The 57,671-nt window shown below is 39.4% G+C and carries 56 protein-coding genes and 1 pseudogene; 50 read left to right on the forward strand and 7 right to left on the reverse strand.

The window, feature by feature from the left end; translation table 11 throughout:
• The 4 genes from cls to CVN76_RS02745 form a co-directional block, all read left to right on the forward strand.
• Positions 1-940 (forward strand): cardiolipin synthase (cls, locus tag CVN76_RS02730; RefSeq protein ID WP_100530073.1); only part of this gene is annotated, 940 nt, incomplete at its 5' end.
• Between the two features lie 74 nt (positions 941-1,014).
• Positions 1,015-1,770: an exodeoxyribonuclease III gene (locus CVN76_RS02735; RefSeq protein WP_100530175.1), complete on the forward strand. Its 756-nt coding sequence runs from the start codon at positions 1,015-1,017 to the stop codon at positions 1,768-1,770.
• Positions 1,771-1,833: 63 nt separating this feature from the next.
• Complete coding sequence (locus CVN76_RS02740) at positions 1,834-2,232, forward strand: cytosolic protein (RefSeq protein ID WP_100530176.1); 399 nt, start codon at positions 1,834-1,836, stop codon at positions 2,230-2,232.
• Positions 2,233-2,247: 15 nt separating this feature from the next.
• On the forward strand, positions 2,248-2,526 hold the full coding sequence (locus tag CVN76_RS02745) for an HNH endonuclease (RefSeq protein ID WP_100530177.1): 279 nt from the start codon (positions 2,248-2,250) through the stop codon (positions 2,524-2,526).
• A gap of 42 nt (positions 2,527-2,568) precedes the next feature.
• On the opposite strand, the gene CVN76_RS02750 is transcribed toward CVN76_RS02745, so the two are convergent.
• The gene (locus CVN76_RS02750; protein ID WP_061142906.1) at positions 2,569-3,090 is read right to left on the reverse strand and encodes a DUF2179 domain-containing protein; all 522 of its coding nucleotides are present in this window, start codon (positions 3,088-3,090) and stop codon (positions 2,569-2,571) included.
• Between the two features lie 250 nt (positions 3,091-3,340).
• Here CVN76_RS02750 and CVN76_RS02755 point away from each other — a divergent pair, with 250 nt between their 5' ends.
• From CVN76_RS02755 to speD, 12 genes and pseudogenes are all read left to right on the forward strand, one after another.
• The gene (locus tag CVN76_RS02755) at positions 3,341-3,685 is read left to right on the forward strand and encodes a n-acetylglutamate synthase (protein ID WP_198512454.1); all 345 of its coding nucleotides are present in this window, start codon (positions 3,341-3,343) and stop codon (positions 3,683-3,685) included.
• A 24-nt stretch (positions 3,686-3,709) separates the two neighbouring features.
• Positions 3,710-4,285, forward strand: a complete 576-nt coding sequence (locus tag CVN76_RS02760; RefSeq protein ID WP_332850591.1) for a histidine phosphatase family protein — start codon at positions 3,710-3,712, stop codon at positions 4,283-4,285.
• Between the two features lie 63 nt (positions 4,286-4,348).
• Entirely contained in the window at positions 4,349-5,026 is a 678-nt protein-coding gene (locus CVN76_RS02765) for an NAD(P)H-binding protein (RefSeq protein WP_100530178.1), read from the forward strand.
• Between the two features lie 541 nt (positions 5,027-5,567).
• The gene (locus CVN76_RS02770; protein ID WP_100530179.1) at positions 5,568-5,993 is read left to right on the forward strand and encodes a VOC family protein; all 426 of its coding nucleotides are present in this window, start codon (positions 5,568-5,570) and stop codon (positions 5,991-5,993) included.
• Positions 5,994-6,520: 527 nt separating this feature from the next.
• Entirely contained in the window at positions 6,521-7,300 is a 780-nt protein-coding gene (locus CVN76_RS02775) for a hypothetical protein (RefSeq protein ID WP_157805493.1), read from the forward strand.
• 156 nt (positions 7,301-7,456) lie between these two features.
• A pseudogene (locus CVN76_RS31635) lies at positions 7,457-7,675 on the forward strand (MFS transporter); the annotation flags it as partial.
• A gap of 489 nt (positions 7,676-8,164) precedes the next feature.
• Positions 8,165-9,328, forward strand: coding sequence for an acyl-CoA dehydrogenase family protein (locus CVN76_RS02785; RefSeq protein ID WP_232732081.1), 1,164 nt, complete (start codon positions 8,165-8,167; stop codon positions 9,326-9,328).
• Between the two features lie 199 nt (positions 9,329-9,527).
• Entirely contained in the window at positions 9,528-10,682 is a 1,155-nt protein-coding gene (locus CVN76_RS02790) for a betaine/proline/choline family ABC transporter ATP-binding protein (RefSeq protein WP_100530181.1), read from the forward strand.
• Between the two features lie 12 nt (positions 10,683-10,694).
• Positions 10,695-11,348 carry an ABC transporter permease gene (locus tag CVN76_RS02795; RefSeq protein ID WP_061142894.1) on the forward strand — a complete coding sequence of 218 codons (654 nt, stop codon included), beginning with the start codon at positions 10,695-10,697 and terminating at the stop codon, positions 11,346-11,348.
• A gap of 11 nt (positions 11,349-11,359) precedes the next feature.
• Entirely contained in the window at positions 11,360-12,277 is a 918-nt protein-coding gene (locus CVN76_RS02800) for an osmoprotectant ABC transporter substrate-binding protein (protein WP_100530182.1), read from the forward strand.
• A gap of 16 nt (positions 12,278-12,293) precedes the next feature.
• The gene (locus CVN76_RS02805) at positions 12,294-12,956 is read left to right on the forward strand and encodes an ABC transporter permease (protein WP_100530183.1); all 663 of its coding nucleotides are present in this window, start codon (positions 12,294-12,296) and stop codon (positions 12,954-12,956) included.
• 186 nt (positions 12,957-13,142) lie between these two features.
• A complete protein-coding gene (gene speD, locus CVN76_RS02810; protein WP_100530184.1) occupies positions 13,143-13,973 on the forward strand; it encodes an adenosylmethionine decarboxylase in 831 nt (276 codons plus the stop codon).
• 355 nt (positions 13,974-14,328) lie between these two features.
• Here the strand turns inward: speD and CVN76_RS02815 are convergent, their stop codons facing one another.
• Positions 14,329-14,946, reverse strand: a complete 618-nt coding sequence (locus CVN76_RS02815; RefSeq protein ID WP_100530185.1) for a TetR/AcrR family transcriptional regulator — start codon at positions 14,944-14,946, stop codon at positions 14,329-14,331.
• A gap of 308 nt (positions 14,947-15,254) precedes the next feature.
• On the opposite strand from CVN76_RS02815, the gene CVN76_RS02820 reads away from it, so the two are divergent.
• Positions 15,255-16,943, forward strand: coding sequence for a CocE/NonD family hydrolase (locus tag CVN76_RS02820; protein WP_100530186.1), 1,689 nt, complete (start codon positions 15,255-15,257; stop codon positions 16,941-16,943).
• A gap of 451 nt (positions 16,944-17,394) precedes the next feature.
• Here CVN76_RS02820 and CVN76_RS02825 read toward each other — a convergent pair whose 3' ends face one another.
• Positions 17,395-18,417 (reverse strand): YeiH family protein, encoded by a 1,023-nt coding sequence (locus CVN76_RS02825; protein WP_100530187.1) that lies wholly within the window; start codon positions 18,415-18,417, stop codon positions 17,395-17,397.
• Positions 18,418-18,548: 131 nt separating this feature from the next.
• Between CVN76_RS02825 and CVN76_RS02830 the strand changes: the two genes are divergently transcribed.
• The 27 genes from CVN76_RS02830 to CVN76_RS02955 all read left to right on the forward strand — a co-directional run bounded on the left by CVN76_RS02830 (position 18,549) and on the right by CVN76_RS02955 (position 46,428).
• Positions 18,549-19,433: a selenium metabolism-associated LysR family transcriptional regulator gene (locus tag CVN76_RS02830; RefSeq protein WP_100530188.1), complete on the forward strand. Its 885-nt coding sequence runs from the start codon at positions 18,549-18,551 to the stop codon at positions 19,431-19,433.
• A 241-nt stretch (positions 19,434-19,674) separates the two neighbouring features.
• Positions 19,675-20,562: a hypothetical protein gene (locus CVN76_RS02835; protein ID WP_100530189.1), complete on the forward strand. Its 888-nt coding sequence runs from the start codon at positions 19,675-19,677 to the stop codon at positions 20,560-20,562.
• Between the two features lie 576 nt (positions 20,563-21,138).
• A complete protein-coding gene (locus tag CVN76_RS02845; RefSeq protein ID WP_100530190.1) occupies positions 21,139-23,082 on the forward strand; it encodes an asparagine synthase-related protein in 1,944 nt (647 codons plus the stop codon).
• A gap of 4 nt (positions 23,083-23,086) precedes the next feature.
• Complete coding sequence (locus CVN76_RS30815; RefSeq protein ID WP_057912969.1) at positions 23,087-23,212, forward strand: paeninodin family lasso peptide; 126 nt, start codon at positions 23,087-23,089, stop codon at positions 23,210-23,212.
• Positions 23,213-23,300: 88 nt separating this feature from the next.
• The gene (locus CVN76_RS02850; protein WP_100530191.1) at positions 23,301-24,236 is read left to right on the forward strand and encodes an aldolase; all 936 of its coding nucleotides are present in this window, start codon (positions 23,301-23,303) and stop codon (positions 24,234-24,236) included.
• Positions 24,236-24,553 (forward strand): lasso peptide biosynthesis PqqD family chaperone, encoded by a 318-nt coding sequence (locus CVN76_RS02855; protein ID WP_100530192.1) that lies wholly within the window; start codon positions 24,236-24,238, stop codon positions 24,551-24,553. Before CVN76_RS02850 ends, CVN76_RS02855 begins: the two co-directional genes overlap by 1 nt.
• 9 nt (positions 24,554-24,562) lie before the next feature.
• Positions 24,563-25,018: a lasso peptide biosynthesis B2 protein gene (locus CVN76_RS02860; RefSeq protein ID WP_100530193.1), complete on the forward strand. Its 456-nt coding sequence runs from the start codon at positions 24,563-24,565 to the stop codon at positions 25,016-25,018.
• Positions 25,019-25,032: 14 nt separating this feature from the next.
• Positions 25,033-26,208, forward strand: a complete 1,176-nt coding sequence (locus tag CVN76_RS02865) for a nucleotidyltransferase domain-containing protein (protein ID WP_100530194.1) — start codon at positions 25,033-25,035, stop codon at positions 26,206-26,208.
• A gap of 9 nt (positions 26,209-26,217) precedes the next feature.
• Positions 26,218-27,999 carry an ABC transporter ATP-binding protein gene (locus CVN76_RS02870; RefSeq protein WP_100530195.1) on the forward strand — a complete coding sequence of 594 codons (1,782 nt, stop codon included), beginning with the start codon at positions 26,218-26,220 and terminating at the stop codon, positions 27,997-27,999.
• A 197-nt stretch (positions 28,000-28,196) separates the two neighbouring features.
• Positions 28,197-28,946, forward strand: coding sequence for a YveK family protein (locus CVN76_RS02875; RefSeq protein WP_100530196.1), 750 nt, complete (start codon positions 28,197-28,199; stop codon positions 28,944-28,946).
• 10 nt (positions 28,947-28,956) lie between these two features.
• Positions 28,957-29,655 carry a CpsD/CapB family tyrosine-protein kinase gene (locus tag CVN76_RS02880; protein ID WP_100530197.1) on the forward strand — a complete coding sequence of 233 codons (699 nt, stop codon included), beginning with the start codon at positions 28,957-28,959 and terminating at the stop codon, positions 29,653-29,655.
• A gap of 300 nt (positions 29,656-29,955) precedes the next feature.
• Positions 29,956-31,782 carry a polysaccharide biosynthesis protein gene (locus CVN76_RS02885; RefSeq protein WP_100530198.1) on the forward strand — a complete coding sequence of 609 codons (1,827 nt, stop codon included), beginning with the start codon at positions 29,956-29,958 and terminating at the stop codon, positions 31,780-31,782.
• 84 nt (positions 31,783-31,866) lie between these two features.
• A complete protein-coding gene (locus CVN76_RS02890; protein ID WP_198512459.1) occupies positions 31,867-33,024 on the forward strand; it encodes a glycosyltransferase family 4 protein in 1,158 nt (385 codons plus the stop codon).
• Positions 33,009-34,112: a glycosyltransferase family 1 protein gene (locus CVN76_RS02895; protein ID WP_100530200.1), complete on the forward strand. Its 1,104-nt coding sequence runs from the start codon at positions 33,009-33,011 to the stop codon at positions 34,110-34,112. The genes CVN76_RS02890 and CVN76_RS02895 overlap by 16 nt, the downstream gene beginning before the upstream one ends.
• A gap of 5 nt (positions 34,113-34,117) precedes the next feature.
• Positions 34,118-34,999 (forward strand): glycosyltransferase family 2 protein, encoded by an 882-nt coding sequence (locus CVN76_RS02900; protein WP_100530201.1) that lies wholly within the window; start codon positions 34,118-34,120, stop codon positions 34,997-34,999.
• A 24-nt stretch (positions 35,000-35,023) separates the two neighbouring features.
• A complete protein-coding gene (locus CVN76_RS02905; protein ID WP_100530202.1) occupies positions 35,024-36,106 on the forward strand; it encodes an EpsG family protein in 1,083 nt (360 codons plus the stop codon).
• A 17-nt stretch (positions 36,107-36,123) separates the two neighbouring features.
• Positions 36,124-37,251: a glycosyltransferase family 1 protein gene (locus CVN76_RS02910; protein WP_232732082.1), complete on the forward strand. Its 1,128-nt coding sequence runs from the start codon at positions 36,124-36,126 to the stop codon at positions 37,249-37,251.
• Positions 37,252-37,267: 16 nt separating this feature from the next.
• A complete protein-coding gene (locus CVN76_RS02915; RefSeq protein WP_100530254.1) occupies positions 37,268-38,467 on the forward strand; it encodes a glycosyltransferase in 1,200 nt (399 codons plus the stop codon).
• Between the two features lie 30 nt (positions 38,468-38,497).
• The gene (gene galE / locus CVN76_RS02920) at positions 38,498-39,571 is read left to right on the forward strand and encodes a UDP-glucose 4-epimerase GalE (RefSeq protein WP_100530204.1); all 1,074 of its coding nucleotides are present in this window, start codon (positions 38,498-38,500) and stop codon (positions 39,569-39,571) included.
• Between the two features lie 15 nt (positions 39,572-39,586).
• A complete protein-coding gene (locus CVN76_RS30820; protein ID WP_157805494.1) occupies positions 39,587-39,751 on the forward strand; it encodes a hypothetical protein in 165 nt (54 codons plus the stop codon).
• Positions 39,748-40,362, forward strand: coding sequence for a sugar transferase (locus tag CVN76_RS02925; protein ID WP_100530205.1), 615 nt, complete (start codon positions 39,748-39,750; stop codon positions 40,360-40,362). Before CVN76_RS30820 ends, CVN76_RS02925 begins: the two co-directional genes overlap by 4 nt.
• The gene (locus CVN76_RS02930; protein ID WP_100530206.1) at positions 40,359-41,003 is read left to right on the forward strand and encodes an acetyltransferase; all 645 of its coding nucleotides are present in this window, start codon (positions 40,359-40,361) and stop codon (positions 41,001-41,003) included. Before CVN76_RS02925 ends, CVN76_RS02930 begins: the two co-directional genes overlap by 4 nt.
• Before the next feature lies 1 nt (position 41,004).
• Complete coding sequence (locus CVN76_RS02935; RefSeq protein ID WP_442857540.1) at positions 41,005-42,210, forward strand: DegT/DnrJ/EryC1/StrS family aminotransferase; 1,206 nt, start codon at positions 41,005-41,007, stop codon at positions 42,208-42,210.
• Positions 42,211-42,232: 22 nt separating this feature from the next.
• The gene (locus CVN76_RS02940; RefSeq protein ID WP_100530207.1) at positions 42,233-42,574 is read left to right on the forward strand and encodes a helix-turn-helix domain-containing protein; all 342 of its coding nucleotides are present in this window, start codon (positions 42,233-42,235) and stop codon (positions 42,572-42,574) included.
• A gap of 50 nt (positions 42,575-42,624) precedes the next feature.
• Positions 42,625-43,593: a polysaccharide pyruvyl transferase family protein gene (locus CVN76_RS02945; protein ID WP_100530208.1), complete on the forward strand. Its 969-nt coding sequence runs from the start codon at positions 42,625-42,627 to the stop codon at positions 43,591-43,593.
• A gap of 19 nt (positions 43,594-43,612) precedes the next feature.
• A complete protein-coding gene (locus tag CVN76_RS02950; RefSeq protein ID WP_100530209.1) occupies positions 43,613-44,878 on the forward strand; it encodes a peptidase in 1,266 nt (421 codons plus the stop codon).
• A gap of 11 nt (positions 44,879-44,889) precedes the next feature.
• Positions 44,890-46,428 carry a lipopolysaccharide biosynthesis protein gene (locus CVN76_RS02955; RefSeq protein WP_100530210.1) on the forward strand — a complete coding sequence of 513 codons (1,539 nt, stop codon included), beginning with the start codon at positions 44,890-44,892 and terminating at the stop codon, positions 46,426-46,428.
• 293 nt (positions 46,429-46,721) lie between these two features.
• Here the strand turns inward: CVN76_RS02955 and CVN76_RS02960 are convergent, their stop codons facing one another.
• The 3 genes from CVN76_RS02960 to CVN76_RS02965 form a co-directional block, all read right to left on the reverse strand.
• A complete protein-coding gene (locus CVN76_RS02960; RefSeq protein ID WP_100530211.1) occupies positions 46,722-49,790 on the reverse strand; it encodes a right-handed parallel beta-helix repeat-containing protein in 3,069 nt (1,022 codons plus the stop codon).
• Between the two features lie 295 nt (positions 49,791-50,085).
• A complete protein-coding gene (locus CVN76_RS30825; protein WP_157805495.1) occupies positions 50,086-50,238 on the reverse strand; it encodes a hypothetical protein in 153 nt (50 codons plus the stop codon).
• Positions 50,239-50,253: 15 nt separating this feature from the next.
• The gene (locus CVN76_RS02965; RefSeq protein ID WP_100530212.1) at positions 50,254-52,425 is read right to left on the reverse strand and encodes an Ig-like domain-containing protein; all 2,172 of its coding nucleotides are present in this window, start codon (positions 52,423-52,425) and stop codon (positions 50,254-50,256) included.
• Between the two features lie 415 nt (positions 52,426-52,840).
• Between CVN76_RS02965 and CVN76_RS02970 the strand changes: the two genes are divergently transcribed.
• The 6 genes from CVN76_RS02970 to CVN76_RS02995 all read left to right on the forward strand — a co-directional run bounded on the left by CVN76_RS02970 (position 52,841) and on the right by CVN76_RS02995 (position 56,755).
• The gene (locus CVN76_RS02970) at positions 52,841-53,611 is read left to right on the forward strand and encodes a hypothetical protein (RefSeq protein WP_100530213.1); all 771 of its coding nucleotides are present in this window, start codon (positions 52,841-52,843) and stop codon (positions 53,609-53,611) included.
• The gene (locus CVN76_RS02975; protein WP_100530214.1) at positions 53,611-53,877 is read left to right on the forward strand and encodes a PqqD family protein; all 267 of its coding nucleotides are present in this window, start codon (positions 53,611-53,613) and stop codon (positions 53,875-53,877) included. Before CVN76_RS02970 ends, CVN76_RS02975 begins: the two co-directional genes overlap by 1 nt.
• Entirely contained in the window at positions 53,867-54,334 is a 468-nt protein-coding gene (locus CVN76_RS02980; RefSeq protein ID WP_100530215.1) for a signal peptidase I, read from the forward strand. The genes CVN76_RS02975 and CVN76_RS02980 overlap by 11 nt, the downstream gene beginning before the upstream one ends.
• On the forward strand, positions 54,331-55,296 hold the full coding sequence (locus CVN76_RS02985; protein ID WP_100530216.1) for a nucleotidyltransferase family protein: 966 nt from the start codon (positions 54,331-54,333) through the stop codon (positions 55,294-55,296). The genes CVN76_RS02980 and CVN76_RS02985 overlap by 4 nt, the downstream gene beginning before the upstream one ends.
• Positions 55,297-55,466: 170 nt before the next feature.
• Complete coding sequence (locus tag CVN76_RS02990) at positions 55,467-56,093, forward strand: metal-dependent hydrolase (RefSeq protein ID WP_100530217.1); 627 nt, start codon at positions 55,467-55,469, stop codon at positions 56,091-56,093.
• A 218-nt stretch (positions 56,094-56,311) separates the two neighbouring features.
• Positions 56,312-56,755 carry a C40 family peptidase gene (locus CVN76_RS02995; protein WP_332850592.1) on the forward strand — a complete coding sequence of 148 codons (444 nt, stop codon included), beginning with the start codon at positions 56,312-56,314 and terminating at the stop codon, positions 56,753-56,755.
• Between the two features lie 290 nt (positions 56,756-57,045).
• Here the strand turns inward: CVN76_RS02995 and CVN76_RS03000 are convergent, their stop codons facing one another.
• The gene (locus tag CVN76_RS03000; protein WP_232732083.1) at positions 57,046-57,591 is read right to left on the reverse strand and encodes a DUF4334 domain-containing protein; all 546 of its coding nucleotides are present in this window, start codon (positions 57,589-57,591) and stop codon (positions 57,046-57,048) included.
• Positions 57,592-57,671: the final 80 nt, after the last annotated feature.

Here is a 57,671-nt window from a genome sequence, read left to right on the forward strand (position 1 = left end):
ACAAGCTGGAGTGGAAGTTTTATTCATTTTTGATGCAGCCGGCAGTTTGAAACTGTCGAATAACGAAATTAAAAGAATGAAAAATGCCGGTATAAAAGCCTTCCCGTTTTCTCCTTTGAAAAATGGTTTTTTCAATCAGAAATTCAATTTCAGGAATCACCGGAAGATCATCATTATCGACGGGGAGATTGGCTTTGTCGGCGGCTTGAATGTCGGTGAGGAGTATTTAGGAAGAAATAAAGAGATTGGATTCTGGAGGGATACACATATGGTCCTTAAAGGGGAAGCGGTATATATGCTTCATACCGTTTTCCTTTTGGATTGGGAATATGTCAGTGGCGAAGATGTATTGCAGGAGCGTCCGGAACTGAAAAGCGAAGGCGGAAAAGGGGACGGAGCTGTCCAGGTGGTGGCAAGCGGGCCGGATACACAGCAGGGAATCATGAGTGATTTTTACTATGCGCTTATCAATAGCGCTACTGAATCAATTTGGATCGCCAGTCCATACTTCGTCCCTAATCAAGCGATCAAAGCGGCGATTAAACATGCAGCCGTAAAAGGAATTCAAGTTAGGCTGATGGTTCCTGCGGTAAATGATGGTTTCTTGACTCAATACGGAAGCCGCTCTTATTTCGGGGAGCTGCTTCAATATGGCGTTGAAGTTTATTCCTATAAAAAAGGTTTCTTACATCAGAAACTCATCATCGTGGATGGCGATATTGCCTCCATTGGTACGGCAAACATGGATATGAGGAGTTTTCATCTGAATTTCGAAGTCAATGTCTTCCTTATGGGCAGCCGTTCCATCGGTGATCTTATCACTCACTATAAGGAAGATATGCTGGACAGTGAAAAACTTGACCCCATTACTTATAATAATCGCAGTATGCTCGAACGTTCAAAAGAATCATTTGCCAGGTTGTTTTCCAATGTACTCTAATGGGAAAACAACCGAATCAATAGTATAGTGGAAAGGAAAAGAAATTAACGGGTATAAGGAGAGTTTAAGAGAATATGAAATTGGTTTCCTGGAACGTAAATGGAATTAGGGCTTGTGTGAAGAAAGGGTTTTTAGATTATTTTAAAGAAGTTGATGCGGATATATTCTGTCTTCAAGAAACGAAGCTTCAAGAAGGACAAATTTCCCTTGAACTTGATGGGTACCATCAATATTGGAATTATGCGCTGAAAAAAGGGTATTCTGGGACTGCCATTTTTACAAAGGAAAAGCCGCTCTCAGTGAAATATGGTGTAGGCGACTTGACCGAGGAACCAGAAGGAAGGATCATCACCCTCGAATACGAGAAATTTTATATGGTGAATGTCTATGCACCAAATGCCAAAAGGGATTTGACGAGGCTCGATTATCGTCTCGAATGGGAAGAAGCGATGATCGAGTACCTTAAGGAACTTGACATGGTTAAACCGGTCATCTTCTGCGGCGATCTTAATGTCGCACATCAGGAAATCGATTTGAAAAACCCCAAACCTAACATCGGAAATTCAGGTTTTACGCTTGAAGAACGTGGTAAGATGACTGAATTGCTTGATTCAGGTTTCATTGATACATTCCGCCACTTTTATCCGTTACAGGAAGGTGCCTATACTTGGTGGTCGTATATGAGCAAAGTAAGAGAGCGGAATATCGGTTGGAGAATCGATTATTTCATTGTTTCAAAACGATTGTCCAATTCTCTCATGGATGCAAACATCCACTGTGATATCATGGGTAGCGATCATTGCCCGGTCATCTTGGAAGCAAATCTTTAATCAGGATAAATCCAGTTATATGGGGATACTATTGATTATCATAATTCAATAGGAGGTAATTAGATGAAAACATTCATCGTTGGTTTCCATCAGGAAGATAATGTAGACAGCATGCAGGTGCAAAAACTGACAGCCGCTGAGTTTGAAAAAACGACGTCCCGTGGATTTCGCAGGTTATTTGATTTGGACACTAATATCGGCTATTTCGTCTTTTTTGATGCTGAAGATGATGAAGGGGATTTATCGCATTTGGTTTTACAGTATGAAGAAGATAATCAGGACCCAAGTGATTGTTATTCCTTTGCCAAACCTGATTTTTATGAATTCATGGCACTTTATTTACAGGGCATGAATGACAGTGAAGAATTGGAAGAAGACGATGAAGAAGAATATGGTCCCATTCATCATCTTGCCCATTTGATGTTCCATATCGTTGAAGAAGGGAAATCCGTAAAACCTTAACGGACGTATCGGGAAATGATAGGAACATGTGAGCTTTGTCAAAGGGACGGAATTGAATTGACCGTCCATCATTTAATACCGAGAGAAGAAGGAGGCAGTCATTTACCGACTGCCGCTCTTTGTAAATCATGCCATAAACAGATCCACGCGTTATATTCAAACAAGGAGCTGGCCATCCGCCTCTATACGATCGCATTGCTAAAAGATGATGATTCATTGAAAAAATATATAAAGTGGATTAAAAAACAGCCGTCAACGAAAGCAGTGAAAATAAGGAAATCAAAAACCAAATAAAAGGGGAAAGCCATCTTTCATGTTGGCTTTCCCCTTTTGCTTTTAGCTTGCCTTATTTTTCAACCGATCCAGTAAAAATCCGCCTTTGAAGTAACGCGGCTCATACGAAATGATGAAAGCCTTCGGTTCGAATTTTTCTACGGTTGCGATCAATTCTTGCTCACGGTTTCGTTTCGTCAAGATTTCCATTCGATAACGGTTGCTATCCCTGCCCTCACCTGTATAGAGAGTAACACCAAATCCATTGTTCCTAAGTGTATCAACTAACTGTGCATTTTTGGATTGAGTATTGACGGTTACATTTATGTAGCCGATGGCGAGTTTCTGCTCAATTTTCGTTCCAAAAATAATTCCGATTCCAAAACCGACAGCATATACAACCATGGCCAGGATGCTCTGGTCGCCGCCAAATACAAGCGATAGTCCAAAAACATACACTAGCATTTCTGCAATGCCCAGTATCGAGGCAAGTACGGTGATATTTTTCACTAAGAAAATGGTTCGCAACGTGTAAATCGGTACATAAATAAGTTGCAATAGTAAAATCAGAAGTATTTCTTTCAAAAGAGCACCTCACCATATCTTCTAGTTATATTCCGATGTCTGAGCATAGGGGATGAACATCCCATATGTAACATCTTCCATAATCTAACCACAATTCATAAGCGGAATTCAATGGGAATATTATGTATTTTTTGTGTCTGTTTTTCGTGAAGGAATTTAATCATATTTTATCTTTTTAGAGGTTCTCAACATACTCTTTTTATTGGAAATTTGGTATCATTATCCTTAATCATTCATTGGGGGATTGATCATGATTAATTATGACGGGCGGATTTTTAAGGCAAAGGTCAATTCAGAAAACGGGGAAGTTTCGGGCAGTACGTCCTTTCATTATTCACAGGAAGGCTCCATTCTTTCAGCGATCTATCAAGGCGGTGAAATTGTGAAAGGGAGCTTGATAGGACTCGTCAATCCTGATGGAACTCTTCAATTCCGCTATAATCATGTCAATGAAAAAGGGGAAATTAGAGGAGGCAGCTGTTTTTCCACACCAGAGATATTGACTGACGGAAGAATACGATTGCATGAAAAATGGAAATGGTCAGATAACGAGCAGACCGAAGGACATTCGATCATTGAAGAGCAGGAAAGATAACTTAATCCATTATAGAAAGGCGTGATGACAATTACGACGATTTGTTTAGTAAGGCATGGACAGACGGATTGGAATGCACAGGGAAAGCTGCAGGGGCAGACAGATATTCCGTTAAATGAACTCGGAAAGATACAGGCACGTCAATGCGGTGAATTTCTGATGAAAGAAGATTGGGATGTAATCATTACAAGTCCGCTTATAAGGGCAAGGGAAACGGCTGATATCATTGCTCATTATATGGATGTTCCGGTAATTGAGAAAATCGAATTCATTGAAAAGAATTTTGGAGCCGCAGAAGGATTGACAGCAGCAAAAAGGGAGGCAACATATAAAAATAAAGCATATCCGGGCCAGGAAAGCGAGAAGGCCCTCACTAACCGCCTGATGAAGGGACTTCAAGAAATCCAGGAGGAATATCCAGAAAAGAAAGTGATACTTGTTGCACATGGAGCCGTTATTCATCTCATCTTACGTTTGATGTCCAACGAATCAATTGTATCCAATGATATGCGTTTGTCCAATGCATGCTTGAGCACGATAAGATTCGAGGTCGATTCTTGGATCATTAAAGATTTCAATCAAATAAAACATTTGTCATAATGATCTAAAAGGTAAATGAATCGATGGAAGGTTCACAATAGCTCATGAAGGAAAGAGGAAATCATGATTAAAAAGAAGACGGCAATGGTTTTAGGGGCAACGGGAGTGGTCGGTACCCAGCTTGTTAAACAACTAAGCGATAGCCATGTTTATAATGAAATCCATTTGCTGACAAGAAGGCATGTGGATATGCATGAACCGAATTGCACCGTACATATTGTAGATTTCGACCGTTTATCAACGTTTGCCCATTTATTTAACGTCACGGATGTTTTTATTTGTTTGGGTACAACGATAAAGAAGGCTAAATCAAAAGAGGCTTTTCGTAAAGTGGATTATACCTATGTTATGGAAGCGGCGAAAATCGCGAAAAGCTGCCATGTTGAAAAATTACTCGTCATAACGGCTATGGGAGCCAATTATAAATCGGCCTTTTTTTACAGTCGTGTGAAAGGTGATGTAGAAAGCGGACTTCAACAGTTAGCCATGAACTCGGTCCATATATTTCGCCCTTCATTACTTCTTGGCGAAAGAGAGGAATTCCGGGCAGGTGAGAAAATCTCTGGCATGTTGAGCTCCATCGCACAATTCATCTTCATTGGACCTCTGCGTCCCTATCGTGCCATACAAGCAAAAAAGGTAGCCGCAGCCATGTATGCCGCAGCCCAAACATCTTCCCAAGGCATTCACATTCATCCTTCAGATGAAATCGAGAAGCTGGCAATTTCAAATGATCAGTAAACAAACTCATGAGTTTGTAGACAAAGGGGTCCGGAATTTTTAAATTCCAGACCCTTTTGAAATCCCCTTTGGGTAAAGCTGGTATGTATTCTTCGTTAAATAGGTAGCCGAAGTGGAAGGAAAAATTAAAGAAGGCTTTTTCCCATACTTTGTCGCTAATCCTTTTACAATGCTGATTTTTACGGAGGGCGGGCTCTTTTCGAAAAGATTGTTGTTTTTAAAACGAAACGATTTAAGGTTGGTTGGAGCACACCTGCGGGAGCAGCGGTACAGGTAATTCCCTTCAGGCATTCACGCCGAGAAGACTCAAAGCCTTATAAAAATCCAAAAATCTATCTGATGCGATTTAGAGTAATCCCATTGTGATGGGAAGACTTAGCCGGTTCTCTTTCATAAATCCGCGTTGACGAACGTATGTTCCTTGTTGTAAAATGGAAACATGGGTGGGTAATAATGTTAGATGATCATTCAATTGATAAATGAGCCATGACAGTTACTCGGGGTTTTACCAAAAAAATTAGAATCAAAGGGGTTATTTATTATGAGCATGAGGTTGTCTCCCTATTTAATGATGAATGGTAATGCGAAAGAAGCGATTGGATTTTACGAAAAAGCATTGGATGCGCAAGTCCTTTTTACACAAACTTTTGGCGAAATGCCAGAAAACCCGGAATTTCCTTTGCCAGAGGAAGCGAAGGAACTTGTGTCACATGCCATGGTGAAGGTTGGGGAAACGGATCTAATGTTTTCAGATTCATTTCCAGGGCAAACGAGTCAGACAGGTGATCAAGTTACGATTTGCATCTCAACTGACGATATCGAGAAATCAACCAAGATTTTTGAAGCCCTATCGCAAAATGGACAAGTGAAAATGCCATTGCAGGAAGCCTTTTTTAGCCCTGCTTATGGAATTGTTACAGACAAATTCGGTATAACCTTCCAGATTTATACAGAGGGGCAAAAATAACTTTTTAAAAATGCCCAATAAAATGAAACCGTGTTAATCGCTTTAGTGTCAATAAGGTAAGGGATAGTGAAAATATTGCCATAGTAATCCCTTAATCGGCATGGTTGAAAGATTAAGTCCCAATCCCTCATTTGCCTCATTTAGGGATTGGGATATTTAAATGGGCTCAGTGTTCTTATCCGTATTTTTCTTGTACATGATTTGGGCTTAATACCAATGGAATTCTTTCGTTATCCTGCTGTGATATCTGTCATCCAATCTTTATCTGTTTGTTTTTTGTTTGAAAAGGAGCTGTGCTATTATTTATTGGATTACAAGTTGATAGTGCCAAAGGAACTCAGTACAGCTATAGTGGAACAGCAGCACTGGCTATACATGAAATGCAGGCTGATGGCGGAATTGTTGAGTACATAACATATATCGATTTTCGAACAATGTGCCCCATCCTAAGGTAGAAGGCCCATTCTTTCGTAGTTAGTCCAGCATCATTCCGCATTTCATGGTGAGTAGAGGGAAAGGTGAAAAATGTGAACACAGATCAAGCTTTCGACCTGTTAAAGGATGCAGGTGTAACAGAAAGTAGTAGTATACAAACTGTCAGGCGTTGGCTGCGTGAGGGCAGGATTAAATACGAGGGAGGGAACGGGAGTAGAAAAACAGGATCTACGATGGATGACACAGAGCTGGCATTTGACTTGTTAAAGGATGCAGGCATTTCAGAAAATGTTCGTTTACAGGTTGTCAGGCGTTGGCTTAATGAAGGCAGGATTATATACGGGGGTAAAAGCAAGCGGGATTCTGGATATATCAACGATGATGCGACCAAAAATCTGTCTATAAATGATGTATCGGCACAAAACAAGGATGAAATCATACATCGATTAAGGTTAAAAATACAAGCTCAAGATACGCATATAGAAGGAATGGAAGCACTCCATGAGACTGCCAAAAAAACATTAATTCAGCAAAGAGAAATGTATAAAAAGGAAGTAGTCATGCTTAGGAATGAGAAAAGCCAATTGCAAAATGAAGCGGGCGATCTGTTAACGGAAAATATTGAATTACGTAATGAATTGACGAAACGGAAGCAAAATCAAACGGGCCATTTCAATTCCGCCCCCACTGCCCGATCAGATGATTATAGCAAAAAATTAGGGCTTTCAAAAAAAGCTACCGTTAAAGAAGTATTAGCAGGATATAAAGGACTATTAAAAATAACGCATCCTGATCATAACGGCAATGCTAAGGTATTTCATTACATTAAGACAGATTATGATAACTTTAGAAAAGGCAACAACGGGATATGATGTTGCTGAAAAATTGAGGTCGTTGAAGCGGCCTTTTTGTTTTGCCATCTATAGAAAATCTTATTGTATCACTATAGTCGATCTAGTTACGCTGATAATTTACTTTAAAGAACTCCTAATATCTTACGTAAATAACCGGATCCATTTAAAGGGGTGATCGTTCAGGACGTTGTAGATCCACAAAATGTTGGTTCAGTCGGAGGTTTCATGCGCTTCTTAGCCAATACGGCTGGAATACTTGGTCCAACGGTAACAGGGTACCTTGTCCAAGTATCCGGAACCTATACAGCAGCATTTCTGTTAGCGGGCAGTTTAGCAATTTTCGCATCATTGGCGGTAATATGGTATGTAAAACCTTTAATTTGGAAGTGTTGAACATTAACAACCAAATGGACTTTGGATAAAGTGAATGGACTCCAAGGTTTAATAGTACGTGAGTTATTGCGGCAATAAATTAAAGCAGTAAAAGGCGGATATATTAGCCGATTAGACCATCAGACAGTTAAATTACCGAAAAGGGAAGGTTTATTTACCTTGTGAATATTTTAAAAATAACCTCGTCAGAATATATGTATAAAAACAAACTAAAAACAAGTAAGTAAGACTTAAGTTCCTTCCTTGGAATTATCCTATACACAAATGGTTTTCAAATGGTTTTCAAATGGTAAATAATCGTTTTAAAAAAGGGAATTCGATATTTTTGTTGAACTTGAATATTGTGGGCCGTTTTGCAGTTTGAAGATTTAACTTTTTCGTAAGCGTTTACATGTGTTTGTCATCTTTGTCCTTGAGCAGGCCTGTGGACTATCATATTATTTTGCATTGATGCATCAAACCAAATCTTTTGCGAATGGAGGTTAACTTATGGTTAACACGATGGCGGTCAATAAGGATGAGTCACGTTCCTTCTTCACGAAAGAGCACTTATTATTTCGACAGTCATTTCGTGAATTTCTTGATAATGAGGCTGTTCCCCATTATGATCACTGGGAAAAAGTGGGGGAAATACCACGCTCATTTCGAAAGAGAATGGGGGATAATGGATTTTTAAGTCCATGGCTTGATGTCGAATTCGGTGGATCCGGTGCAGACTTTGCCTATTCAGTTGTAGTGGCAGAGGAATTGGAAAGAATCGGATCTGGCTTAGCAGGAATATTCATTGATTCAGATGTTGTGGGCCGCTATATTGCTTCATTCGGAACAATTGATCAAAAACATAGGTTTTTACCTGGACTCAGCTCTGGTGAACTGATTTCTGCTTATGCGCTTTCGGAGCAGGATGCCTCTCCTCATCAAACCACTGCCGTCAAAAAAGATGGGTATTATCGAATCACGGGAGCAAAAACATTCATTACGAACGGTTATAGGGCCGACTTATTGATTGTAGCCTGTAAAAACGATTTTGGAGTCGGTCCTGACGGTATCAGCTTGCTGCTGGTGGACAAAGATACTCCTGGATTGACAATGGGCAGGAAGAGCGTAAAGGATGGCAAGAATGGTCTGGAAACAGCTGACCTTTTTTTTGATGACGCTGCAGTCCCACTCGGGAGCCTCATTGGGGAGGAAGGGAAAGGGCTATCCTATTTCAATCAAAATCTACAGCGGGAAAGCCTTATGCGTGCGATTATATCTTTAATGGCAGCAAAAGAAATGTTCCATTTGACGAAAGGATATGTAAAAGAAGGCAAAACCTTTAATAAGAACATTAGCCAATGTCCAAAAACGAGGTATACGTTTGTTGATATAGCGACAGATATTCAAGTGGGCAGTACGTTTGTCGATGATTTGATCTGTAAACATATGAATGGGGAGAGTATCATCACTCAGGTCTCGATGGCTGAATATTGGATCACAAAAATGTCCAAACGAATATCTGACAGATGCATGCAGGTACATGATGGGTACGGTCATAGGAGTGACGATAAGATTATCAGGCGTCATCGGGACATTTCCGTGTTTTCCACCCGTACAGGGCCAACTGACATCATAAAAAATCTCTTTGCCAATCCAACCGGATTGGATGCATGATGTTAATTTGAATCTACTAACTGCCTTTTTAAAAGGGCAGTTTTTTTATTCCCTTTTTTTTCTATATAAATACAAAGAACTAGGAATTTACACTTTAAATGTTTAAGAGATTTACTGTCTGGGTATAACAGACTGTGCATATAAAAGGTAATATTTTTGTAAAATTTGTAATCATTTACGAATGATGGAGGTGCTTGTTATGTTAAAAATTGAAAATGTATCAAAAATCTATAAGGGAGGCAAGAAGGCTGTAAAAAATATATCACTGGACATAAAAAAAGGAGAGTTCATTTGCTTCATTGGTCCAAGTGGCTGTGGTAAAACGACGACCATGAAAATGATTAACCGTCTAATTGAACCGTCAGAAGGTCAGATCCTAATTAATGGTGAAAATATAATGGATAAAGACCCGGTTCAATTAAGAAGGGAAATTGGGTACGTTATTCAGCAAATCGGACTTTTCCCACATATGACGATTCTGGAAAATATCACGCTCGTTCCAAAACTTCTTAAATGGGAGGAACAGCGAAAAAAAGAACGTGCACTTGAATTGCTTCAGCTTGTCGATATGGGTCCTGAATATTTAGAAAGGTATCCACACGAACTGAGCGGCGGGCAGCAGCAAAGAATTGGCGTGCTGAGAGCACTTGCTTCCAATCCGCCCCTGATTTTAATGGATGAACCATTCGGTGCACTCGATCCGATAACCCGCGATGCCCTACAGGAAGAATTTAAAAATCTCCAGCGTACACTGAACAAAACCATCGTTTTCGTGACTCACGACATGGATGAAGCAATTAAGCTAGCCGACCGGATTGTCATTTTGAAGGGTGGGGAAATCGTTCAAGTGGGGACACCGGATGAAATACTCAGAAACCCAGTGAATGAATTCGTCGAAGAGTTCATAGGAAAAGATCGATTGCTTCAAACAAGACCTTATGTTGAGTTGGTGGAACAAATCATGAGTCGTAATCCGATATCGATTACAGAGGAAAAGTCTCTTACCGATGCCATCAAGATCATGCGCGAGAAAAGGGTGGATTCCTTACTTGTGGTCGATGAGCAAAATGCTTTGAAGGGCTACGTGGATGTAGAAACGATCAGTGAATACCGTAAAAAAGCTACATTCATCAGTGAAGTGATTAATACAGAAGTATATTCAGTGAAACAAGATTCTTTAATCCGTGATTCCGTTCAAAAGATCCTGAAACGGGGATTCAAATATGTGCCGGTAGTTGATCACAATAAACACTTGGTAGGAATTGTCACCAGGGCAACACTAGTCGACATTGTATATGACAGCATCTGGGGAGAGGAAGAAAGTCAAATAGCTGAAATGGTTGAAATGTTCTAGGAGGTGTATAAGATGGAAACTTTGCTTGATTTTTTACAAACGAACTGGCAAGAATTGATTTTTAAGGCATGGGAGCATTTATACATATCCTTGATCGCCGTGTTTCTTGGAATAATTATTGCCGTCCCCCTTGGCATTCTGCTGACTCGCATGAAAAGGAGCGCTTCCTTCATAATCGGGATTGCTAATATTATGCAGACGCTGCCGAGTCTTGCAGTACTTGCCTTTTTCATTCCTTTCCTGGGGGTAGGGAAGACACCCGCAATTATTGCCTTATTTTTCTATTCTGTTTTACCCATACTCAGGAATACATATACAGGCATCAAAGGAGTAAATGAAAATTTGCTGGAATCCGGGCGGGGCATCGGGATGACCAGCTGGGAGCGGATTCGCCTTGTTGAATTTCCGCTTGCCTTATCCGTCATCATGGCAGGGATTCGCACCGCTTCCGTCTATTTAATAGGTTGGGCCACCTTGGCTTCCTTCATCGGAGGGGGAGGACTCGGGGATTACATTTTCATCGGTTTGAATTTATACCAAACAGAATATATCATCGCTGGTGCAGTGCCAGTCATTATCATGGCCATCGTGGTCGATTATGTTTTCTCGATCATAGAACGAAAAGTCGTTCCTAAAGGGTTAAAGGGAATGAAGGAAGCTGCTTGAGGAGGAATACCATGCATAACAAAATAAAAACTTCAATGATAATCGCCCTGTTGGCTAGTACTTTGATCATCAGTGGCTGTTCTTTGCCTGGATTGGGTTCGTCTTCAGAATCTACGGTGAAGATCGGTGCTCAAAGTATGACGGAATCCGAGATCCTGGCAAACATGATCGCTCAACTCCTTGAGCGAAATACGGACCTCGATACGAAAATCATCAAAAATTTAGGTTCTAACTTCGTTCAGCAAAAAGCGATGGAAACAGGAGATATCGACATTGCCGCAACTCGCTATACAGGTACGGATTTAACAAGTGTTCTGGGACAGGAAATCGAAAAAGATCCAGAAAAAGCAATGAAAATCGTCCAAAGGGAATTCAAGAAACAATATGGATTTAAATTTTTCGATTCGTATGGATTCGATAACACATATGCCTTTACAATTTCAAATGAACTTGCCGAGAAAAAAGGCTATGAGAAAATATCTGATTTAATGAACGATGCTGGTGAGCTTAGATTGGGTGTCGATAGTGCTTGGCTGAAAAGAAAAGGGGACGGATATAAAGGATTCGTCGATACATATGGCTTGGAATTTGGCGAAACATACCCGATGCAGATTGGTTTGGTGTACGATGCCGTCAAAAGTGGACAGATGGACATAGTCCTTGCATACTCTTCGGATGGCCGTATCAAGGTCAATGATTTGAAGCTTTTAGAAGATGACAAACACTATTTCCCCCCTTATGACTGTTCACCTGTGGTCACTGAAGAATTATTGAAGCGTTACCCGCAGATCGAAGACGAGCTTAATAAGTTAATAGGTGAAATTAATACGGAAACGATGCAGGAGCTGAACTATGAAGTGGATGGGAACTTAAAAGAACCATCCGTCGTGGCAGCGGAATTCCTTAAAGCTCATCACTATTTTGAATAACGGGAGGTGCTAATGAATGGAAACCTTACAACAGCTGGGAACGTATTATTCCCAAAACTGGATGTATGTGCTTACTGAGTTTTATCGTCATTTTTTAATGTCCGCTTACGGTGTATTATTTGCAGCCATCATAGCCATCCCGGCAGGCATTTTCATCGCTAAGCATAAGAAATTGAGTACATGGGTATTTTCGATAACGAATGTGATACAAACTACACCAGCACTGGCAATGCTTGCTCTCCTCATGCTAGTGATGGGATTAGGGACGAATACCGTAATTTTGTCATTATTTTTATATTCCCTATTGCCGATCCTGAGGAATACTTATGTTGGAATTACAAGCATAGAACAAGCTTATTTAGATTCCGGCAAGGCAATGGGCATGACCAAATTCCAGCTTCTTCGAATGGTTGAACTGCCATTATCCCTATCAGTCATAATGGCCGGTCTACGTACAGCACTTGTCGTGGCAATTGGAGTCACTGCGGTCGGTACATTCGTTGGCGCAGGCGGCCTGGGCGATATCATCGTCAGGGGAACGAACGCTTCCAATGGAACGGCAATCATTCTCGCTGGTGCCATTCCGACGGCATTGATGGCCATCCTTTCAGATTTATTGCTTGGGTGGATCGAGCGAGCACTTTCCCCCATTAAAAAGAAAAAAACGCATACAGCTTGATGTATAACAACAAAGCACTGAAAGGGACCGATGCAGCTCATGCAACGGTCCCTTTCAGTTGGCATGCAAAGGTGGCATCAATGTCATCAATTCCGAAATGGATCTCAAGCGATGCATAATTAGTTTTTTATTTGCGAAAAAGGGTAACTATAAGGGGAGTGAAAAAATATATAAGGGGAATCGATCATGAAACTGACACCAGAACAACGAATCGAACTACATGGCTTTAATAATCTGACGAAGTCGTTAAGCTTTAATATGTATGACATCTGCTATACAAAAACCCGGGAAGAGAGAGAGGCTTACCTGGACTATATCGACGAGCAGTACAATGCAGAGAGGCTTTCAAAAATATTGCATAACGTGGCGGATTTAATTGGGGCACATGTGTTGAATACGGCGAAGCAGGATTATGTTCCCCAAGGCGCAAGTGTAACGATCCTTGTTTCAGAGGGTCCTGTCGTCGAGGTGCCGACTGGTACTTACGAGGAATCACCAGGTCCATTACCGGATAATGTGGTTATGCAGCTGGACAAAAGCCACATTACCGTTCATACATACCCTGAGTTTCATCCCAATGAAGGCATTAGCACCTTCAGAGCTGATATCGATGTTTCCACCTGTGGGGAGATATCTCCTCTTAAAGCACTTAACTACCTGATCCATTCCTTCGATACCGACATCATCACAATCGATTATCGTGTAAGAGGGTTCACGCGCGATAAGGACGGCCAGAAATTGTTCATTGATCATGATATCAATTCGATTCAAAACTATATTCCTGAAGAAGTGAAGGGACTATATGACATGATTGATGTGAATGTATACCAGGAAAATATCTTCCATACAAAATGTAAGCTGAAAAGGTTCGATATCAATAATTATTTATTCGGGTATACGGAGGAAAAGCTAAATGCCGAGGAACGGCAGGAAATAATAGAAAGGCTCCAAACCGAAATGGACGAAATTTTTTATGGAGCTAACGTTCCTCATCCAAAAGAGAAAAATCGCCTCTAAATAGTGGAATAAAACGAGAGAAGTCCAAACCCTCCAAAACGGTGAACAAGTTGGATGCGAGATAGTTGCTTATGTACAGTCCAGTCTTGTCAATGCGTTGCCCCCCTCTTGAAAACTATGCTGGGAAACTTGTTATCATCTTGGCTGGTACTTACATTTTCACATCCAATATTAACAACCCAGCTACCTTCATATCAGAAGAGCAGCTGGGTTTCTTAGTTATATACATCCAATCATCTATATACCTATTCTGTTCAGTTCGTAAAAAAACAGCTGCTCAATGTATTAATTGCACCCGATTGGCGAAGAAAACGCAAGAAAATAGCTAACTATAGTCAATTTACTGACGTACGTGCTATTTTTTTAATCCAGCTGCATAGTAAGGACCATTTACCGTAATGGTCGTTAGGATACGAGCCATTTCTTGTGGGGTTTCTTCTCCGCCACTTTCCAACCATTGTTGAATGACCCCTATTATTGCAGTTCCCATATAAGAAGCTAAATATTGTCCTGGAACGAGAAAATTTTCCTCCTTTATAAATGCACTTGGATTATTTCCATAAAGGGTTTCCCACATAAATTCTTTCAGTCTTGTTTGAAAGGATAAATCTCCTTTTGGTCCTAACACTGCTTTCATAAAGTCACTATTTATATGTAAATACTCAAATAATGAAACGGTTAAGGAAAATGGCGTTAAAGTCTGGGAATCAGTCTCAAGTGCAGCAATGACACTTGGGAAGTTCTTTTTTGTTATGGCGGACATATCAAGCATAATTTCTTCTTCACATTTATTCATTAAATCAAATTTATCTTGGTAGTGTGCATAAAATGTGCCCCTATTAATTTTCGCCCTAGTGGTTATGTCTTTAACCTTAATTGCTTCAAAGCCTTTTTCATTTATCAATTCTACCAATGCGTGGCGAATTGACTCTTTCGTCCGAATGACACGTAAATCAGGATTAATATTACGCAAGTAAGTTCCTCCTTCATTTTATCCAACACAATGATTAAAGGTGTTCCGTAACCAACACATTTGCGATTTTTAATGATTGTACAGAATCTAACCCAATTTTATAATTTGAGTGTAATACACAACAGGTTGTTCGTTATTATAACTTAACCTTAAGGAGGGGTACAACTAACTTTTAATGAAATATTCGCTAAGCAAAATTCGGCATCAACTAAGTATAGTGTTCATTCAAAGTTAGAAATACTATCTTTAGGCTAAGTGAACTTATGTATTCCTGCAAACAATGTCTAAATGAGAGGAAGTAATGTTAAATGAATAAATTCATGGGACGCCCTGATCTAAAACCAACACATCCCAATGACACTAAATCAGGTTTGAACAAGATAGTCATAACTACTGCGCATTATGGAAATCAAGAGATGATAATGGAAAAGGATGTTCCTATCAAAATGCGGGATGGGGTCACCATATACGTCAATGTTTTCCGTCCAAATAAGCCTGGAAAGTTTCCGGTAGTAATGAGCATGGATCCATATAATAAAGATGGCTTACCCCCCTATGATACTTTTCGTCAAGTCTGGCCATCGGTAGGCACTATCGTTACATCTCTTTTTGCACCATTTGAGTCACCTGATCCCGGTTTTTGGGTGCCAAACGATTATATATTGATTAAAATCGCAACGCGAGGCAGTTCAAATTCGGAAGGTGACCTCTATCCTTGGACGAAAACGGAAACTCAAGATTATTATGAAATCATCGAATGGGCCGGCGTTCAGGAGTGGAGCGATGGCAATGTGGGACTAAACGGTGTGTCATATCTGGCCATGACCCAGTGGCGGGTGGCCGCTATGAATCCGTCTCATCTGAAGGCGATCATCCCGTGGGAAGGGACTTCTGATCTGTACCGGGAATGGTACTTTCACGGCGGAATACCGGAAACGGTTTTCTCAGCTGATTTCGAGAAGTTGCAACATACCAGGTGGCCAAATAACAACATAGAAGAAATGGTTGCGGCGCAAAAAGAACATCCATTACTCGATAAACACTGGGAGGAAAGACAGGTTACATTGTCCGATATCAAGGTACCCATGTTTGTTTGTGCCAGCTGGTCCACCCAAGGGTTGCATAACCGTGGTACCTTTGAGGGCTTTAAACAGGCTTCATCCAAAAACAAGTGGCTGCTGGTTCATGGCCGCAAGGAATGGGAAACCTACTATTTGCGTGAATCGCTTGAACAGCAGAAGGAGTTCTTCGATTATTTCCTGAAAGGAATTGAGAATGATTGGATGGATACGCCTCGGGTACGCTACGAGGTCAGAGAGAAATTCTATAAGGGACACATTCGCACCGCGAATGATTGGCCGATACCCCAAACCAAATATTTTGAGCATTATCTGAATGGCGAAGAAATGTCCCTGCAGCAGGCACCCATTCAGAACGAAACCAGACTTACCTATAATGCCGAACCTGGTCAGACAGAAAATAGTGATTTAAGATTTAAATTTACTGCTGACGAGGACATGGAGCTCACCGGTAATATGAAGCTCAAGCTATGGGTCTCCACCGATGACACGGATGATATGGATCTTTTTGTCGGCATTAAGAAGTTCGACAAACACGGTAATGAAGTATTCCTGCCCGACTTTAACCATCTTGAAGGCGGTCAGGTGGCTAGCGGGTGGCTGAGGGTTTCCCATAGAGAGCTGGACCCTGTGAAATCCACTCATTATCAGCCTATACTTCGGCACAAGCGATTATTGAAGCTTAATAAAGGCGAAATTGTGCCGGTAGAAATTGAAATATTGCCTTCAAGCATATTCCTCAAGAGTGGGGAAAGTCTGGTGCTGGTCATAAAAGGCAGCGATATAATTATCGATGACAACCCGACAGGCTCAAGGGGGTATGGGCACACCGATACAGTGAACAAAGGGACTCATACGGTTTACGCCGGTGGAAAGTATGATTCATTCCTTTTGGTACCAGTGATTCCTAAGCAATAGTGAAAGTCGAAAACTCAAAATTGGAGAGTACCACTGTACAAGCCGTTCCCAAATAGGGAAACGGCTTGTTTCATAAAGGTATGTGAATAAAGTACTTAAGTTAACTGGCAGGTACGTTTAACAGGGATTTATCTAATAGAGATGATGAATTGGAATATAAAAAACGTCGCTGTTTCCTGTTTGATATTTTGTGTTCGTTCGAATACTGAGTACATCTACTGTGGGGTGGGAATGTATAGGGTTTTTCATAGCAGCACCGCCTAAAATCCGACTGATAGAGTAGACTCAGATGAGCACCAATCACTAATAGATTCAGCGGAAAACAGGACCTCGATTGTCAGCTGTGTCTAACAATTGAGGTCCTGTTCAATAAAGGTATCCACTTTTTAAAGCTGATATTTGTTTAATGCGTAAATGCGCAATATCTTGACGCTGCTCCATTTAGTTCCTGTCAAGTCAAATGAAAAACGTGAACCAATGCGAATCCGAGGACCGATAATAAAATGGAGCCTATCAGACCGGCCGCGAATGGTTTTCCGCCATATTTTTTAAAAGTCAGAAGGTCGATGTTCAAGCCTAACCCAGCCATTGACATGGCCATGAGGATATAAGAAAGCGTTACAAGCATTGCCGCTACAGAAGCAGGAACGAATCCTGAGGTATTGAGGGCGCTCATTAATAAAAATCCAATTATGAACCACGGTATCTGAATCGATTTAAAGGAAGACTTGCTTTCACCCGTTGATCGCTCTTTCCAATTCATCAAGAAGCCAATCAAAAGTGCAACAGGGATGAGCAGGGCCACTCTCGTTAATTTGACCATGACCGCTAAGTCCACTGCCTCATTGCCTCCTGGTGCTGCAGCAGCGATGACGTGAGCAATTTCATGAAGCGTAGCTCCAGCAAATATACCGTATCCGGGATCGGATAATTCGAGTAACGGATAAAGGATCGTGTACCCAAAGGTGAAGGTCGTGCCTAAAACCGCGACTGTCGCAACAGCGACGGCTGTATCCTTTTCTTTTGCTTTAATCTGCGTGGAAATGGCTAAAATGGCAGCAGCGCCACAAATCCCGGTTCCGCACGCTGTCAAAAGGCCGAGCTTTTTATCGACTTTAAAAAGCCGGGTCAAGCCATATACTATTAATATAGCAAATACCAGGCTAATGGCGCCGACCGCAAACGTACGGGGCCCGGCAATGACAATATCCTTAAGGTTCAAGCGCATCCCCAACAAGATAATGCCCAACCGCAATAGGACTTTACTTGAATAATTTGTCCCGGCAACTGCATGTGCTGGAACGCCCATAATGGATTTCCATGTTACTCCTATGAGAATCGCAATGACTAGCTGACCCATTATATGAAGGAACGGAAGCTCTGCTAAGTATTTTGCTGCTATAGCAATTAACAAGGTCAAGCCGATTCCTAATGTAAATCCACGTTTTTTTGTTCTTACCTTTGCTTGTTCCAAGGTGATCACTCCATCTATGTTGATGTCTCCACTTTAAGGTGAAATTAACGATAAGTGAAATATATTTTTGCTATTTCAATAATCAGCTTTACTTATGATAAAATAAATCATAAGTGAATAAGGGGGTAATCATGGATCCTTTAAGAGTATTTGTAACCGTAATCGAGCAAAAAAACTTTTCCAGGGCAGGGGAAATCCTGAACCTGTCCCAGCCGGGTGTCAGTCTTCATATCAGGAATTTGGAAAATGAGTTAGGAGCGAAATTGATATATCGATCTCCGAAACAAGTCCAAATAACGGAACCCGGTAAAATTTTATATCGTCATGCGAAGCAAATGCTCAATCATTATGAGACGGCCGTAAGGGAAATTAATGATTTCAATAACGTGGTTAGCGGAACGCTGAAAATCGGTGCTAGTTTTACGATCGGGGAATATTACCTTCCAAAGGTCTTGGCGGAATATGCTGCCCAATTTCCGCTGGTGGATTTACAGATCATCATCTCCAATTCAAATGAAGTCATTCAAGGGATACGATCAAATCAGCTCGATATAGGTTTGATTGAAGGGGAGACGGAGCATAAAGATATAGAAGTCAGCCCATTCATGAAAGATGAGATGATCATCGTCGTTCCTCCGGTGCATCCACTTTCACAAATGGATATCATTGAAGGTTCCATGCTGCAGGATCAAACTTGGGTGCTTAGGGAGCAAGGATCAGGCACCCGCACATATTCAGACAAACTTCTCGGCAGCCTGGAGCTAAACGTTACACGAAGCTTTATTTTCACCAGTATCCAAGGGGTGAAAGAAGCGGTCATGGCAGGGCTGGGTATCGCCTTATTATCCCGCTTGACTGTTCAGAAGGAATTGAAATCCAATGAATTGAAAACCTTTCATTTGAAAAACGAACCCATCATCAGACCCTTCTCCATTGTTAAAAAACTGGACTTCGAAGCTTCAAAAGCATTGGAAATGTTTTTAAAGAAAGTGGAAAAATTTTCGTTAAACGGTTAACTAAAAATAATTCATGTCCGCTCCTTTTTAAGAATGAAGGGGGTGGGCATTTTTTTGTGGCGAATTTTTTCCGATTTCAATGAAAACGTCGAAAGTATTTTGGAATATGCCGCTTGAAAGAACAATATTTACGAATTTTCACACAATGACAAACATATAAATTAAATAAGCAGTTCCCCTCAACTGCCCAGACGCTATTTGGCTTTTCTTTACCTTAATTATCTTAAAAGGAGCAATTACAGTGGCTATAGAGGAGCAGGACGGTAAACGGATTTCTGTTTTCGACAGGATCATAGGTTTCATGCCAAAGTTTTATGTGATTGGCACCATCCTAATTTTTGTTTATACACTCGTAGCGATGGGCCATTTAGCACTCCAATCATGGAAGAAGCCAGAGGAAGCGGCCATTCCGGTTCATCCCCAAATCCCTCCCGCTTCTGCAGGATTTGAACATACATTGATAACGTTAATCATTGAACCGATCGTCACGTCTGAATTTTACCAAATCATCTTTAACACGTTATTTCTGTATCTTGTCTGGATTTTGCTTTTTCTATTGGCACCGATCGCTTTTTATCGATTGAAGCACTTTAAGTTTTTTAATATAGAAATTGAAATCGAAAAACAAGATGCAGCCGTTTATGAGGTATTTAGCGTAAGCAGCTCGAAAATGAAATTTGCCGCACATTTGACATCAGAGGAATATCAATTGGAGATATCGGAGGAAATTGCCAGCAGCAAGGCATTCATGACTCCATTGAAGTACACATTAGACAGTGCGGCAGACTTTTATTCCAATCAATTAGGACTTTCCTTTACCTATGATATCTATACGCTGAACCAGTTCAAGAAAGCAAAACTGCCCAAGTCGATCAAAGCGATGCTCGATATGTCGATCGAAACTGGTGATCCTTGCATAACGAATAAAAGCAACAGTGATAGCGAATATTACAAAAACTTTCTCCTGCATTATTTTGAAAACATGGATGGTCAATTCGTCACTGTCTTAAACAGTTATCAAACCGAATTCGATACCTTCGATAAATCCCTGATTAAAATCCTGCAAAACGTCATCTACGATTATTACTTGCAGTATCATTACATTTATGATGTAAATGATCGAAAGTGAGCGGCCCCCCTATATAAAAAAACCACCTTACAAGTGGTTATTTTTTTTGGCAAGGTGATTATTTATAATATTTTGGACAATCACATTGTTTCCGATGAGCTCAGACGATCTCCTGACATGCTGTTCGCGAAAATCCATGTTCTTTATTTTCTTGGACTTTTTCCCCTTTTTGAAATTATTGAAGGCATTTAAAAAAGCTATCTGAATCACTCCCCTTATAGATTAGTATATTCATATTATGGATAAAATTTCATAAAACAGGCTAAATTTATAGAAAAAAATAAAGGGGATTGAAGATCTATTCCGAATTATTATCTATGAGATGTTCAATATATAATTTTCAATACATTCCTGAAAATAAAATAAATGTCAATAAAATAAGGAATTTAAAATATTAGGAAAATATATTTGTAGGATATTGACAGTTGATTAACGAAGGTGGTACTTTATACATAAGACGTTCTTTATAAAGAACAAATTTAGGAAGGTATCGCCTTATTCAATCAGTAATATGGTTACTAAGTAAAAAATCCTATCGATTATGTATGATCAATGCTCACCACCAGGAGGAAAAAAATGAGCGCAATCGCTGGCCTCTACCATTTAAACCAAGAACCAATCAACCTCCATCATGGAGAAATATTAATGAAATCACTGCTGAAATTCCCTGCAGACAGTATTCAAGTTTGGAATGATGAGCATATGTTTTTTGGCTGTCATCATCAATGGATTACACCTGAATCCGTGCAAGAAACCTTGCCATTTTATGAGTATGACCGACAGCTGGCTATAACGGCAGATGCAATCATAGATAATCGGGAAGAATTATTCGAACGATTACAGGTTAAGAATGTTGACCGATTGAATATGACGGATAGCCAATTAATCTTGCTTGCTTATCATAAATGGGGAGAGGAAGCGCCGAAGTTCTTGGTGGGTGACTTTGTTTTCATGATTTGGGATCAAAAAAATCGCAAGTTATTCGGAGCACGGGATTTTTCGGGAAGCCGAACGCTATATTATTTCATGAACGATGATAAATTGGCGTTTTGTACTACGATTGGACCCTTGCTTAATTTGCCATATATAGAAAAGCAATTAAATGAAGAGTGGTTAGCGGAATTTCTGGCGATTCCGATTAATGTCGAATCGGTCGATCCTTCTTCTACCGTCTACCAGGATATTAAACAGATCCCTCCTTCACATTCAATGAGAATCATTGACGGACGTGTGACGTTTTCCAGGTATTCGTTTATAAAAAAGCAAGAAAAACTCAAATTAAAGACGGATGCGGAATATGAAGAAGCGTTCAGGGATGTTTACGATAATGTGGTCAAATCCAAGCTAAGATCCAACTACAATATTGGCTCACATTTAAGCGGGGGTTTAGACTCGGGTTCCGTCGTTAGCTTTGCAGCCAAGGAGTTAGAAAAGAAAAGAAAAAAACTTCATACATATAGCTATATACCTGTCGAGGATTTTGTCGATTGGACACCGAGAAGCAGGGTTGCTGATGAAAGGCCATTTATTTCATCTACCGTTGAATACGTAGGGAATATTAAGGCTAACTATTTGGATTTCAAGGAGAAAAGTCCGTTTTCCGAGGTGGATGATTGGCTCGATGTCCTGGAAATGCCCTATAAATATTACGAAAATAGCTATTGGCTTAAAGGAATTTATGAACATGCCGCACAAGAGAATATTAGGGTGCTCCTTAATGGGCAACGTGGAAATTGGACCATTTCATGGGGACATGCTTTGGACTATCAAGCTAGTCTATTGAAACAGTTAAAATGGTTTCATTTATTTAAAGAATTGCAATTATACAGCGAAAATCTCGGTGTGAAAAAATCGAGAATCATGGCTGCAGTCAGGAAAAAAGCTTTTCCCTCATTTTATCGGCTCCTGTCTGCTGCTGAAGAACCTTATCCGATGTTAATAAAACCTGAGTTTGCCGAAAGGATGAAAGTGTTCCCAAAATTACAAGAACACAAAATTGATGTGAGAGGAGTTATCCGGACGAACGTTTTTACGATGAAAGAAACCCAATTCCAACAATTATACTATTGGAATATAAATGGGAATATTTCGACGAAGCTATCTTTGCGGCATGCTATAGCAGAGCGTGATCCAACAAACGACCTGCGTATCATCCAGTTTTGCAATTCCATTCCTGAGTCTCAATACGTATTGAATGGTCAGGATCGCTCCCTCATAAGAAGGGCAACAAAGGGATATCTTCCTGACAATGTCAGACTCAATAATAAGACGCGGGGAATACAAGGTTCTGACGGAATTCATCGAATGGCATCTTCATGGAATTCATTTATGGAAGAAATGCAGGTTCTAAGCAAAGATGAGCTGATGGCTGAATTTTTAAATATGGAGGAAGTCAGAAAAGCGCTGACGAGCATTGCACAAAACCCTCATCCGGACAAAGTATTTGATGATGATTTCAGAGTATTGATGCGTACTTTAATCGTGTCCCGATTCATAAAAAAACACTTTGAAGGGGGGTGAAACAATGAAAAAAGAGTGGGAAAAACCAAAATTAGAAATACTTAATGTCAACATGACAATGGCTGGTCCAGGAAGGAGACTTCCGGATGCGATTCAGCCAGATCCGGATGATCCGGTAAAATTCAGCTGAAACTAATTAAAGAAGCATACCCTTATACATGGTTAGCCTGTGTAAGGGTTTCTTTGAAACTATCAGGTTATGTTTGGAGTGAAGCAGAATGTTAAGCACTGATGAAACGTATGCATATAGCACATTTGGGTTAACGGTAGCTAGCGATATCCTCCTCCCTGAATTGGAAAAATCCTCTGGTGATCTATCGGAATCAGAAGCTGTTGTCCATATCAGGTGCCGAAACCTGGAAAAAGAATGGGGGGAAACAAATCCCATGGACCGGAAAGGTTTCATCGTCGAGGAAAACCGAGTCATGTTCGAGGTGCCTGAGCTGGCCGTATTTTCGATCGAAGGAGGAAAAACGATCACTGTATCATTCTTTGAAGACGGAAATGAGGATAGGGTGCGTCTTTATATTTTAGGAAGTTGCATGGGAATAGTATTGATGCAAAGAAAAGTACTGGCCTTACATGGGAGCGCAATCGCGATTGATGGGAAAGCTTATGTTTTTATCGGTGAGTCAGGTGCAGGAAAATCCACGCTTGCTTCCTCATTCATGAAGAAAGGGTATAAGCTTTTAAGTGATGATGTAATAGCTCTTTCAATGAAGGAAGGTGGCCCTTGGATCACACCATCTTACCCGCACCAAAAATTATGGTTGGAAAGCATCCAGGCATTCGAAATGAAAGAGAATGAATACGAACCATTATTCGATAGAATCACAAAGTTTTCGATACCAGTGCAAGAAAATTTTCAAAACCAGCCATTACCGCTTGGAGGAATATTCGAGCTAACCTGTGCGGATATAGAATCGATTGAACTTCAGCCTATAAAGAAACTGCATAGACTGCAGGTATTGCATACGCATACCTATAGAAGGACCATCATGGAAAGGATGGGCCTGACGGCTTGGCATTTTACATACTGTGCCGATTGCTTATCATCCGTTTCAATACACCGCATAACCCGCCCAACTTCTTCTTTCACTGCCCATGATCTTGTAGACAAAATCACTCATGTTATCCAAGGAGGAAACAATTAATGATAGATTCATCCGTAGTTTCTAAAAATAAGGTCGTCATTCAAAAAAAAGGGAATATTGTTAGCAATATGGATGGGGAAACCGTGATGCTAAGCATTGATAAAGGCAATTATTATAATTTGGGCGTCCTTGGTGGTGAAATTTGGAGTCTGATTGAAGAACCAATGAAAATTGATGATCTAATCGTGAAATTGATGTCAGAGTATGAAGTCCAACAACTGGACTGCGAGGAAGAAGTGTTATCCTTCATTAGTGATTTATATGAAGAGGATTTAATTCTCTTATTAGATGGCATGCAGGAAATCATTAATCAATAGAGGTATAAAATGAATCTTTCCAAGAAATTTCATACGTTCCTAACCATCAAGTGGAGTAAGAAGCGGTTACTGACAGAGGCTTTATTCTTTTTGGCATTCGGCCGCATTTTCAAAACGCTTCCATTTAAGAAAAGCACCCGATTGTTAGGGAACCACATGGAGGAAACAGCATACTCCATGAGTGCAGATGAGATAGCAGCCGCGAAAAATATTTCGAATGCCATCCATATCATGAGCCGTTATACATTCTGGGAGAGCCAATGCTTGGTTAAAGCGGTAGCTGGAATGAAAATGCTTGAAAGAAGAGGCATCGAAAGTACACTTTATTTAGGAACTGCAAGAAATCAACAAGGCGATTTGACTGCTCATGCTTGGTTACGGTGTGGCTCGTATTATGTAACGGGTGTAGAAGAGATGGCTAAATTCATAGTTGTCGGTAAATTTGCGAAAACAAAAAAAGCTTAAAAAGAGGGAATTAAATGAATGGCAAAACGGCGATCGTAACTTCAACCATGTCCAAAGAGTTGAAGTTTTTATTGAAATGTCTGAACAGTGAAGGAAACAAACAGGCTCTGCAAGATGGCGAATTAAATCTTGATTGGAATTTGTTCCTGAAACTTGCCAGGCATCATCGGGTATACCCACTTATTTATACGAAACTAAAATCCGCACAATATGTTCCTGCTCCCATAATGCAATCCTTGTTCTGCGATTATCAAAAAAACACCTTTAAAATGTTAAAGCTCACTGGTGAAATCGAAAAAGTTTCCCGTGGAGTTTTTGAAAAAGATATTTCCACCATTTTTTTGAAAGGACCAATTCTTGCAGCTGATTTATATGGAGATATATCACAAAGGACTTCAAGTGATATCGATATTTTGGTTAATATTGATGATCTTGATAAGGTCGAGTCCCTTTTAGTCAGTATGGGATATGCTAAAGATGATTATATTGAAACTGTATTGAATGATTGGAAATGGCGCCATCACCATTTAGTATATTATCATCCTGAGAAACAAGTTAAACTCGAGATTCATTGGCGTTTGAATCCCGGTCCAGCCAAGGAGCCATCATTCAATGAATTGTGGCAAAGAAAACAGGTCAGCTCCCTAACCACATCATATCCTATATATGGTTTGGGGAATGAGGATCTTTTTTTATTCCTTATCTCTCATGGGGCACGCCATGGGTGGTCACGCCTGCGTTGGTTGGTGGATATCCACCGCCTTTGTAAAAGAAGCATGGATTGGGACAGGATACAGGCCCTTTTGCAAAAATATCAATTCATGCATGTAGCAGGCCAAACCTTGGTCCTAACTTCCCATTTATTACATACACCGGTTCACGATGCGGCAAAACACCTTACGGAAAATGCCCGCTCAAACCGATTGGCGCAACAGGCACTATTTTATGTACAGCGATTCATTAATCTTCACGATGAACCGCTTCCTAAGAATGTTGCACGCTATCATAAAAAGCATCTGTTTTCGCTTATGTCATTTAAGAATAAAGTGTTATTCATCCTCAGCTTTCTGCATCCATATTTCGAGGATGCCAAAACCTTGCCGTTGCCTCAGAGGCTGCATTTTTTATATTTTCCATTGAGGCCTTTTTTATGGTTTTGGAGAAAAACGAGAATTCATGAAATGTCATAGGAGGATTAGATGAAACATCTGTGGTTCTTTTTCAAGCGATTATACCATTTCACGGGGAAAATTCTTTTCATCAATATGCTTGGAATGGTTATTGTAAGTTTATTGGACAGTGTAGGCATCCTCTTATTGGTACCGATGATAGGCGTTAGTGGAATTATCGATATAAATCTCTCAAGCAATCTCCCAGCGATGTTTTCATGGATAGTCGAGATACCTAAATGGATGAGCCTGACCATTATTTTAGGTTTTTATATCGTGTTAGTGATTTTCCAGAACGTTTTACAACGAAACCTGACAATCCGCGACGTGAGGATCCAGCAGGAATATAGCAGTCATCTAAGGGTGGAATTGTATCAGTCACTATTACATGCAAACTGGGAGTTCTTTATAAAAACAAGAAAATCGGATGTCATAAATGTAATGACCAACGATTTAGCTAGAGTGAGTGCAGGAATCAATATGATCTTACAATTATTAGCTTCCGCGATCTTCACACTCATTCAAATTGGGGTGGCATTTTACTTGGCGCCAGGAATCACATTATTCGTATTGGGTGCAGGCCTGATGCTTGCCATGTTCTCAAGGAAGTTCATTCGAAAAGCGAGATCATTAGGAAGCAAAACCTCTCAGTTGGCCCTTAGTTATCTAGCAAGTGTTACAGACCAGATTAATGGAATCAAGGATATAAAAAGCTATCATTTAGAGACATCACATGTAAATTGGATCCGCTCCTTAACTAAAGAAATGAATGAAGAACAAGTGGAATATATCAGGCTGAACACGACATCCCAATTATCATATAAGGTGTCCTCTGCCTTATTAATCGCTTCATTCGTTTTTTTATCGATTACCCTATTTGCTGCTCAACAGCAGCAATTATTGCTCATCCTGCTTATTTTTTCAAGATTATGGCCTCGATTCACAGCTATCCAAGGGAATTTGGAAAATATATCATCAACGATTCCGGCTTTCAAATCCATTCTGAAAATGGAGGATGAAGCAAAAGTCCATGAAGAAGCATTCATGCTAAAGAGTGGGATGCCCTTGGTTATGGAACAAAAACTGGAGGTCCAAGGTCTTTCCTTTCGCTATAACAAAACAGAAGCGGACTTTACATTGCGAAATATCAATCTGGCGATACCGGCAAAAAAGATGACAGCTATTGTCGGTCCATCAGGCGCAGGTAAAAGCACGTTAATCGATATATTGATGGGCCTCATGAAGGCTGATAGAGGCAAGATTCTCTTGGATGGCAACCTGCTTTCCAGTCAGGATTTAACCGGCTTAAGGCGATCGATCAGCTACGTTTCCCAAGATCCATTTTTATTCAATGGAAGTATCAGGGAAAATATGCTGTTGGTCGATCCGCAAGCGAGTGATCAACAAATATGGGAGGCTTTGGCGTTTTCGGATGCGGTGGATTTTGTGCTGGATTTGCCTCAAAAACTGGAGACGGTCATTGGGGACAGAGGGATTAGGTTATCTGGCGGCGAACGGCAGCGAATTGTTTTAGCTAGAGCCATTTTACGTAAGCCTTCCATATTAGTTTTGGACGAAGCGACTAGCGCCCTCGATAATGATACAGAATCAAAAATTCAAAGGGCAATCGAAAATCTGCATGGCCGCATGACCATCATTGTCATAGCCCACCGTTTAAGCACCATCAGGAATGCGGACCAGGTCATCGTCTTGGAAAAGGGAGAAATCTTACAAACGGGTGAGTATGGCGCATTAGCTCGGGAAAAAGGGTTGTTCAGACAATTATTAACAAGAGAAGTGGAAATAATATAAAAGCGATTGGTTTAAGAAATAATTGTAAAATAAAAGTATAAGCTGTTGACTCGTTCTTTATAAAGAACTAAAATAAGGATATAATCACAGGAACTTTAACATTGCTGAAAAATATTAGCTGATTTTACAAAGTAAAATCTATGATTAGGATCTTTTGTTCTTAATAAAGAAAAAGTTTAGATGAAAAAGGTGGTTCAATGACAAATTACACGAAAAGGAACTTTGAATATCAACAACCTGCAAAAGAGATCAATTTAAAAGAACTGATCGGAATCATAAGCAGACGTTTCTGGATCGTCATCATCGTCACATTAGTATTCCTGTTAGCAGGTTATTTAAAAACATTAACGACGACGCCCCTTTACCAATCGTCCACCAGAATCATCATTGAAGCCAACCAAGATAAAATGAAAACCCTGCAAGTCATAATAAAAGATCCTACGGTTTTGCAAAAAGTCATCGATGAAATGGACTTATCTTTGTCGCCGGAAGCATTGGCTGGTGCCATCAATGTTACCAGTGTAGAAGATTCAGAGGTTGTCAGCATAAGCGCCACTTCTTCCGATCCTTTTATGGCGGCCGAGATAGCCAATACAACGGCAAGAGTGTTCAAAGATGAAGCTCCCGATATAGTGGACTTTAAAAAAATACGGAATTTGTCCCCAGCCAAGGTAAACGAGGTTCCGATTAATGGAGACAATAATGGGACGATCATTAAGAGTGGGATCATCGGACTGTTTTTGGGCATTGGACTGACATTCCTAATGAATTCATTGGATTACACCATCCGTAATGAGCAAGAAGTGGAGGAAATCATAGGTTTTCCGGTTATAGGCCATGTCTCAAAAATGAATAAAAAAAATACGAATGTCAGCAAAAAAAATATTGAAAAAATTAAGGAAGTGCAGCAGGGTAATCATTCAAAAGAAACGAGAGTAGAATTGTGAGGTGGTTTTGATGGCGTTCCAAAAACTAAAGTATAAAGACAGGCTAAAGAAGAGGAATCTTGTTGCATATTCAAGCCCGGATTCCTTAATTTCCGAACAGTACAGGACGATACGTACGAATATTAAGTTTTCCTCCGTATCGAAAAAAAGGAATATCATCATGATAACCTCTCCAACAACTGCCGAGGGTAAATCAACCACTGCAGCAAATCTGGCTGTTTCAATGGCCCAAAACAAAGAGAAGGTTTTATTGATAGATGCCAATTTAAGAAATCCTGGAATGCACTCGATCTTCAAGGTATCAAACAAAGCCGGATTGACCAATATCCTATCTGGTTTATCAACACTTGAAAACACAATATTCAGGACGGGAATGGGTGATTTGGATGTCCTGCCAAGTGGCCCCATCCCCTTCAACCCAGGAGAAATAATCGGCTTGCCGGCGATGCAGGAATTTCTGGTTCTGTGTGAAGAGAACTACGACATCGTGCTCATCGACTCCCCTTCGATCCTGGAGGTTACCGATACTAAGATTTTAGCGGATTATTGCCACGGAATCATACTCGTATTCAATAGCGGAAAAACAGAGTTGAAAAAAGCATTAGCGACGAAAAGGATCCTTCAATTTGTGGAAGATAAAATTATCGGCGTCATATTAAATGAAAATCCAGAAACCCGAATTACCAATTTACTGAAGAAAATCCTCTGATGATTGCCATTTTTTTATAAAGGCGTTCTTTATTTCGAACGATAAAATTAGGATGCTATAATATTTGGCGATGTCTCCTTGCCATTATCCACGGAGGCACTCGATCATGCTGTGGGTTGAAGGACCTTAGACGCCAGTCGTCAAGAGTGTGGGGTGAGGGGGGGTTAAATGCCCTATTTTCTATTAAATAAAGTGCTAATGAATGCAGTCTGTTAATGGGACTCCATTCATTAGCACTTTATCATTGATAGCCGTTTTACTTGCACTTATATGCTGGAATATTTAAAGGGGGGGAAAATATTGACGTATCAGCAAAGATTATCATTATTTATTTTAATCGATTCATGTATCGTCTTATCGGCCATTTTTCTGGGACGATTCTTGGTGGATGCGAGCATTTATGTTTTTACACTGCCCATCGTCATCAGTTCTGTTACGATTCTCCTTAGCCATCATATTTTTGCCATTACATTTCATTTATATAAAAAAGCTTGGGAGTATGCGAGCATTGGTGAACTCGCCATAATCTTCAAAACCGTTACGGCTTCCATTTTTACTACAGCCATCATACAGGGTATCCTTTTTCAAGATATTTATTATCGATTATTGGCGGTAACGTGGCTGCTTCATATGCTTTTGATAGGCGGTTCACGGTTTTGCTGGAGAATGTACAGAGATCAATACTTGATTAAATATGACCATAAAAAAAGGACATTAATCATAGGAGCTGGATCGGCAGGAACCATGGTTGCCCGGCAGCTTTTAAAAAATAACGATGTCGATTTATTGCCTGTAGCGTTCATAGATGATAACCCAAGAAAACTTAATCTAGATATTCTAGGAATCCCCGTCGTCGGCGAAGTGGGGAAAATTGCCCGAAAAGTTGAAGCGTTGCAGATCGAGCATATCATCATCGCCATTCCATCCTTGAATAAACAGGAAATGAATCGGATTTTTCAAGAATGTGCAAAAACCAATGCAAAAACGCAAATCCTCCCCATGCTGGAAGACCTGTTAACAGGAAAGCTGTCTGTCAATAAGTTTAGAGACGTTCAAGTCGAGGATCTTCTTGGGAGAGAGCCTGTCGATTTGGATATAGATGTCATTTCAGAATATGTAACGGAAAAGGTCATCTTGGTCACGGGGGCAGGAGGGTCGATCGGATCGGAAATTTGCCGGCAAATATCCAAGTTCAATCCATCAAAACTAATCCTGCTCGGGCATGGTGAAAATAGCATCTACACAATTGAAATGGAATTAAGAGAAATATATAAAGACAAAAATATCGAATTTTTAACGGAAATTGCCGACCTTCAAGATCAAAAAAAAATGCTGTCCGTTATGGCTGAATACCAGCCGGATGTCGTTTACCATGCCGCAGCACATAAGCATGTACCATTAATGGAACGAAATCCTGAAGAGGCCGTCAAAAATAACTTGATAGGCACGATGAATGCCGCCAATGCGGCAAGCTGGAGCGGCGTTAAGACATTTGTGATGATTTCCAGCGATAAGGCTGTCAATCCTACTAGCGTTATGGGCTCCACTAAAAGATTGGCGGAAATGACGATTCAACATATGAATAGAAACAGCAAAACAAAGTTTGTGGCAGTTCGGTTTGGGAACGTACTGGGAAGCCGCGGAAGTGTCATCCCGCTATTCACCAAGCAAATTGAGAATGGAGGTCCCGTCACGGTCACCCACCCTGACATGATTCGGTACTTCATGACTATCCCTGAAGCTTCAAGACTTGTCATACAGGCAGGCGCTCTAGCAAAGGGCGGCGAGATTTTCGTCCTTGATATGGGCCATCCCGTGAAGATTGTAGATCTGGCTAAAAATTTAATTAAGCTCTCCGGACATTCAGAAGAGGATATATCAATAAAATTCACTGGCACAAGACCGGGCGAAAAGCTTTTTGAAGAGCTTTTGAACAAAGAAGAGATTCATGAGCAAAAAATATATCCAAATATCTACATAGGTAAAACAGGAAAGCTATATACAAAGGAAATTGAGGAGATTATTAATTGCTACGGAGATTTGGATAAAGAGACACTGCGGAAAAGGCTTGTCGATCTGGCCAATGAACGTGTTAGCGCTCCCTCTCTTGTTTCAGTTTCAAACTAAACACTTTTCGCGATCATTTTTATGAATGTGGCTGTACGAATCATCAAGTGTGTCTACATGTATAGGATACTGAAGGGATAGTGAATCATGGAGAAGCAAGTCCTATTTTGTGCAACGAAGGATTATCATTTTGAAGCGTTTCACTTGCCATTTTTTAAATGGTTCAAAGAGCAAGGATATAAAGTGCATACCGCTGCCCAGGGGGACTTGGATCTTCCATTCGTCGATAAAAAGCATGTCATTTCCATCCAAAGATCCCCATTCAAACGGGAAAATCTGCGGGCTTATAAAGAGCTGAAAACCATCATTGAAAACAACGATTTTCAAATCATCCATTGTCATACACCGATGGGCGGAGTCCTTGGCAGGCTTGCGGGCCGGAAGTCAAGAGCAAGGGATACCAAAATGATTTATACAGCACACGGCTTTCATTTTTGCAAAGGCGCCCCGTTGCTGAACTGGCTCATTTATTACCCAATTGAAAAATCTCTAGCCAGATTGACGGATTGTTTGGTTACGATCAATGATGAAGATTTTCAACTTGCCATCCAAAGAAATTTCAAGGCACAGAAGATCACTCATATCCAGGGTGTCGGAGTTGACACCAATCATTATCATCCCGTATCCCCTGAAAAGAAAGCAATGATCAGGTTAGAAAAAGGCTATCATGATGAGGACTTCCTTCTATTTTATGCAGCAGAGTTCAACAAAAACAAAAACCAGCAATTGTTGCTTAAGGTTTTTTCGATGATTGAAAAGAAGATAGCTCAGCCAAGGCTATTATTGGCAGGAGACGGTCCCCTATTGGATGAATGCAAGAAGCTGGCACACTCATTAGGAATCGAAGATAAGGTGGATTTTCTTGGATTCAGGAAAGATATAGACCAACTCTTGAAGATCAGTGATCTTGCTGTCGCATCAAGCTTGAGAGAAGGGCTTCCGGTGAATATCATGGAAGCGATGGCGTGCGGCCTGCCCATAATAGCCAATGAAAATAGAGGGCATAAGGAGCTCGTATCCAATGGTCAAAATGGATGGCTGATCAGTAAAAATGATGAAAAGTCTTTTTCCGAAAAAATCATGAAGGTCGCTGGCAATAAGGAGATGAGAAAAGTGCTAGGGGAAACAAGCCAGATCATGATTGAGAGGAAATACAGCATGAAAAAAATCATGGAAGCCAAAAGTGATATGTACAAATCATATATGGAAGATACGGAGGAAAGAGTATGGGGAATCCACTGAGAATCCTGCATGTGGTCGTCAATATGAATAGAGGCGGGGCGGAGACCTTAATCATGAACTTATATCGCAATATGGACCGTTCCAAGATCCAGTTTGATTTCCTTACATCAAAAGAGGGCGTATTCGATGCAGAAATTAGAAAGCTTGGCGGTAAAATCCATAGAATCCCCTATATTACCGAGGTCGGTCACTTTGCTTATAAAAAACATTTAGATCAATTCTTTAGCGAGAACCATACTTATAAAGTCGTCCATGCCCATATGGATAAAATGAGTGGAATCGTTCTTCAATCAGCTAAAAAAGCAGGAATCGCGAAACGAATTTCGCATAGTCACAATACACGCAGTGAAGGCGGCTTGGCTTCCCGGATTTATAAATGGTATGCCGGGAACTTAATCATGAATAATGCAACAAATTTAGTCGCTTGTTCAAAACAGGCAGCACGATGGTTATTTAAAGGCAACCAAGCGGATATTTTAAAAAACGGCATTGAATGTAAATTGTTTTCCTTCTCTGCTGAGACAAGAAATATAGTGAGAAAAGAATGGAATATCGAAAACGATACATTTGTATTAGGTCATGTGGGAAGATTCGCTCAACAGAAAAATCATCGATTTTTAATCGACATCTTTGCAGAGTTCGTGAAAGAAAATGAAAAATCCATGCTGGTATTAGTCGGGGATGGACCATTAAAACCAGAAGTATTAGCAAGAGTTAGAACTTTTAACTTGGAAAATAAAGTTAAATTCCTCGGGGTGCGAAGTGACATAAATAGAGTCCTGCAAGCCCTGGATGTTTTTGTCTTTCCTTCTTTGCATGAAGGATTGCCGGTTTCCCTCATTGAAGCACAAGCAGCAGGCCTGCCTTGTATGGTCTCGGAACAAGTATCGAAAGAATCGGATTTGGGAATGAACCTGCTTCAATTTCTTTCGATTGATGATTGTTCATCATGGACGTCACAATTAAAAAAAGTAGCTTCTTTACAGCCTGTTAGAACTGTACGTCAAGATTCTTTAGCCAAACAAGGCTATTCGATTCGAGAAACGGCTAATGAACTAAAAGAATTCTATCTATCAATGTCAGGGTGATGTTCATGAAAACTTTAACTGTGTTTACGCCAACGTATAATAGGGCTTATTGCCTTGAGACATGTTATCGAAGTTTAGTCAGTCAAGATAATAAAGACTTCAATTGGTTGATCATTGATGATGGATCAACGGATGATACGAAAGAAATCGTAAGTGCTTGGATTCGAGAAAAGAAAATTGATATTACGTATTTCCATCAAGAAAATCAAGGGATGCATGGTGCACATAATACGGCCTATAAGCTTATCGAGACTGAATTGAATGTCTGCATAGATTCGGATGACTATATGGCAGAGGGTGCCGTGGAAAACATCCTGTCCTTCTGGAGAAAGCATGGAAGTAACAACGTAAGCGGCATCGCTGCTCTCGATGCAACGATCGATCATCAAATCATCGGATCAAGATTACCTGAAGGAATACATAGTGCCACTTTGTTTGATCTTTATAACAAACATGGTGTTACTGGAGACAAGAAGCTGGTTTATCGGACAGAATTGACAAAGCTATATCCTTATCCCGTTTTTAAAAATGAGAAGTATGTTGGGCTGGCTTACAAATATTATATGTTGGATAAGCAATATGAAATGTTATTGATGAACGAAGTGCTTTGTCATGTTGAATATCTCGCTGATGGTTCCTCCCTGAATATGTATAAGCAATACCTAAAAAACCCAAGGGGCTTTTCATTTTATCGTAAAGAGCTGATGAAGCTCCCCTTCGGAGGAATTGTTTTTAAATATAGGCAAGCGATTCATTATGTATCTAGCAACCTACTATTGAAAAATAAGAAATTGTTCATTGAAACGCCCAAGAAGCTACTTACAATCTTAGCCTTTCCATTAGGTTTGCTATTATATGTGTTCATCATCAGCAAAGCTAGAACTTAGTTAATTGAAGGGAATTAATTGTAGATGACCATACTTTGGATCAATCTAGCCATCGTATTTATTTTTTCATTTTTAGGCAGGTACTTTTCAACATATTCACTCATCACACCGACTGGCATATATGCATACAAGCCAAATAAGATGTTGGTGTTTTTAGCGATTTTATGTTTAGTTTGCGTGTCCGGCCTCCGGACCAATATAGGGGATACGTTCAACTACAAAAATATTTATATCGACAACGATTTCACCTGGGACTATATAACCTCACAAAAGGATATGGGATTCGGTATTTTGCAAATGCTATTAAAAAATTTCTCAGATGACCCCCAAATCCTGATTTTTTCAACGGCCTTGGTCACAAATGTATTAATCATGATCGTTTTATATAAATATTCACGGCTTTTTGAACTAAGCACGTTTGTATATATTACAGGTGGGTTGCACTTAATATCCATGAATGGCATACGCCAAGTTCTTGCTGCAGCGATTTTCTTTACGGCAACCAAGTACTTATTAAATGGGAATTTCATGAAATATACAATGATCGTTCTGCTAGCCTCAACATTTCATCAGAGTGCCCTTATTCTCATTCCTATTTATTTTCTCGTCAGAACAAAGGCATGGACAAAGTCAACGCTTGCATGGCTATCCTTGTCAGTGGTCGTCGTGCTCGGATTCGGTCAATTTTCAACTTTATTATTTTCGGCGTTACAAGATACCCAGTATGAGGATTATTCCAAATTCAATGAGGGGGGAGCGAATATAATAAGGGTTGCCGTCAGTGCAGCGCCTTTACTGCTTGCCTACCTCGGCAAGGATAAGCTGCAAAAGATTTTACCCAAAAGTGACTATATAGTCAACATGGCTTTATTGGGATTGATATTCATGATTCTCTCGACGCAACAGTGGATATTTGCAAGAATTTCCATTTACTTTAACTTATATCAGCTTATCCTGATCTCCTGGCTTATTGAGCTATTTAATGAGAAAGATCAAAAACTTATGTATTATTTGATCCTTGTGCTATTTTTTGTTTTTTATTTTTATGAAAATGTCATCAGCTTGAATATTCTCTATAAAAGTGATGTTTTGGAAAACTTATTTTAATGGAAAGGAGGCAGACAATGACTCCAATTAGAATCTTACATATCGTAAGTGCCATGGATCGTGGCGGTGCGGAAACAATAATCATGAATATTTACAGAAAGCTGGACAGAAACAAAATCCAATTCGACTTCATTACACATTCCAATAAGAAAGAAGATTTTGAAGATGAAATTTTGGGCCTAGGCGGAAATTTAATGAAAATTCCCAGCTTAGGCACGGTTGGACCATTATCATATCTAAAGGAATTAATGAGAATCATGACCGCAAAGACTTACCAAGCCGTTCATGCCCATACCGATTATCAGGCAGGATTTCCAGTATTGGCAGCGAAAATGTCGGGAATTAAAATAAGGATTTGTCATTCACACAGTGATAATTGGACAAAGGGAAACCAGTTCAAGGAAAGGATGACACTGAAAGCCCTCCAAACCTTCATGAAAGTGTCCGCAAATAGATATTGCAGCTGCAGTCATGAAGCGGCTAAGTTCATGTTTGGCAAACAAAAAGTAAAGAATGGCAAAGTTACGGTATTAAAGAATGCGATTAATGTAGGAGAGTTTACTGGAACAAAGATCGATAGTAGAGATAGCATCCTGAAAGAGTTCGGATTGGATGACAATGCCAAAATTATTGGGCATGTCGGCCGCTTTTCAGATTCTAAAAACCACCGATTCATTTTGAGTCTCATGCATGAACTAGTGAAGAACGATCGCAGCTTCTTTGCACTATTAGTCGGAGATGGTCCATTAAGACAGGAAATCGAGCATGAAGCAACTGCTCTAGGCATCATGGGAAATATCAGATTTCTCGGGGTAAGAACCGATATTCCCAGGTTGATGAAAGGGTTTGATGTCTTTTTATTTCCTTCTCTCTTCGAAGGTTTTGGAATTGCTGCCCTGGAAGCTCAAGGTTCGGGAACACCATGCATTTTGTCGGATACTGTACCCAAAAGTATCGATATGGATCTAGGGTTAATCAGGTTCATTAGCCTAAACGAATCGCTTGAAGTTTGGCGTAACGAAGTGAATGCCTCGCTGTTGCTTGAAGCCCCTGACGATGAAGCCATTCAAAGCAAAATAGCGACTAAAGGCTATGATATTTACGGAAATGTCAAGGAATGGTTAAAGCTATATGAAGTATCCTGAAAAAGAGGTTGTAAGCATGAAGAAGAAAATCTTGATCACTTCCTTTGATTTGGCTATTGGTGGAGTAGAAAGAAGCCTGATAGGCTTGCTAAATCAAATCGATTATACTACCTACGAAGTCGATTTATTATTATTTAAACACGAAGGAGAATTTCTCTCCTATATCCCGGAAGGCCCGACATTATTACCGGAAGTGCCAGCGTATACGACCTTTAGAAAATCCATTCATCAAATCGTGAAGGATGGATATTATCCTATCGCTTTATCGAGATTGATCGCTAAGTTTTCAGGGCTTGTCCACGGAAAAGTGAAGAAGGTGGAAGAGCCAGGTTATCTCGCCATTCAGTACGGTTGGGAGCTGGCTAACCCGCATCTGCCAAAACTTAATAAGGAGTATGATGTGGCCATAGGATTTTTATGGCCACATCACTTTATTGCCGATAAGGTCAAAGCCAAGAAAAAAATTGGCTGGATCCACACAGATTATTCAAATATATATATAAATAAGAAAATCGAGAAAAAAATGTGGGGAAAAATTGATGAAATCGCAGTGGTTTCAGATGAATGCTCCCAAACGTTTCTAGATGTTTTTCCAGAATTACAAGAGAAAACGATGGTCATTGAAAATATTTTTTCCCCAGACTTTGTAAGAGAACAGGCAACCGTGGAAATCCCTCGGGAAATGGGACAAGTCCCCGGAAAAACCATATTGGTAACGGTGGGCCGATTAACGCATGCAAAAGGACTGGATGAGGCCGTACGAGCTTGTAAAAGATTGATAGACAAGGGGTTTGATATTCAATGGTACGTGGTGGGGTATGGACCGCTCGAAGGCGAGCTGCGAATCCTGATCGCAAAATTGGAACTTGAAAACCATTTTATTTTAGTTGGAAAGAAAATCAACCCCTATCCGTATATGGCAGCTTGTGATATCTACGTGCAGCCCTCGCGATATGAAGGCAAGGCAGTTACGATTCGCGAAGCACAAGCGCTTGGAAAGCCAGTAGTTTTGACCAATTTTCCTACAGCAAAAAGTCAAGCGGATCATGGCGTCGATGCATGGATAACGGAATGCGGTCAAGAGGGAATCGAGGCAGGCATAGCAAAAATGATCATGGATGACGTTTTGAGGGACAAGATAATTTCAAATGTTCGGGCCAAGGATTACGGCAATGAAAAGGAAATCAATAAAATCTATGGCTTGATCAGCAGTTGAATTTGAATCTGAAGGCGAAGGAGCGATTACATGGCAATTCTAATCACAGGCGGTGCTGGCTTCATCGGGAGCCATACATGTGTAGAGCTCTTGAACGAGGGCTATGAAATTATCGTTGTCGATAATTTTTCTAATAGCAATCCAGAATCCTTGAAACGCGTTACTGATATAACCGGTAAATTGATAAAAATTTATCCTATGGATTTGTTGGATTCAAACTCGCTTGAAATGATATTTTTAGATAATCACATTGAAGCAGTCATCCACTTTGCCGGCCTTAAAGCAGTGGGGGAATCCGTTCATGACGCCCTCAAATATTATAAAAACAACATCACCGCTACACTTGTCATATGTGAACTAATGCAAAAGTACAAGGTGAAGAGGATGGTTTTCAGTTCTTCGGCCACCGTATATGGCCTGCCTGATACCGTCCCCATATCGGAAGGCTTTCCTTTAAAGGCTTTGAATCCATATGGCAGTACAAAATTGATGGTCGAAGAAATCCTTCAAGATTTATATGTATCGGATAATGAATGGAGCATAACCATCCTTAGGTATTTCAATCCAATCGGTGCACATGAAAGCGGCTGGATTGGCGAAGACCCGCGTGGAACGCCTAATAATTTAATGCCCTTCATCACCCGAGTCGCGGTAGGGCAGTTAAAAGAGCTTCAAATATTCGGCAACGATTATGCAACAATAGATGGAACAGGCGTCAGGGACTATATTCATGTAGTCGATCTTGCAAAAGGACATTTACGCGCACTCGATAGAACGCTAACTTCCTCGGGTATCGATATATATAATCTTGGGACAGGAATTGGCTATAGTGTGTTGCAAGTGGTCGAAGCTTTTGAATCTGCGACTGGTGTGCAGATACCTTATAAAATTGCCCAACCTCGTTCTGGAGATGCAGCCATTTGCTATGCCGATCCGACAAAGGCAGAAAAAGAGTTAAACTGGAAAGCCGCCAAAGGAATCATCGAAATGTGTCAGGATTCCTGGAGATGGCAATCCAGGAATCCACTTGGCTTTATGAAGAAGGATGAGCCGGAAAAACCTCGCTTGGTACAAAGTGAGGTTTTTTTACTCCCAAATAATTAAAAAATGGGGCAAACGATGAAGCAGCAAATACAAAAAGAAAAATTCAAAGATATATTATGTTACGCCTACAAATTAGGGAATGAATCAGACGATATGAAGTTAGATGTTTTAATAGAAGAAATCAAACGGCAATTTGTCATATCGAAAGGAAAATATACAATCCTGGAAGTGAAAAGATGAAGAGAACATTTGACTTACTACTTGCATTGCTTTTATTGGTTACCCTCAGCCCGGTAATCCTGATAGTTGGATGTTTACTTAAATATAAGCTTGGAAAGCCGATTCTTTTCCGCCAAATGAGACCTGGTTTGAATGGAACGCCCTTTTATCTGTATAAATTTCGTTCAATGAATAATCAGCATGATGAAAACGGGGAACTCCTCCCAGATCACGTAAGGTTAACTGCATTTGGTAGGTTTCTTAGAAAATATAGTTTGGATGAACTGCCTCAACTGGTCAATGTTGTCAAAGGAGATATAAGTTTGGTTGGTCCACGGCCCTTATTGATGGAATATCTTCCATTGTATACAAACGAACAAGCGAAACGTCATCTTGTGCGTCCAGGAATTACCGGCTGGGCACAAATAAATGGACGGAATGCATTAACATGGGAAAAAAAATTCGAACTGGATATTTGGTATGTAAACCATCATTCGATCTTACTTGATATTAAGATTTTGGTGCTTACGATCGTGAAGGTGTTCCGTACGGAGGGGATAAACTCTTCCGCTCATGTTACCATGAGTCCATTTAAGGGGACTGTCCTTACTGAAAGGAAAGAGCATGGATGAAAATTGTATTAATTGGAGAAGGCGGTCATAGTAAAGTCATTAAAGATATGATTGACACGGTCGTTGGTTGCGAATTGATTGGCTACCTTGATGATAAATATGAAAAACCGATCATTAAAAACCAGTTGTTTTTCGCACCGCTTTCGACAGCATCCCACTTATTGGAACAAGTCATGGATATACAATTCATTGTAGCAATTGGAGATAATCTTACCCGAAAAAACGTCGTGGAGGAGCTGGGGATCCCGGATTCTTATTATGGAACACTGCTTCACCCTTCTTCGATCATCAGCCCGTCTGCTGAAATAGGGCTCGGTACGGTAGTCATGCCAGCAGCGGTCATCAATGCGGATGCCAAGGTTGGCTGTCATTCAATCATCAATAGTGGATCGGTGGTCGAGCATGATAACCAACTTGGTGATTTCGTCCATATTTCACCACACGCTACCTTAACTGGTGCCGTAAAAGTGGCCGAAGGGGTACATATCGGTGCCGGGGCAACAGTAATCCCCAATGTCGCAATTGGAAAATGGTCTGTTATCGGTGCAGGAGCTACAGTTATCAACGATATCCAATCACATAGCGTAGCCGTTGGAACACCTGCAATCTTGAAAAATAAAATGAGTATAGAGGGTGTGTAAAGTGTTAAACGCTACAACCGATAAGCGAATTTTCCTCTCTCCGCCCCATATGAGCGGAAATGAAGAAAAGTACGTCAAAGAAGCCTTTTTGACAAATTGGATTGCCCCTTTAGGGCCAAATCTCAATGTTTTCGAAAAAGATTTAGCAAAATATGCAGGAGTCAAAGAAGCGGTCGCAGTCAGTTCCGGTACGGCGGCGATTCATTTGGCTCTTTCTTTATTGGGCGTGAAAAAAGAAGATACCGTTTTTTGTTCAAGTCTCACCTTTGTGGCTACCGCCAATCCCATTCTTTATCTGAATGCTGAACCGATTTTCATAGATTCCGAACCGGAAACATGGAATATGTCTCCTAAAGCGCTAGAAAGAGCATTTAGCGAAGCTGCTGATGCAGGCAAGCTTCCTAAAGCCGTCATCATTGTCAATCTATATGGTCAACCGGCTAAAATGGATGAACTATTATCCATCTGTAATCGATATCAAGTACCCATCATCGAAGACGCAGCCGAGTCCCTCGGTTCCACATATCATGGAAAAGCAAGCGGGACATTCGGGACATTCGGAATCTACTCGTTCAACGGAAATAAAATCATCACGACCTCCGGAGGCGGAGCGTTGATTTCCAATGATACCGCTGCATTGCAGCGCGCCCGGTTTTTAGCTACGCAAGCAAAGGATTCGGCTCCTCATTATCAGCACAGCGAGGTTGGCTACAATTACCGCATGAGTAATATCCTTGCGGGAATCGGGAGGGGCCAACTAGAGGTATTGGGAGAAAGAGTAAAGGCCAGGAGATCGGTTTATGATTTATATGCCCAAGAATTGGCCCAACTACCAGGAATAACATTCATGCCTGAACTAGAAGACACCCTGTCAAACCGGTGGTTGACGGCAGTCACCATAAACGAAGCGGAACTTGGCATATCAAAGGCCCGTTTGCTTGATTCACTAGAAAACGAAAACATTGAAGCAAGGCATGTCTGGAAACCGCTCCACCTTCAGCCTCTTTTTGAAGGCTATCGATACTATTCCCATGAGAGCGAAACTCACATTGCCGAACAATTATTCCATACAGGAATATGCTTACCATCGGGGTCCAATATGACTCGGGAAGATCAAATGAGAGTCATACAATCAATTAAAAAAGCAACAAGTGCAGGAATGGATAACACCCATCCATCGATACGGAATCACATTGGAAATGGATAAAAAAGAATGAAGAGGTAATCAAATGATTGGAAAAAACATTGCAGAGTTGCGTAAGAAAAGAGGATATACATTATCTGAGCTAGCTGAACAGGCAAATATATCTAAATCTTATCTAAGTAACATAGAACGTAATCTCAATCAGAACCCCTCCCTACAGGTCATGGAAAAAATCGCTCACGTACTGAATGTCGATTTCGTCTCACTCCTAAAAAAGGAAAACACCATGGCTGCCCCCTATTACTTAGAAACAGAGTGGATCGAATTTGTTCAAGAACTCAAAAGCAGCGGCCTTGAGAAAGAACAGATTCCCCAATATAAGCCATTGATTGAGTTTATTAGGTGGCAGAATGAGAGTCAAAAATAATTTTCTTAATGCTTATATCAATCATAATCTATTTAAAGTGAGGAATTTTCATGGATAATATACTCTTGTTAGATACTTCAGTAGGATCGCTCAATAAAGGCGATGACATAATAATGAAATGTATAAGACATCAGTTATTAGGAATTACAAATAATAGGTTCACTTTAACACTTCCGACACATGTTTCACCTTTTCATTGGTACCAGGTGGCTAGACGATCGAATAGAGTGCAAATATACAGTGATGCCAAATATAAATTCGTTGGTGGGTCAAATTTGTTAACGATGAATATGCTAACGCATTTTCCACAGTGGAATATAAATTTATTTAATTATCATCCTTTAAAAGGCAGTGTCCTAGTAGGAGTTGGAGCAGGTAAAGGGGATAAAGTAAATACTTATACAAGAATATTATATTCTAAAGTTTTATCACATAAATATGTTCATAGTGTGAGGGACGAAAGAACTAAAGCCATTCTTGAAGATTTAGGATTTAAAGCAATAAATACAGGTTGTGCAACTTTATGGCTACTTACACCAGAGTTTTGCAAGGAAATTCCTACATTTAAATCGGATGATGTAGTTTTTACTCTTACTCACCATTCAAAAGACATTGAGAAAGACCAATTTTTAATAAACGTATTAAATGAAAATTACAAAAATGTTTATTTTTGGGTTCAGGATGCAAAAGATTTGAAATACTTTAGAGGTTTCGAGAATATCGAAAACATAAATATTGTGCCTCCGTCAGTCGAGGAATTTGAAAAAGTATTGAGTGGTAAAATTGACTATATAGGGACGCGTTTGCATGGCGGAATCTTTGCGATGAGAAATAAAAAGAGATCTATAATTATATCCATTGATGAAAGGGCCCAGGGAATGGCTGAATCATATAATATCAACACCATTCATAGAAACGATTTTAATCAACTTGAGCATATGATTAACTCTGAAATAATTACTAACGTTAATGTTGATTACGAGAAGGTAAATACCTGGTTGAAGCAATTCGAAAATTGAAAAAGGAAGAGTGGAATTTATGAAAAGCATTATACTTGACGATATTAGGGTTAATAATAATCGTGTTGATTTCTTTTTTACTCCATCAAAAAATTTACAAAAATATTTTAAAGAAAATAACAATTTATTTATAGAATACAACTATGATATAACGGACATCCCTAAGAGTATACTTGCAATTCCTTTTTTAGCAAATATCATTCCGCTTACCTGGATTTCTGATACCACTATAAAAGTAAAAGAATTAGATAAATCATTTTATGAATGTCTAACTGGGTTGAAAGAATCATATCAGGATATGTTTCCTAATATGGATTTTAAAGGGGAGATAGAAGTAGAAATAGTAGTGGAGAACACCTATGAACCAATTCATGAAGTTGCCTCTTTATTTAGTGGAGGCTTAGATGCAATTACGACATTCATTAGAGTTAAGGATAAAAACCCATTATTGATCACTGAGTTTGGCTGGCACGAAAGGGAGATTAAAAATAGTGAGGTGTGGGAGGCCGATAAAGAAAACGCGGTTGAATTTGCCAAAAAATATGGTCTGGAAAACATACTTATTCAGTCAAACTATGGTAATTTTGTTAATGCAGGAAGAATTGACTCCGATTTCGCTAAAAGGTTAGGGGACTCTTGGTGGCATGGCCTGCATCATGGCTTAGCCATTATATCTGCGGCAATACCTCTAGCTTTCAAACTAAAGGTAGGATGTATTTATATCGCAAGTTCATACACTCGGGGCTCAGAACTCCCTTGTGCATCTAACCCTGTAAGTGACAATAGAATTAGGTATGCTTCCGGGAAGGTATTTCATGATGGGTTTGAACTGACTAGGCAAGCTAAAACTAAAGTAGTGGTTGACTATTTTTCTGAAAACCAAGAGTCAGTTAATATCAGAGTCTGTTTCAAAAACGAAGATAATTGCTGCAACTGTGAAAAATGTTTAAGAACTATATTAGGAATCATAGCAGAGGGAAAGGATCCAAAAAATTTCGGATTTAATATTCCAGAAGATCTTTCTTCTCATCTCCAAAGTTATTTACTGGATAATATTAAGTATTTCACAAAAACAAATATAATGTATTGGGATTTTATCCAACAACGTATCACTGAAAATCGTCAAAATATAAGTGGTGATTTTAAGCTTGAGTGGTTCTTTACTTACGATTTCGTCTCAGAACGTAAATATTCACTTATCAAATATAGAGTTACACAATTCTTTCCTATCATAAAAAGAAGAATCGGAAACAAAATAACGAGAATATTTGAAAGTAATTACTGAGATACTGGACGATGAGGATACAAAATTCGCTTAAGAATATATTTTTTGGACTAACGGGACAATTTATCAGTGTTTTTATGGGGTTTGCTGTAAGAACAGCACTTATTTATACACTAGGAATAGAATATACCGGAATAGATGGACTATTTTCAAGCATCTTAATTATGCTATCCCTAGCCAATTTAGGATTTGATACGGCTATCATTTATAGTTTGTATAAACCGCTCGCAAACAAAGATATACAGAAAATAAAAGCCTTGATGAACTTATATCAAAAGGCATATAGAATGATTGGGTTGATCGTCTTTTTGTTAGGGATGATGCTTCTTCCGTTTATACCGAATTTATTGCATGATGGTAAAGCAGTGGATCATTTAAATATAATATATTTATTATTTCTAGTTAATTCTGTATCATCCTATTATTTCGTTTATAAACAGGCTATTATCATTGCTGATCAAAAAAGTTATATCATTTCAAAGATTCACAATTATTTTATTATCACCTCCAATATAATACAAATTTTAATTTTATTAATTACCAAAAATTATATCTTACTATTATCTTTTCAAGTAGTTATAAGGATTATTGAAAACGTGTATGTAGTTAAAAAAGTTCATACCCTATATCCTTACATGAAAGAAAAAAATGATGTTCATTTAAATAGAGAAGAAAAAAAGGAATTTTATAAAAATTTATATGCGCTATTTTTATATAAGGTAAGCGGGGTGGTTATTAACGGAACTGATAATATTATCATTTCGAAGTATGTCGGGATAATCCAAGTTGGGATTTACTCGAATTATTTATTGATCATTTCTACTCTTAGCACTTTTATTAGCCATATATTTTACTCTTTGAATTCAAGTGTTGGAAATTTAGTAGTCACAGAAGACGTGGAAAAAAAGTATTTTTTATTTCGCGTAATTCATTTTGCTAACTTTTGGATATACGGACTATGCACTTTATTGATTTGGAATTTAATAAACCCCTTTATAATAATTTGGTTAGGTGAACAGTACATCTTTAATAAGTTCATTTTACTCTCTATTTTATTGAATTTTTTAACTGCTGGCATGCAAAATGCCTCAACTACATACAGACAAACTACAGGACTATTCAACAAAGGAAAATATAGACCTATTATTGCTGCGGTTATCAATATTGTTGTTTCGGTAATCCTTGTGCAATTTATTGGAATATCTGGTGTATTTATAGGGACGGTTATCAGTAGACTATGCACGTATTTTTGGTACGATCCGTTTATCATATTTAAATATGTTTTTAAAAGGCCTGTTATAGGATATTTCATGAGATATGTTACTTATCTTATGTTAATTATCATTTCAATATTAATAACAGAAACCATATATTCAGGTTTACATTCTAATATAAACATTATTTATGGCACAATTATTAGTCTTTTTATACCTAACTTATTATTTTATATGGTTTTTAGAAAATCTGAGGAATTTATTTATATCTCTAATATAGTATGGAGTTTACTGAAAAAAAGAAAAAATAAAATTGTTGAAGAAAAGATTGTTTAGTAATTGCTGAGGGTTGTGTACTGTTCTTTAATAATAACCGTATTTGGGAGTCAGCGAAAGGCGTGACCATAAAGACATAATGGGGATTTCAGTACTAATGATGACTTTTGCCGACTTATCTAACTAATGCACAAGTCAAATTCGTACTCTGTTCAACAAACGGACGTTTATCCAGCGTATCTAAAAAGCCCAATTTCTCAGAATTCAATAGAGAAATTGGGCTTTTTAATATTATGAATTTTTCTGACGATGCTCATATTTTATCCCGAGGGTATATGCTCAAGTTATTGTCATTAATTTGATATCACGCCAAAAGTCTTAAACTCCGCTAAACCACCTACATACTCCCAGGTTATTCCACCGTCCATTGCTTTTCCTATTGTATGGGAAGGTGCTGCAGCCCCTGATGTTCCTGCTAAAGTAGCTTTATAGACTTTATTATTAGATTGAATAAAAGTATTGATGCTGTATGCTTTATTTGCAGCCCATGGATTGGTATTGGCATAACCGGCTTTAACACATATCCAACCTAGAAATCCGCCAGCAATCACATTGGTGTTCTCTACTTTTTGTCCTAATGCAAAAAATCCAGATGAAGGTATGGCTGTTCCAGTGGAGACGTACACTGGATTATAGCTTTCCAAGCTTCCATATATCGGAGTGGGGAACCCATTAAATCCTTCATAAATGGTATTCTTTATTGTTGCGGAGTTTGTATAAATGTTGGGGTTGGTACTTAAAAATAACTTGAGCTTCGAAATATCTAAGGCCCGTATCCTAGAATTTTCTATCAAAACCTTTTTATAATGATTGATATCAAAGTTACTGTCTTGGTTGAAATACTTGATTAAAGTAATAATAGTAGCTGAACTGTGCATTAATTCCGAGTTAGTAATTTCCAATTTATAATTTCTGGGGATGATATTCTCCGGATAACCAGTGATTTTAATATTGTCGCTAATGCCCATTAAAAAAGCGCCCGTATAGCTTGAAGTGTAAGTGATATTACAATTATTGAAGGTTGCTTTTCCAGTTACCCCACCAATCGATGTATTATTGACATATTTGCCGCCCAATTCAAGGCTACTATCTTGGAAAAGGCAATGATCAAATAACATGCTATGTGAAAGAGCTGAATCTGCAACCTGACCGGTAACCAAACAGTCATAAAAAGCAGAATTCAGGAATTCGATGTCGTTAGCCAAATTATTTGAATTGAAGGAAACGGACTTGAACACATTATTGCTTATATCGTTAGTGGAATCTTTCGGCTTCATTACAGAAACCCTGTAATGTGATCCATAATTAAAATCTTCAAACGTATTTCCCGTACATCTTTTTATATTATCAATCGTTACATTCGAGTATCCAGTATAAGTGGATCCTGTGTAGCTTTTTATGTTATTGCCAATAAACTCAACGTTACCTGATGAAGACAATGAGTCTATATTAATAACATTATTAATGAGCCTGACCCTAGTTTTACCTCCTGTTGCTATTACTGACATAGCTGACGAGTTAATTGTATTGTTAGTAAAAAGAACAGTTCTTTCTTGTGTGGCTACCGAATTGGTTATTTGTAGCCCGCTGCTCTCATAAAAAACATTGCCATCTATAACTATATTAGCGTTATTGTAAACAATAACACCACCAATTTCACTTAGAATGTTACCTACAATTCTGCCGTGATAAACTCCCATCAGCACCCCATTAAAACCCGAGAATATATGGTTATTCTCGATTATTACATTGTTACTGTAGCTGTCTTCGAAGTTTATCGCGTACCTAGTTGAATTAGGGAAGATAGGGATGTTCAATCCTGAATCCATACCATTGTGATAAATCTTATTGTAGGCAATATAGGTAAAGTCAGCTCCGCCACTAATGCCGCCCCGATGGTTATTGTGTATGGTACTTTTGTAAATGTTAACATGATGTGCCTGAGGCTTTGTTATTGAATACGAGATTTCAATGCTGGGAAGACCAATCTTTTCATTGATAAATTGTAATCTTACATAAGAAGTGTCCAAAGGTACTGTCACAACCTGCAGGTATACGGCTTTCTTTCTTGCTATTATGGCATCTTTCGAATTATAAAAGAGGTATTCAAATGTTTTGTTGGCAATAAGAGGTATTCTTGTATAACCGCCGCTTGTCCTCATTTGCAGTTGTTTGTGCTCTCCTTTTATGACTGGAAATTTATTTGTAACATAAGCCCCGATGAGGGTTTGTACAATTTTACCCGTTGCATCAACATATCCTGGAAAGGCTTTAGTATCAGAAGGATTCAGATTCCATTTGCCTGTTTTGGTTGGATATGAACCTATCGTTATTCCGTCTCCCATAAACATGGAGACATCAATATTTTCTATTGATATGAATTGGGCACCAGAGTCTATTTTTATACCATAGGTTTGCTCCATTCCTTTTTCAGAATTAAATCCATTACCTCCGTCAGAAAAGCTCCTATAGGGGATATCACCCACGATAGTTCCGTTTATCACTTTAGCATTTGAAACATTATCTATACGGATTAACTCTCCACTTAATTTCCATGCCGGGGTAGTTAATGGGGAATTATCATAAGGGTTTTTATTAATGGAGTCATACATCACTTCAAAAGTAGATCCATTTAAATCAAGAGTTTGGTTACTATATAATTTAATTGGTGTGTTAACCATGGCGTAAATTTCAGCAGCTCCATTAAGGTTGGTATAACAGAAGCTGTATGTCCCGTTTGGAACAACTGCTCTATTCATTCCATTATCACTTGCGTATGTTAGCGCTTGATTAAATCCCAATATGTTATTATATGCCTTTTTCCATTGTTCCACTGTATAAGGAGGTTTGCCAAAAGATCCTTGGACAATTCCCCATCTTTTTAGCTCAATTACGTATATCCCATAGTTGTTGCTGTTCGCCATATCCATATCTGGGGTCAAACTTTCGTTTGTAAAGTTAATTGAAGTTGGTGTTGAAGCATTATCCTCAGCAACGATGAAATTTTCAATAATTAACCGTTCGTCCGAACTCTTTGTGGAGTTTGTCACAGATAGGATTTTAATTAATTCTGGTGCAGTCAGTAGATTTGTTGTACTAGGACCGCCTATTTTTTTAACTAATTCATTTAAGTCTGTCTCTTCTGAAATAAAAATTCCATCTTTATCAATCTTAATGTTTTCATTAATTAGGGAAGTATCTGGAGCCAACCTTTGTATGTTTACAATATTAATCACTTTATTTTCCGTACTGGAAAAACCAATGAATAATTCTTTCGTGTCAACGCAATAACCAAATTCACCTATATTCAACTGAGATAAATCTTTCTTCAAGCCTTTCCGAGCCAGGATTTTTTGTGACATCGAATTTTTTTCCTCCATATTGAATATTATCAACTCTCAATACATCTTTTCGTGTTATTTTAATTCCGAATATTTAGATAATTATTGTTCTTATATATAATATGCAAAAAAGGACATGTTGTAAGGGCTGAACAGCTGTTTCATAATTGATCGCATATGCATATTTAATCGAAAGAAAGGAAAGGTGATGGGGCAAGCTGGCATTATAGGCGGAAGGTGAACACAAAAAAACGCGCAAAGATTTTATAATTAAATCTTTACACGCTTTTTTGTTATCCACATTACAAGTTATCGATCAAGGTACAAATACCCTTACCCAGCAGCCGTCTACATATTGAAATTCCCAATGTCCTGTCGATGAAGATATGGCTGTTTCAAAGGTGACGTTTTGGTGGTGCAATACTTTAGGTGCTTCGTATGTCTTTTTTACGTTCGTTTGCTTTTCCAAAAGAATTCCTCCTGTCTATTTGGAACATGAGCATGTTCCTTTGTCAAAATCATATAGGTTGATTTTTTCTTTATTGCCGGCTTTGTCTGTACTGTAGTATTCCAGTGTGTGCGTTTTGTCGGCAGAGACATCAAAAGGTTTGGTATAGATTTGCCAAGTGCCTCCGTTTATTCGGTATAATGTTTCCTTTACTCCAGTTTTATCATCTGATGAGATGTAGGTCACCTTCAAGGCTATGATATAGGTGTTCTTGTCGTTAAAGATGGGAGTCATTTTATTTTTCGTAACCGGAGGAATGGTATCCGGGTCGACGACTGTAATGGTAGCCGTGTCTGAAAATCTGCCATCCTCGGTTGTGACGGTAATGATTGCTTGACCTATACCGACAGCGTGCACAATCCCGTTTGCGACGGCAGCCACTTTAGGATCTGATGTAGTCCAGGTAAGTTGCTGGTTGGTTGCATTGGACGGCTGAAGCTTTGCTGTTAACGTTTGATCCGCATCTCCTAGGTTTAAGCTCAGTGCCTTTGGAACCAGCGTAACGCCTGTCACTGGCGACGTGACTTTGACCGTCGTCATACTTGTGAAGCCGCCGTCTTCGGTTGAAACGGTAACGATGGCCGTTCCGGATCCTACAGGATGGATGACACCATTATCAACGGTCGCAACACTTGTATCCGAACTTGACCATGTGACTTTTTTATTGGTCGCATTAAAGGGTGAAACCGTCTCCTTTAAGGCATGATCTTCTCCTCCAACCATAAGCTCAAGTGTATCTGGAGTTACTGATACTCCAGTAACCGGCACGGTCACATTAATCATTGCTGAAGCTGTCAAGCGGCCATCTTCCGTCGTAACCGTGATGATCGCTTGACCAGGACCGATAGGGTGGACGGTTCCATTTTCTATCGTTGCTACACTCGAGTCGGAAGTGGTCCAAGTAACGTTCTTATTGGTTGCATTAACAGGTGAAACCGTTTCCGTTAAGGTATGATCTTTACCGCCGACCATCAAGTCCAGGGAGGCTGGATCTAGTGAGATTGCAGTAACCGGCACGGTCACATTAATATTAGCGGAAGCTGTGAACCTGCCATCCTCAGTTGTAACCGTAATGGCGGCACGGCCTGGACCGACTGGGCGGACGACTCCATCCTCTATGATCGCGACACTCCGATCTGAACTTGTCCAAATGAGGTGCTTGTTTGTCGCATTCGCTGGTGAAATCTCGGCGTTTAAAGTTTTGCTCTCTCCGCCAACTGTTAGATTCAAGGAATCCGGGCTAACCTTTATACCCGTCACTGGTGCAGTCACGGTGATTTTGGCCGAATCCTCAATTTTACCATCCTCAGTGGAAACTGTGATGGCAGCCAAACCTGGGGCTACAGGATGAACGATTCCATTTTTAACCGTTGCCACATTAGAGTCGGAAGTGGACCATATCAGATTTTTGTTAGTCGCATTGGCTGGATTGACGGCAGCCATTAAAGTTTCATCTTCACCGCCAACAGTCATTTCTACACTTTTCGGGCTAAGTGCCAGGCTCTTAACAGGCACTAGTTTATTGGGACATACTGTCACTAATGACCAATCGAAGCGCCCATTACCCGTGAATACCTTGATTATGGTAATGCCTGGGCTTATGGCACGGACGGCACCGTCAGAAACCGTAGCTACTTTTGGGTTAAAAGAAAACCAATCAAGCTTTTGATCAGTCGCATTCACTGGCAATACTTTAGCTGTTAATTGCGCTTCTTCGTTAACAGTTAGATTTACTAGTTTTGGATTTAAAGCAACACTTTTAACGGTTATCGGATCACAAACTATGACCTTAGTTCTTGCTTTGAAATTACCATCTTTCGTCACTACGGTAACGGTTGTCGTGCCCGAAGCTTTCGGATGGACAACACCGCTGTTGGAAACAGAGGCTACCTGAGGATCGGATGACGACCAAGTAATCTGTTTGTTGGTCGCGTTAACAGGTTTGATCGTTTCAACAAGTTGGACATCTTTATCATGAACATTCATGTTTAAAGTCTCCGATGCTAAGGAAATCTCTGTCACATAAACTGTTTTACTGCTTTTTCCACCTCCATTTGTTGCAAATGCCTGCGAGTTTCCTATTAAACATAAAAAAAGGATTGCAAGCGTAAATACGGCCAGCGTTTTGTAGTTCCTTGCAAATGACATGCGAATTTCCCCCTGTACTATATGTTTTTCTCTATGCGTACTAGTCTAAAAACCACCCCTTCCAAACTTGAAACCTTCATTTATAAAGAATAAGCCTAGAAAATAACAGGATGATGGTAACGGGATGTTTTCCTCGCTCATTCGTTATATCAATCGTATTGACTAGAACTAAATACCTGATATTTTTTAGAATACCATCGTTCTTCATAAAGAACAATAAAAGTTTATAAAAATGAGGAATTTACATAAACACACAAGAGGCTTAGTATAGTGCGTTCTTTATAATCGTTTATTTTTTTAGTCCAGCATACGAAATGTTCTTTAAAAAGAATTGTCGATGACTTATAATAACGGATATAGGAGTATTAGCCTAATAAACAAAGATGCTCATTATAAAGGATGAAGGGGAACTGCTATGAAAATATTACACACTAAAATAGGGGAACATATCATTCATTTTGAAAATGCCCCAAGGTATTTATTTAAGATGTTCCGTGAATTGGAAGATGAAAACCATCAACCTGATCTTACCGTAACAATCCAGTTGGACTTTGGCATACCTTTTGTAAACGATGATGTGAAAGAAGATAGGCAGGCGGATAGAATTTATTATCGGAGGTCGGATTACTTGATGGAAGTGGATGCCGCATTTCAATATGCAGAGATTTCAGCTTATGATGAATTGGCTCTTAAACATGCACTATTCAATTTATATAGTTCTTTCATTGTATATCATGGATGGGGACTGTTGCTTCACTCTTCATGCGTTATAGAAAACGGCAAGGCCCATATGTTTGCAGGTCATTCTGGTGCCGGAAAATCCACTGCTGCAAAATTATCGTTACCGCGTGACCTTCTTGCCGATGAAGCAACCATTGTAAAAATCTCATCCGAAAAGATAGAAGTATTCAATTCTCCATTCCGCAGTGAAATTCCTTCAGATGGCGAAAACGCTATTTTCCCATTGGAAAGCATACAAGTCCTGCATCAGTCACTTCAAAATCAAAGGGTACGTCTAACAAAATCGGATTCATTAATAACCATGATTGATAAAGTGTTTTATTGGTCAAGTCATCCTGCAGATAAAAAAATGATACTAGGCTTATTATTGGAAATGGCTAGCCAGGTGCCCGTGTATGACCTCTTTTTTCTGAATAACGATACTTTTTGGGAGTTGATTTCATAATGGTCCAATATATTCATAGTAAACATGTAGAAGCTACCCAGCTTGGGGAAGAATGGATAATATTACATACTGAAAATTTTACCGTGACAAAGTTGAATGAAATAGGTGGATTTTGCTGGGGGCTTCTAGATCAGGCACAAACTGTTGACTCCTTGGTTCAATCATTAAGTGATCGATATGCAGTGATGGAGGAAATATCTAAACGTGACATCGAAAGCTATTTATTGGATTTACTGCAGTTTGGATTAATTAAACATGCTGTATGACAAGGAAATTGTTGAATTATTTCTGATGACCATCAAAAAAGAAGGTTCCATTCATTTACCTGCTCAAGGAAGTAGTATGTATCCATTCATAAAAAACGGAGAGATTTGCAGCTTTAATGAATGTGATCCAATACATTTGAAAAAAGGGGACATCGTATTGTTTTATACTTCATCGAATCGATTGATCGCGCACCGATATTATAAAGAATTGAAAGATGGCCAGCGGCGGCAATATCTTTTCAAAGGAGATACAAACATATGCTTTGATGAGGCAATCTATCGGGAACAAATGGTGGGGAAATTGGTTTACGTCCAGAAACGTAAATACAAACTGCTTGTTTCAGGTTTTCTGGCAAGAACGTGGGCAGGGTTGATTCTTGCTATCCCCTTTCTCACGGGGATCCTGAGAAAATGCCTTAACATTCAACAAAGACTGAAAGGGAGTCGATCCCAATGATGCCAGCGTTACTGTACGTATTATTTGCACCACAAGTAAACTTGCCTAATGATTTGAATTATTATCGGCAGCTTCTTAATGATATTGAAAGATCAAATATTCATGCCCAAGCATTATTTCTATTGAAGAAGAAGGGGAGGTTTAACGATACTCCAGCATTTTTCCAGCAAGGAATAAATGAAAAATGTCAAAGCATCCTTTTTCAAAATATATTGATAAAAAATCAAACAGATCAAATCTTGTCTGCATTTGAACAAAATGGATTGTCTGTCATTCCTCTAAAAGGAACTTTCTTTTCTGATAAGCTTTTCGGACATTTCGGGGCTCGGCCAACATCTGATATAGATTTACTCATAAAGGAGCGCGACATGGAGCGAGCAGCTGAAATCGTTCAACATATAGGTTATACACAGAAGGAGAAACAAATAGCTTTTCATTTTCATACATCTTTCAGTAAGGAGCTTTCTGGATCCGCATTCCCTCTGACCGTCGAACTTCATTGGGATATATTGAAGAGAAATACTGCAAACTTGGAAATCGCTGAGTTTTGGCAGGAGGCTTATCCAATCAATGACTCATTGTATGTTAAGCAACTCTCCGATTTCCACCTTTTTTATATGATTTGTCTCCATGGATGGCGGCATAACATGGATTCATTAAAGTATTCCATCGATATCATTCAACTCATCCTGAATGTAAATATTGATTATAATCGACTGATAGAGGATGCAAAACGGCACAAAACAAAAAAAAGAATCATCAGGACTTTATCGATTGTATATGAACAGCTGCCCATTCTACAAACAGTAAAAGAGTTTTCAGATCAAATACCCACCATGTACAACGATAGAAATTCCCCGATTAAAAAGTATGTGGACTTCCTTGATTATTCATTTCTTAGCTTTGATTCACCAAAACATAGTATCATCGAATTTTGTCATATTTTATCTTCCAAGAAATAAATCGGGTAGTATCCATCTCTTTCACTTTTTTTCAAATTATGAAATTCCTGCTTTTTTTCATTAGAAATAAAGAAATTCCATTCAAAATATTGTATAGTAATAATAAAGCTTCGAACAAACATTCGTTTCTTGGAGGCAACACAACTTCTTAGTGGAACAGGAGAGAGACATTGAACGGTACAGCACACATGGCACTTGGGGCAACAGTTGGATACTTAACGGCCAATTCACTACAAACGGATCCGACCACCACGTTATTTTTGGTAGGAATCGGGGGCGTTTCCGGCCTCATGCCCGACATGGATATTGATGGGAAGTTAAGCAATAGGATTACGTTTTCACACAAGTTCATTAGGACATTGGCTCAAACAATTGGAATTTTAATGATCATTTATAGCGCATTGGAAGGCTTTGAGACCGAAAAATGGATCGGTGCTGGGGCAGGGATCGGAATAATCATTATTTCCTCATTCATAACACAAAGGCATATGCTCACCCTGAGCGGATTAGGGGTTTTGGGCATTGGGATGTCTTTACAGGAAAATTGGTTATGGTTGCTGGGTCTCTATATGATTCTAGCATCCTTTACGCCTCATAGAAGTTATACCCATTCGATTGCCGGCATTGTTTTCTTCGGTATCATTGCCTTTCAGTTCGAGGCAGCGATTGGGGTTGACGGGATTTTCACTACATGTTTATTCGGATATATCAGTCATTTAATAGCCGATATGAAATTCCTACCTTTCAATAAACGGGGCGTAAAGTTATTTTTGCCATTCTACTCTAAGGAGTTTTGACAGTGGTTGAATCAACCACTGTTTTTTTTGCTTCAATGGCTTAATGGTAGAAGAGAATCAGTATGAACGTAGGTAAAATCCGACTTTTTTATCGCTTATTTTTGGTCATTCTACCTATTTCTACTAAATGTAACACAATTGTAAAGATCCTGTGATGCGAATGATATGCATTTTCTAGTATATTAGGTTTAGCAAATCACATCAGGGGGTAAATTAATTTGTTCAAGAAAATTGTCGTCGGATTGTCATTAGCTATCATGCTTGGGTCAGCAACCTTTACAGGGAGCCAAGCCGAAGCTGCTTCATATCATACAAAAGCAATTAAAGTGGCCAAAAGTGAATTGGGCACAAAATATAAAATGGGCGGCATTTCATCATCAGGTTTTGATTGTTCCGGTCTAGTGAAATATTCCTACCAAAAGGCTGGCAAGAATCTACCGAGGACGGCTGCTGACATATATAAAAAAGGCAAGTCAGTTAAAACGCTGCAAAAAGGGGACTTAATGTTCTTCGCACCAAATAAAGCGAAAAAGCCTACACACGTAGCTATATACATAGGTGACAATCAATTCATACACTCCGCATCCTCTAAGGGAGTGTCATATGCCCAAACCAATAATCCATATTGGAAGCCGAAATACATCGGGGCAAAACGCTTATAATTCGAAGCAAATACGAAAAGCATGAGACTTGATGAAGTCTCTTTTTTTTGTTCACATTCTCCAATCTGTTGGTTGGTTTATTATCTTGAAACATGCCCCACTAGGTAATGCTCGTAAAAAAAAATTCCGACGATGCTGGAACCGATCGAAAGAGAGCTTCATCCTAATCGCGTACGGAATGAATGGGCTTAAGTTAAAGCTGATTTTTCCATTCCCATCATTTGTTGATGATGTACTTCAAACCTTTTGTAAAATTACAAAGACAGGCCCGATCTTAAAGCGTAGATTCTTCATGGTTCATTTACTCTTCTTAAAACAAAGAAGTATGACTTGCCAGGAAAAAAATTCTTGATGTCCATGACACCAATCAATGTATCTTCGTCAACTTTCCTAAACAGATCAATGATGCTTTTTTGATCATAAACCATTGCCGCGCTTACTTTTCCCCTATATTGGATCTGTCTCAGCCTTGCCCAGCTTTTTTTTGTTTTTATCAAGGGGCGAAAAATTCTCAAGGCGATTGTAATGAATGTGTCAGGGAGTTTTCCATAGTTTATGCTAAGCGGCATTAGACCAGGATTCCCAGCGAACAATTCTCCATTTCCCTTTTGGAATACAAGTGGCTGGACATGCTCTTCATTAATGAATCTCTTGCCATACCAATTCGATGCAGGTAACAAGCCTTCCATTGGATGCCCAGTTCTAAGTTCTTCTCCTTTCCATAGTCCTCTCATCTCTTCGAAGCCGACCGTCCCCAGCCGGTCAAAGAATTCAAAAGCTTCAGTTTGTGAACTTCCTCTTCGCAGTAGCTCGTTTAGAATGTCCTTATCATGCAATAAGTTTCCCTCCTGATTATCTTCGCTTTTCAAAGAAGTGTGATTTCCTGTTCTGATGCTCATTCCCGCAGCACTTTCAG

Source organism: Bacillus sp. mrc49 (assembly GCF_002803435.1).

Coding starts and splice junctions, on each gene's coding strand:
- CVN76_RS02820 (WP_100530186.1), top strand. CDS start 15,255: ATGAATAAATTCATGGGACGCCCTGATCTAAAACCAACACATCCCAAT.
- CVN76_RS02960 (WP_100530211.1), bottom strand. CDS start 49,790: ATGTCACAAAAAATCCTGGCTCGGAAAGGCTTGAAGAAAGATTTATCT.
- CVN76_RS02770 (WP_100530179.1), top strand. CDS start 5,568: ATGAGCATGAGGTTGTCTCCCTATTTAATGATGAATGGTAATGCGAAA.
- CVN76_RS02860 (WP_100530193.1), top strand. CDS start 24,563: ATGAATCTTTCCAAGAAATTTCATACGTTCCTAACCATCAAGTGGAGT.
- CVN76_RS02945 (WP_100530208.1), top strand. CDS start 42,625: ATGGATAATATACTCTTGTTAGATACTTCAGTAGGATCGCTCAATAAA.
- CVN76_RS02985 (WP_100530216.1), top strand. CDS start 54,331: ATGATGCCAGCGTTACTGTACGTATTATTTGCACCACAAGTAAACTTG.
- CVN76_RS02975 (WP_100530214.1), top strand. CDS start 53,611: ATGGTCCAATATATTCATAGTAAACATGTAGAAGCTACCCAGCTTGGG.
- CVN76_RS02795 (WP_061142894.1), top strand. CDS start 10,695: ATGGAAACTTTGCTTGATTTTTTACAAACGAACTGGCAAGAATTGATT.
- CVN76_RS02980 (WP_100530215.1), top strand. CDS start 53,867: ATGCTGTATGACAAGGAAATTGTTGAATTATTTCTGATGACCATCAAA.
- CVN76_RS02930 (WP_100530206.1), top strand. CDS start 40,359: ATGAAAATTGTATTAATTGGAGAAGGCGGTCATAGTAAAGTCATTAAA.
- CVN76_RS02900 (WP_100530201.1), top strand. CDS start 34,118: ATGAAAACTTTAACTGTGTTTACGCCAACGTATAATAGGGCTTATTGC.
- CVN76_RS02940 (WP_100530207.1), top strand. CDS start 42,233: ATGATTGGAAAAAACATTGCAGAGTTGCGTAAGAAAAGAGGATATACA.
- CVN76_RS02925 (WP_100530205.1), top strand. CDS start 39,748: ATGAAGAGAACATTTGACTTACTACTTGCATTGCTTTTATTGGTTACC.
- CVN76_RS02875 (WP_100530196.1), top strand. CDS start 28,197: ATGACAAATTACACGAAAAGGAACTTTGAATATCAACAACCTGCAAAA.
- CVN76_RS02805 (WP_100530183.1), top strand. CDS start 12,294: ATGGAAACCTTACAACAGCTGGGAACGTATTATTCCCAAAACTGGATG.
- CVN76_RS02765 (WP_100530178.1), top strand. CDS start 4,349: ATGATTAAAAAGAAGACGGCAATGGTTTTAGGGGCAACGGGAGTGGTC.
- CVN76_RS02755 (WP_198512454.1), top strand. CDS start 3,341: ATGATTAATTATGACGGGCGGATTTTTAAGGCAAAGGTCAATTCAGAA.
- CVN76_RS02830 (WP_100530188.1), top strand. CDS start 18,549: ATGGATCCTTTAAGAGTATTTGTAACCGTAATCGAGCAAAAAAACTTT.
- CVN76_RS02905 (WP_100530202.1), top strand. CDS start 35,024: ATGACCATACTTTGGATCAATCTAGCCATCGTATTTATTTTTTCATTT.
- CVN76_RS02965 (WP_100530212.1), bottom strand. CDS start 52,425: ATGTCATTTGCAAGGAACTACAAAACGCTGGCCGTATTTACGCTTGCA.
- CVN76_RS02870 (WP_100530195.1), top strand. CDS start 26,218: ATGAAACATCTGTGGTTCTTTTTCAAGCGATTATACCATTTCACGGGG.
- CVN76_RS02855 (WP_100530192.1), top strand. CDS start 24,236: ATGATAGATTCATCCGTAGTTTCTAAAAATAAGGTCGTCATTCAAAAA.
- CVN76_RS02790 (WP_100530181.1), top strand. CDS start 9,528: ATGTTAAAAATTGAAAATGTATCAAAAATCTATAAGGGAGGCAAGAAG.
- CVN76_RS02950 (WP_100530209.1), top strand. CDS start 43,613: ATGAAAAGCATTATACTTGACGATATTAGGGTTAATAATAATCGTGTT.
- CVN76_RS02740 (WP_100530176.1), top strand. CDS start 1,834: ATGAAAACATTCATCGTTGGTTTCCATCAGGAAGATAATGTAGACAGC.
- CVN76_RS02850 (WP_100530191.1), top strand. CDS start 23,301: ATGTTAAGCACTGATGAAACGTATGCATATAGCACATTTGGGTTAACG.
- CVN76_RS02735 (WP_100530175.1), top strand. CDS start 1,015: ATGAAATTGGTTTCCTGGAACGTAAATGGAATTAGGGCTTGTGTGAAG.
- galE (WP_100530204.1), top strand. CDS start 38,498: ATGGCAATTCTAATCACAGGCGGTGCTGGCTTCATCGGGAGCCATACA.
- CVN76_RS02910 (WP_232732082.1), top strand. CDS start 36,124: ATGACTCCAATTAGAATCTTACATATCGTAAGTGCCATGGATCGTGGC.
- speD (WP_100530184.1), top strand. CDS start 13,143: ATGAAACTGACACCAGAACAACGAATCGAACTACATGGCTTTAATAAT.
- CVN76_RS30820 (WP_157805494.1), top strand. CDS start 39,587: ATGAAGCAGCAAATACAAAAAGAAAAATTCAAAGATATATTATGTTAC.
- CVN76_RS02915 (WP_100530254.1), top strand. CDS start 37,268: ATGAAGAAGAAAATCTTGATCACTTCCTTTGATTTGGCTATTGGTGGA.
- CVN76_RS02760 (WP_332850591.1), top strand. CDS start 3,710: ATGACAATTACGACGATTTGTTTAGTAAGGCATGGACAGACGGATTGG.
- CVN76_RS02745 (WP_100530177.1), top strand. CDS start 2,248: ATGATAGGAACATGTGAGCTTTGTCAAAGGGACGGAATTGAATTGACC.
- CVN76_RS02955 (WP_100530210.1), top strand. CDS start 44,890: ATGAGGATACAAAATTCGCTTAAGAATATATTTTTTGGACTAACGGGA.
- CVN76_RS02880 (WP_100530197.1), top strand. CDS start 28,957: ATGGCGTTCCAAAAACTAAAGTATAAAGACAGGCTAAAGAAGAGGAAT.
- CVN76_RS02785 (WP_232732081.1), top strand. CDS start 8,165: ATGGTTAACACGATGGCGGTCAATAAGGATGAGTCACGTTCCTTCTTC.
- CVN76_RS30815 (WP_057912969.1), top strand. CDS start 23,087: ATGAAAAAAGAGTGGGAAAAACCAAAATTAGAAATACTTAATGTCAAC.
- CVN76_RS02970 (WP_100530213.1), top strand. CDS start 52,841: ATGAAAATATTACACACTAAAATAGGGGAACATATCATTCATTTTGAA.
- CVN76_RS02895 (WP_100530200.1), top strand. CDS start 33,009: ATGGGGAATCCACTGAGAATCCTGCATGTGGTCGTCAATATGAATAGA.
- CVN76_RS02845 (WP_100530190.1), top strand. CDS start 21,139: ATGAGCGCAATCGCTGGCCTCTACCATTTAAACCAAGAACCAATCAAC.
- CVN76_RS02800 (WP_100530182.1), top strand. CDS start 11,360: ATGCATAACAAAATAAAAACTTCAATGATAATCGCCCTGTTGGCTAGT.
- CVN76_RS02865 (WP_100530194.1), top strand. CDS start 25,033: ATGAATGGCAAAACGGCGATCGTAACTTCAACCATGTCCAAAGAGTTG.